The organism is Agarivorans sp. QJM3NY_29 (assembly GCF_050870835.2).
GTDB lineage: Bacteria > Pseudomonadota > Gammaproteobacteria > Enterobacterales > Celerinatantimonadaceae > Agarivorans.
In genome coordinates, this window is the sequence record NZ_CP194036.2 from 346,029 (window position 1) to 403,699 (window position 57,671).

Below are 57,671 nucleotides of genomic sequence, written 5' to 3' on the forward strand. Positions count from 1 at the left end.
GAGGTAAAGGTACAATGGGCTGGTTCTATGGGTTTAAGCTTCACATCATTACCAACCATCTCGGCGATATCGTTGCAGCCAAACTTACACCTGCTAATACCGATGATAGAAAGCCTGTTCGGGAACTATCAAAAGGCCTTTTCGACAAGCTGTATGCAGACAAAGGCTATATCAGTAAAGCACTTACCGAAGATTTAAAAGAGGACGGAATTACCCTAATTACGACCCACCGTAAGAACATGAAACCGAAAGTACTTGCCGCTTGGGATAGAGCGATGTTGTCAAAAAGGTTCATTATCGAAACCATTAATGACCAACTGAAAAACATCTCTCAGATAGAGCATTCCCGCCATCGGAGCCTGCATGGATTTATGTTGAACCTACTTGGAGGGCTAATCGCATACAGTCTGAAACCAGAAAAGCCATCGCTAAATATCACGAGCGCTGAGAAAATAGGGTTGATGGCGATGGTTTAAACCGATCTGAGGTTAATTAGCTCAAGACTTAAGTGATTAGCTTGATCGGCATCAATCACCATGAAGGGATGATTATCCCGTTCGTAATCGGTACGAATACCTAATTGTAAGGAATGCTCTGGGTCAATGAGCCCTTCCTTCGGTGCATGATAGAACATAGTGCCATGGTCGTAGTGACTGCCCTGGCTATAGGTATCGGTGTGTGCGTCAAAATGCAGTAAGGCGAGTTTACCGTGGTGTTTGGCGTGGGCTCGTAATAGCGGTAGGGTCACAAAGTGATCGCCGCCCAGACTTAACATGGTTTTTCCTGCTTCGAGTAGCTGCTTGGCATAACTTTCTAAGCGCTGGGTAAACTGTTGCTGTTCACCGCAATCAAATACGAGGTCACCAGCATCGATCATTGTTAATTGTTCGAATAATTTAAAATGCCACGGCCAACGGGTTTCTTCCCAAGCCAAGTTGACCGAGGCGCGACGCACTGCATCGGGACCAAGCCTGGCACCGGGGCGACCCGTGGTGGCTAAATCGAAGGGCAGACCAGTGACCACCACATCGGCATCACTCTGAGCTGGCTTATGATCCAAAGCTTGGCGCAGAAACGTGCTGGCATTGGAATATAAGGAATAGTCGGGGTGGTCTGCGAGGGTACTCATGGCTTTCCTTAAAGGAATATATTATTCGCTGGTAATTTTCTATCAGCGCTAGGTGAGCTACAAGTGTTTATATTGGATTGTTCCAAGGCGGGATGCCCTTTGGCGATGTTACTTACAGCTTTGTTATGATTTATCACTTATTATAGCGAACAGCTACTCGGTAGAGGTGTGGTTTGTCGCTAGAATCAACAAACCGACTCTAGACAGTGAACCACAGTCTTTCTACACTGAGTAATGTATTTATCACTTTAGTCACACGGAACGTTACTATGCTTAGGTCGTTATTTTCATTAAATTTTTCAATTCTACCTTGGCTAGCCTTGTTGGCAGTGACAAGTGCCGTGACCTTGCCTGCATATGCGCAGGGTAGTGAATCCCTCCCCCAAGATGAACAACACATCGCGCCAGTGAAGTCGTTTTCCCTGCAGCGAGTTGAGCATTATGCGATTGAGCGGCGCTTTGTGGGGCAGGTGATCGCCAAGCAGCGTGCAGACCTCGGGTTTGAGCTCGCGGGTAAAATCTCGAAAATCTTTGTCGATGAAGGGGATCGGGTTGACCAAGGTGCTATCTTGATGCAGCTCGATACTGAATTATTAGAGATTGAGTTCATCGATTTACAGGCTCAATTACAACAAGTCGCCGCCGATGCGGCCTTAGTCAAAGCCAATTTAAAACGAGTGAAGTCTCTCAAAAGTGATGGTTACGCCTCCGCTCAGAGTGTTGATGAATTGGTTGCACAACAAAAATCACTCAAAGCCAATAAGGCAAGAATTGATGCTTCAATTAAAGCCAATCGAACTCGGATTGAAAAATCTACTTTAATCGCCCCCTATACTGGCATCGTTGATAGTCGAACCGTGTCCGAGGGCGCTGTGGTGGGCGCTTCTCAGCCAGTTTTAACGGTGTTACAGCTGGGTGGCAATGAAGTAATCGTTGGTGTACCGGTGCGCTTATTAGCGCAAGTGGGTTTGGCTAAACCTAGCTCTGTCACTGTGGCCAAACATGACTATTCAGTGGAGCTAGTGGCTTCTGGTGGACAAGTTGATCCAGTTTCCCGCACCGTTCAATTGCGTTTTGCGCTCCCTGAAGATGATCGCTTGGTGAGTGGGCAATTAGCTTATTTGCATGTGGTTGAAAGCGTTGAACAGCCGGGCTATTGGGTGCCGGTCAGTGCGATTGTTGATGGTATCCGTGGCTTATGGAATGTGTATGCGATTGTTGAGCAAAGTAATGGTGAATTTGTATTAGAGCGGCGCGATGTAAGCGTTCACTATGCGACCCAAGAGCAAGCTTTTGTGACTGGCGCCTTACAACCCGGAGAGTCGATTGTAGCGACCGGGATGCATCGCTATGTCCCGGGGCAACGAGTTCTACCCAGCTCATTTATTGATGAGGCTAAATAATCATGATTGCCGCCATTTATAACAACGGACGTTTAATTGCGCTGCTGATTGCGTTGATTGTGGTTTCGGGGATTGGTGCGATTAGCACTTTACCGCGCAGCGAAGATCCTAAAATTACTAGTCGTTTTGCTAGTATTATTACCCAGTACCCGGGGGCTTCGGCAGAGCGAGTGGAAGCCTTAGTGACCGAACTCATCGAAAATAAAATTAGAAAATTGCCAGAAATAAAACTAGTGCAATCTTCTTCTCGATCTGGTTTTTCGGTGCTACAGGTGGAATTGAAAGACCAAGTGATGGAAGTTGTACCTGTATGGGCGCGGGTTCGTGATTTGGTCAGTGAATTGGCACCACAGTTACCGCTTGGTAGCTCGACTCCGCTGGTGGATGAAGACCGAGGCTATGCTTTTACCACTTTAATTGCACTGCGCTGGCAGGGGAAAAGTGAATCTGATTTAGCAATATTGGGGCGTTATGCGAAAGAATTACAGAACCGTTTGCGTAATATTGCGGGGACCGATTTTGTCGATGTGCAGGGGAATGGTGAAGAAGAAATTCTGGTCGAAATAGACCCCTATCAAGCTAGCGCTATCGGACTGAGTACCGAGCAAGTGTCGCAAATGATTGCTGCCGCTGATGCGAAGGTGTCGGCTGGTGAATTGACCAATAATAATACCCTGATGCAACTTGAGCTGGAAGGTGAACTCGATTCTTTAGAGCGGATCCGCAGCATCCCTGTCGGCGCGAGCGCGAATGCCTTTGTTTATCACTTAGGCGATTTGGCGGAGGTGAGTCGACAGCTGAAATCCCCGCCGGAGCAAATTGCTGTGGTGGAACGCCAAGATGCGGTGGTGATCGGTGTTCGGATGTTGTCTGAATATCGGGTGGATCGGTGGAGCTCTCGAGTCAATCTGGCCTTGGAGGAATTTCAGCAGATACTACCAAGCAATGTAAGCGCCGAGGTTATTTTTGAGCAAGATGGCTATACCTCGACTCGTTTAGGGGAGTTGGTGATTAATGTATTGATCGGTTTTGCTATTATTGTGGTGGTTCTTTTACTTACCCTCGGTTGGCGTTCGGCCCTTATTGTTGGTTTATCTTTACCGCTCACGGTGATGTTTACCCTTGCGTGCATGAAATTCTACGGCTTGCCAATTCATCAAATGTCAGTAACCGGTTTGGTGGTTGCTCTGGGGATCATGGTTGATAATGCCATTGTTATGGCCGATACCGTTGCGCAAAAGCGCCAGCAAGGTAAATCGGGTTTACAGGCGGTAAAAGAATCGCTTAACCATCTTTGGCTGCCTTTACTTGGTTCCACCTTAACCACCATTTTGGCCTTTTTGCCCATCGTATTAATGCCGGGACCCGCCGGAGAATTTGTGAGTGGCATTGCCTTAAGCGTGATCTTCTCACTAATTGGCTCTTATTTTATTTCTCACACTTTAGTGGCCAGCTTTTCCGGACATTTTCTACCTTCTCATCAAAGTGCTGACCATTGGTATAATAAAGGGGTTCAGTTTGCTTGGTTAAGTAGAGCCTTTCAGGCCCTTTTACATGGCTGTTTGCGTTTTCCTAAATTGACTTTATTACTGGTTTCAGCCTTGCCTATTTATGGCTTTTACAGCGCTGGCGGTTTGACTGAGCAATTCTTCCCACCGTCTGATCGCGATATGTTTCAGATAGAGGTGTACATGGCACCACAGTCCAGCATTTATGCCACCGAGCATTTAACCGAGCAGTTAACTGAACATATGTATGCCAAGGACGGGATCAAATCTGTGAGTTGGTTTGTGGGGAATAATGCACCGTCGTTTTACTACAACTTAATGCCGCGTCAATTAGGGGCAAAAAACTATGCCCAAGCAATGATTAAAACCGATGATTTTCGTGCGGCCAATCGTTTGATCCCGCTCTTACAAGAAGAGTTTGATGCACAGTACCCACAAGCGCAAATTTTGGTACGCAAGTTAGAACAGGGGCCTCCTTTTAATGCTCCGATTGAATTGCGTGTATTTGGTCCCAATTTAGACCAACTTAAAGAATTGGGTGATCACTATCGGCGGATCCTCTCCGAGGTGCCAAACGTGACTCATACTCGTGCAACGTTGCTGGCCGGAACACCTAAGGTATGGCTTAAAGTCGATGAAGAAGCCTCGCGTTTAAGTGGCATGACCTTAACCCAAATAGCCAGTCAGCTACAAGCAAGCTTGCAAGGACTGATTAATGGCAGTGTTTTGGAGGGCAGTGAGTCCTTACCCGTAAGAATTCGTTTAGCCGATGAGCAGCGTAAAGAATTAGAAAATCTAGGCGATATTACTTTAACTAGTGAGATGGCTGGCAATATCCCTTTAGCTTCCTTAGCTGAGCTGGAAATTCGTCCAACTCGGGGTGAAGTGCCTCGACGCGACGGACGGCGGGTGAATGTGGTGGAAGGTTACTTACGCACCGATGTACTGCCCGAGGAAGTATTAGAAGCATTTAAGGCGAGGTTAGCGCAGGAGCAGGTCTTATTGCCCGTTGGTTATAGCTTAGAGTTTGGTGGTGAAGGTGCTGAGCGTAACGAAGCGGTTAATAACTTGCTCGCAAGTGTAGGTATTATCGCGGTGTTGTTGGTGACGGTGGTGGTTTTGTCATTTAACTCTTTCAGGTTGAGTTTTTTGATTATGGTGACAGCGATTCAAGCCGCAGGTTTGGGGCTGTTAAGTGTGTTCTTGGGCGGTTATCCTTTTGGCTTTACGGTTATTATTGGTTTATTAGGACTGATCGGTTTGGCGATTAATGCTGCTATTGTGATCGTGGCGGAACTGAAATCGGATGCTAAGGCCTGTGATGGTGATGCTGAAGCGATCTGTTTCGGGGTTCTCAGTTGTACTCGACATATTAGCTCGACCACCATTACAACGGTTGGTGGCTTTCTTCCTTTGATTTTAGAAGGGGGAGGCTTTTGGCCACCCTTCGCGGTTGCGATTGCTGGCGGCACGGTACTGACTACCATGTTGTCATTCTTTTTTGTACCCGTGGTATTTTCTATGATCGCCAAGGGAAAACGTAAGATCCCTTCCGTGGGTGAACCAACTATTGCCCATTAGTGTTGATTTGGATTAGGCTGTGATTGCTTCGATTTAGCCCGCATGAGAAGGGCTTTTCACAAATAACAAAGCCGCTATATAGCGGCTTTGTTATGAGAGGGCTTCGGCTTAAAAAGTGGGTGGGGTGGCGGCACTAATCAGTTCACACACCTCTTTGCTTTTATTGCGAAAACGATGTGGTTTGCGGGTTTCAAAATAGTAGGAGTCACCAGCTTTGAGAACCTTAGATTTGCTACCCACGGTGATTTCGATTTCACCACGGATAATAATGCCACCTTCTTCCCCTTCGTGTTGAATAAACTCGGTGCCAGTATCTGCACCTGCTGGATAGATCTCGCGTAAAATCGCTAGTTGTCGGCCAGTGTGTTTGCTCCCGACCAGTAGCATTTTAACTTTCCCATCCCCCAGATCCGTGAGTTCTTCAGCACTATAAAAAATCTTATCTTCGCTTTCCATTTCTAAGGTAAAGAATTCACCCATTGAAATCGGAATAGCGTCGAGGATTTTTTTTAGCGAACCCACTGAAGGATTCACTTGGTTTTGCTCAATTTGTGAAATCATGCTGTTGGTGACACCGCTTAATTTGGCTAATTCCCGCTGGGAAATCCCACGCATTAAGCGGATGCTTTTCAATCGTTTTCCAACATCCATTATAGCTTGTTCCTTGGTTGGTACCGATTAAGCACTGTTGCTCGCTCTCAAGTCGAGCAAACGACGTTTCTCGGCTCTGGCCATAATCCACCAGGCAATAAGAGTAGCGACAGATACTACACCAATAATCAGGGTAGCAAGTGCATTAATTTTGGGACTTACCCCTAATCTTACACTAGAAAACACCACCATCGGTAAGGTGGTTGCACTCGGGCCCGACACAAAGCTGGCAATAACCAAGTCGTCGAGCGACAAGGTGAAGGCGAGTAACCAACCAGCCACAATCGCTGGAAAAATCGTTGGCAGAGTAATCAAAAAGAATACTTTCAACGGCGTTGCGCCTAAATCCATGGCAGCTTCTTCGATGCTTTGATCGAGCTCCCGTAGCCGAGAGCTTACCACCACCGACACATAGGCAGTACAGAAGGTGACGTGAGCAATCCAAATGGTGAGCATGCCACGGTGACTAAATAGGTCGAATACCTGACTCAAAGCAATGAACAGCAATAACAAACTTAAACCAGTAATCACCTCGGGCATTACTAAGGGGGCGGTAATCATAAATGCGAAGCTGGTTTCACCTTTAAAGTTACCGAAACGGGTCATCGCAAAAGCGGCCATGGTACCAAGCACCACTGCTGCGCTCGCGGATAACACGCCAATGGTTAAACTTAGACTGATGCCATGCATTAGCAAGTCATCTTGGAAGAGTGCGCCGTACCACTTGGTGGAAAAGCCACTCCAGACCGTAACCAAGCGGTTGGCGTTAAATGAGTAAATGATTAGGCTAAGAATTGGCAGGTAGAGAAAGGCTAAACCAACACTTAAAATGGCCCATTTCCACTTGCTTTTGTAAACCGGAATCGCGTTCATTAGCCGGCCTCCATTTCACGTTTCTGATAACGATAAAAGAATAATATTGGCACCATTAGCAACAGTAGCATCACCGATGCAACTGCCGAAGCGACTGGCCAATCTCGATTGTTAAAGAACTCTTGCCATAAAATTTTGCCGATCAAGATCGAATCTGGCCCACCGAGTAATTCTGGGATCACAAATTCACCAACTGCAGGGATGAACACTAACATTGAGCCCGCAACAATGCCCGACTTGGTCAATGGTAATAGGACTTTAAATAATACCGTGGCGGTCGAGGCACCTAAGTCTCTGGCGGCTTCGATGAGCGAGTAGTCGACTCGCATTAATGCGGTATAAAGTGGCAAAATCATAAACGGAAGATAGGTATAGACAATACCGATGTAGACCGCGGTATCGGTGTGCAATATGCGTAAGGGTTCATCGATTATACCGGTGTACAGCAGAATATTATTCAGGAAACCATTGTTTTTTAAAATCCCGATCCAAGCATAAACTCGGATCAGAAAGCTGGTCCATGAAGGTAAAATAATCAACATTAACAAGATATTGCGATTCGCTGGATTGGAGTGAACAATCGCCCACGCCATCGGAAAACCAATGATCAAACACAGCAGGGTGGAAATGCCTGCAATTTTTACAGATTGCAGATAGGAGCTTAAATAAAGGCCATCATTGACTAAATAGAAATAGTTACCGACATTGAGCAATATTTGGACCTGCTCATCGACCATCGTCACCAGTTGGCTATAAGGTGGGATCGCGATCATCGCCTCGGAAAAACTAATTTTAAAGACGATGAAAAATGGCAGTAAGAAAAATAGGAATAACCAAAAATAAGGCACGGCCAAGACCATGCAGCGACCTTTGGGAATCAATCGAGCGATACGTTGTCTGGTTTTGGAGGTGGCTAAAGTACTCATATTTTCAGTACCACGCAGCTGTCTGCCTGCCAACATAGATACACTGGGTCATTCCAAGTGGGCATATTGTTACGATGGCGACTGCTATTTGGCATCGCGGCGGTCACTCGTTTACCGCTAGCAAGACGCACATAATATATGGATTGGTTGCCGAGATAGGCGATGTCTTCGACCTTACCCTGACAAAGATTGTTGCTGCGCCCTTTGAGAGTCTTAAAAATACTTATTTTCTCGGGACGAACCGCAATCATGAAAGGCACGCCGGGCGCTGCCGATACCCCATGGTTGAGATGAATTGGGAAACCTAAGTCGGGACAATCGATCACCGCACTATCATTTTCGTTATTGCTGACTACGCCTTCAAAGATGTTTACCGAACCAATAAATTCGGCGCTGAAACGAGAATTTGGATACTCGTAAATTTCTTCCGGTTCACCGACCTGAATAAATTGTCCGCGGTTCATAATGGCGACGCGACTGGCCATGGTCATGGCTTCTTCTTGGTCGTGAGTCACCATCACACAGGTTGCGCCTACTTTTTCAAGAATATCAACTACTTCAAGTTGCATTTGGCCACGTAGTTTTTTATCTAGCGCACCCATCGGTTCGTCGAGTAATAACAGCTTGGGGCGTTTCGCCAGACTGCGGGCGAGCGCCACCCGTTGTCGCTGACCGCCGGAAAGTTGATGGGGTTTACGTTTGGCGTAAGCCGTCATATGCACCAGTTCTAGCATGTTGACGACAGTGTCTCTGATTTCAGTTTTCGAGAGCTTGTCTTGTTTGAGACCAAAGGCAATATTCTGTTCTACGCTCATGTGCGGAAATAAGGCATAGGACTGAAACATCATGTTGACAGGGCGTTGATGCGGCGGCACGTTAATTAATTCCTGGCCATCAAGAATAATCTTGCCTGCATTCGGCTGTTCAAAGCCGGCTAACATCCGAAGTAGCGTTGATTTACCACAGCCTGAAGCACCGAGTAGCGCGAAAATTTCACCTTTATTAATGGTTAGACTTACGTTATCGACGGCAATCGCGCCATCATAGTTTCTACTGATGTTTTCAATATGTAATAAGGGTTGTGGCGCCGGTGCATCTTTCACCGGCTCTACAGAAATATCTGGTACCGCCGCCATTGCGGATCCTCCATTAAGATATAAAAGCGCGCTTGCCACCCAACGGTGGCAAGCGTATTACTTAGTTTTGTAGAAATTTAGTCCAAGAACGAGTCAGAGTTCGAGACACTTTCGGTGGCATAACTTTCGAACCGTAGAGCTTAGCTAAAGTCTCATCGCTTGGATAGATCCCTGGATGTGAAGTTATTTCTGGATCAATAAATTCTTTCGATGCAGGGGTTGGATTGGCGTACCAAACAAAGTTAGAGATCTCTGCAATCACCTTAGGCCGTAATAGGTAGTTAATGAAGGCGTAGGCGTTCTCTTTGTGCGGTGCATCGGCTGGAATCGCCATTAGGTCAAACCAAGCCAAGGTGCCTTCTTTGGGGATCTCATATTTTACATTGATGCCGTTGTCCGCTTCTGCTGCGCGATCCGAGGCTTGCAAGATATCGCCTGACCAACCGATGGCCACACAAATATCACCATTGGCTAAGTCGTTGATGAATTGCGAAGAGTGGAAATAAGTCACATAAGGACGTATTGATTTCAGCAGCTTATAGGCTTCCGAATTCTCTTTGTACTCTTTAATGTTGGTTGAATTTGGATCTTTACCGAGATAATGCAAGGCTGCACCATAAATTTCGGTGGGCGCATTGAGGAAAGCCACGCCACATTGTGACAGCTTCTCCATATACTCTGGTTTAAAGACTAAGTCCCAGCTGTTCACTGGCGCGTCATCACCCAATACCTGTTTTACTTTATCGACGTTATAACCAATACCAGTGGTGCCCCAAAGGTAAGGGACGGCATAGAGGTTTCCTGGATCAGAAGTATCACTTAACATGCTCATAATCTTCGGATCGAGGTTGCTGTAGTTACTGAGCTTGCTTTTATCCAATTTCATAAACGCACCAGCCTGTGCTTGGCGGGCGAGAAAGTCTGAAGAGGGAACCACAATATCAAAGCCGGTTGAACCAGATAGTATCTTTGCCTCTAATACTTCGTTTGAGTCAAATACATCGTAGACTACTTTAATGCCGGTTTCGGCCTCAAAATTAGCGATGGTATCTTCGGCAATATAGTCAGACCAGTTGTACACATTCAGGACTTTATCTTCTGCGGCCTGCACGTTTATGGCGGTGGCAGCTAAAATCGAAGCAAGCGTTAGCTTCACTGTTGCTTTGTTCATCATTGTTCTCCAATTCCTTGAGGTGATTCTCGTACTGCTTCCCGGATTAACTCAATGCTCGTAGAGTGTCATCCAAACTTTGTTTCGCCAGTGTGATTAACTGATCTATTTGTGATTTTGTTATTATGAGTGGCGGCGAAATGATCATCGTTTCGCCGCAAGCACGCATGATTAAACCATTGTTTATACAAAAGTCTCTACATACTGTGCCTGCATTTAAGTGTTTAGCAAAGCGTTGCTTGGTGGTTTTGTCGGCGACTAATTCTAAGGCGCCTACTAGGCCCTTACTGCGGGCTTCTCCAACAATTGGGTGCTCAGCTAATTCCTGCCAACGTTTGGCTAGATAGGGCGCGGTGTCTTCACGCACCGTCTGAATAATGTTCTCCTGTTGCAGGATGCGAATATTTTCCAGTGCGACCGCACAGGCGGCGGGATGGCCGGAGTAGGTGAAACCATGGGCAAACTCTTGGTCAGCTTCGGTTAGTATCTGGGCAACGTCATCAGACACCATCACCGCACCCAGCGGTAGGTAGCCGGAGGTAATCCCTTTCGCCATACACATCAAATCAGGTTTAATATTAAAAGTTTGACTGGCAAACCATTCACCGGTGCGACCAAAGCCGCATATCACTTCGTCAACGATCAATAAGATATCGTATTGATCGCAGATCCGTTGAATCTCGGGCCAATAGCTGTCGGGAGGAATAATCACCCCGCCTGCACCTTGGATTGGTTCGGCAATAAAGGCGGCGACTTTGTCTTCACCTAATTCGAGGATCTTTTGCTCTAGCTGACGCGCTCGCTCTAGGCCAAACTGCTCCGGGTCTTGGCCTTGGCCTTCGGTAAACCAATAAGGTTGGTCGATGTGGCAAATATTCGGTAGTGGCAAACCGCCTTGCGCATGCATAAAGTCCATTCCGCCAAGACTGGCTCCAGCCATAGTACTACCGTGGTAAGCGTTATTACGGCTAATAATTTCTAGCTTATCGGGTTGGCCTTTACTCGCCCAGTAATGACGAACCATGCGCACTACCGTGTCGTTACACTCAGAGCCAGACCCGGTGAAAAAGGCGTGATTTAGCCCTTCCGGGGTGAGTTCGGCCAATACCGTCGCTAATTCGACCGCAGGTTTATGAGTGGTTTGAAAGAATAGATTGTAATAAGGAAGTTGCTGCATTTGTTTGGCGGCGGCATCGACCAGTTCCTGACGACCGTAGCCCAAATTCACACACCACAAGCCAGCCATCGCATCGAGCAGTTTATTCCCTTCACTGTCGTATACATAAATTCCTTCACCACGCTCAATCACCTTTGCGCCTTTGGTATTTAACTCTTTAAAATTAGTAAAAGGGTGCAAGCAATGCGCGCTGTCTTGCTGCTGGATTGTCAAGGTTGCTGTGCTCATTTGGCCTCCTGTGGCTGATTGAATGAATGGCTTAGACGTTGAGTAATAAAAACTCTCGTTCCCAAGAACTAATAACTTTGAAAAATGTTTGATATTCTTTGCGTTTTACGGCGACATAGCAGCCAATAAAACGCTCTCCCAAAATTTCTTTCAGTTCATCACATTGTTCCAGTTCGACCAGGGCAGCTTCTAAATTCCCTGGCAGAGTGTAGCGGTCTTCACTGACGTCACCGATTTCTTGCGCCGAAGGTTTGAGTTTTTTCTTCATGCCGATATAACCGCAAGCCAAAGTTAAGGCCATGGCTAAATAAGGATTGGCATCGGCGCCAGCAAAGCGGTTTTCGACTCGGCGATTACGCCCTCCGGAGAGTGGCACTCGCAAGCCCACGGTGCGGTTGTCAATCCCCCACTGCAGGTTGATCGGTGCTGAATCGCCAAACATGAGTCGGCGATAACTATTTACGTTGGGCGCATAGAAGGCGATGCTGGCAGGGGTGAACTGTTGTAAACCTGCAATATAACTTAAAAATAAATCGCTGTTGCTACCATCGCTGTTGGCAAATAAGTTATTGCCATTCATATCTTCCAAACTTTGGTGGATATGCATCGCACTGCCAGGTTCTTCTTCCATTGGCTTCGCCATGAAGGTGGCATAGGTATCGTGTTGCAATGCGGCTTCGCGCATGGTGCGTTTAAATAAAAATACTTGGTCACAGGCCAAAACGGGTTCGCCGTGATCGAAATTGATTTCCATTTGTGCGGCACCAGACTCGTGTACCAAGGTGTCCACTTCGATCCCTTGTGCTTCGCAATAGTCATACATATCTTCGAATAAGGGGTCGAATTCGTTTACGGCATCGATGCTAAAGGATTGGCGAGCTGTTTCTGGACGGCCATTACGACCGATTGGTGGTTCAAGAGGATAATCCCAATCGAGATTCTTTTTGACTAAGAAAAACTCTAGTTCGGGGGCGACAATTGGCTTCCAACCTTCTTTTTCATAGAGGGCGAGCACTTTTTTGAGAACCGAACGAGGTGCCATATCGACTAATTCGCCGTTGCTTTTGTAGCAATCATGAATTAACTGAGCGGTAGGCTCTTTGGCCCAAGGAACAAAACGCAGACTATCGCAGTCCGGCTCTAAGCTCATGTCCTTTTCGGTCCAATCAAACAATTCTATATCGTCGTCAGGCCAGTCCCCGGTAACCGTTTGGTAAAAGATCGACTCTGGAAGTCGCATCCCTCCTTCTTTCAGGTATTTATTTGCGGGGATAATTTTCCCTCTTGCATTCCCCGTAATATCGGGAATTAGACACTCAACCTCGGTTATCCGGTTTTCTGCAAACCACTTCCTGACCTTATCCATAATCACCTGTCATCGTCTGTTTAGTAAAACGTGGCAAAAACACTTGCTGTTGGATTTTTGCTCCGTGCTAATAAGATTTGTCATGAAATGGGATGAATGTCAACCTAGTGTTAAATAAAAACTAAATTTATCGGTTTTTATTGCCGATCCAGCAAAAAAGTTTGCATTATAATTAACACTATGGTGTAAATTTAAAAGGTATAAGGGATGCTTTTATCAGGGGACTGTTAATTATGTTGAAACACCAACCGCAAACGCAGCGAATTACGCGGGTTGAACAAGTACAAAAATTTCTTGACGCTCACCCTCGTTTAGAAAGTATCGATTTGATGCTTTCAGATATGAATGGGGTGATCCGTGGTAAGCGTATTGAACCCGCTTCATTGCTGAAGATTGCCAACGAAGGCATGTGCTTACCCGCTTCGGTTTTTGCCTTGGATATTTGTGGGGAAACGGTTGAGGAAACTGGTTTGGGGTTTATGCAGGGAGATGGTGACCGAATATGCCAGTTGCTGCCGCATAGTTTAAGTTTGGTTCCCTGGAAGGAAAACTCAGCACAGGCCTTATTGACGATGTATGAGGTGGATGGTCGCCCATTTTTTGCAGATCCTCGTCAGCTATTAAGTAAAACCCTCGCTGGATTACATCAGCAACAGTGCTATCCCTGTGTTGCTATCGAATGGGAATTCTATCTACTCGACGCGCAAGCCGATACCGAACAGCCGCTCCCCCCGCTGTTACCGTTGTCTCAACAACGAATGGAGCAAACCCAAGTATACTCATTGGATGAATTAGACGAGTTCGCTGCATTTATCAAAGATATTCAAGCCTACTGTCATACCCAAAATATCCCGAGTGATAACGTCATCGCTGAATATGCTCCCGGTCAATTTGAAGTCACTTTGCAGCATCAGACCGATCCTTTGCTGGCTTGTGATCAAGCGATCCTCTTAAAGCGTGCCATTAAGGCGGTGGCCAAAGAACATGGCTATGTGGCAACCTTCATGGCAAAACCCTACGCTGAGCATTCGGGCAATGGTTGCCATGTGCATATCAGTATGTTGGACGACGCAGGGAATAACCGCTTTGCAGAAGACCAGGTTTTGCTGGAGCAGGCTTTAGCCGGACTATTAGAAACTATGCCACAGGCGATTGCCTTGCTGGCCCCTAATGCAAATTCTTATCGTCGCTTTCAACCCGACATGTTTGTTCCATTAAAGGCGACTTGGGGCTGGGATAATCGAACCGTGGCGCTACGCATCCCCTCGGGAACCAAAGCCAATACTCGGATTGAACATCGGGTTTCTGGTGCAGATTGTAATCCGTACATTGTGGTGGCCGCATTATTTGCGGGTATTCAGCACGGCATTGAACAGCAATTGGTTTGTCCTGCGGCAGTTACCGGTGATGCGACCTATGTAGATGCCTGCGAATTACCCACGTCTTGGGAGCAGGCCTTAAAAGTATTTTATCAGTCGACTCTCTGGGACTTGCTGGGAGAAGATTTTAGCCACGTTTACCACGCCAATAAACTCAATGAATGGCAACGTTTTGAGGCACAGGTGACGCCGTTGGAGCAGCAATGGTATCAGCAAATGGTATAAATTCCAGATTCAAGCTGAGGCAAGGATAGCAACGCTTTCGTAATGACATCAAAGGTGAGTAAATGAAACAGCAACATGCTAATTCGTATTATGCGGCGAGTGCAAATTTGCAACTCGATTATCCGCAATTAGCGGGTGATCATCAGGCCGATATTTGCGTTGTCGGTGCCGGTATCACCGGCGCGACTACGGCCCTAGAGTTAGCCGAGAAAGGTTATAAGGTGATCTTACTTGAGGGCGAGCGCGTCGCTTGGGGCGCCTCTGGACGCAGTGGAGGGCAGGCGATTTTTGGATGGGCCGCCGAGCAATCCACCTTGGAAAAAATGATGGGTAAAGACGATGCCAAGAAGATGTGGGATCTGTCGGTCGAATCGCTTGCCGTGACTAAACAAAACATTGCCAAGTATAACATTGATTGTGACTGGCAAGATGGGCAAAGCCATGTCGCGATTAAGCCTCGCCATGTGAAAGAGCTGAAAGCTTGGCAGGCCCAGCTCAGTGATGATTATGGTTACCAGGGCTTGCAATATTGGGAGCAGGAGCAGCTTAAAGAGCAACTGGCGAGTCCGCGCTACTTGGGGGCTTTATTCGATCCTAATAGTGGTCACTTACATCCGCTCAATTATACTCTTGGTTTGGTCAAAGCGGCCGAATTAGCGGGTGTATCAGTTTTCGAGGCGAGTAAAGTCACTAAGATTGAACACGGGACTAAAGTGACCTTAAGTACCGCTCAGGGGAAAGTGACTTGTTCTCATGTGGTGCTTGCCTGCAACGCTTACATGGAAGGTCTGAATAACAAGCTGGAAAGCAGAGTGATGCCCGTGGGTACTTATGTTTGTGCCACCAAACCGCTTGGCGAGGAACGCATTCGTAGCTTGATTAAAAATAATATGGCGGTGTGTGATATTAATTTCGTGCTCGACTATTATCGCTGTTCGGCTGACCACCGGATGTTATTTGGTGGCCGAGTGAGTTATTCCGGAGTGCAGCCACGAAATTTAGCGAAAACCATGAAACAACGCATGGACTGGGTATTTCCGCAGTTGGCTAATGAGCCAGTGGAATTTGCTTGGGGCGGCAATGTCGGCATTACCATCAACCGTGCGCCGCACTTTGGCAAGCTTGCGCCAAATGTGTATTTTGCTCAGGGTTTCTCTGGACATGGTATTGCGGCCACTGGCTTGGCTGGCAAACTTATGGCGGAGTCGATTATGGCAACTTCGGAACGTTTTGATATCTTCGATAAGATCCCGCATATGCCTTTCCCTGGTGGGCGTTTACTGCGCACTCCTGCACTGGTCATGGCGATGACCTACTATCGCTTACGCGATTTATTATAGTGAGCGCTTGAGCGCTGCAGCTTAGCCGCTTGCAGCGCTGACTTTCTCGGCACTCGCCGCGAATTCATGGCTGACACAAAAATCAAGTTTTAGTCTTCAAATACAACAACTATCGCTATAATGAGGCCAATTATTACCCATTAGGATTTGGTTATGGCAGCATTAGCAATTCATCAATTCTTCCCTCAGGCGAGTCAATTAGTTTACGGTTGTATGGGTCTTGGCGGCAGTTGGGATGCTACGCCTTATGGCCCTGAACATCTGGCGCAGGCGCATGCGGCCGTTGATGCCGCCTTAGAAATTGGCATTAACTATTTCGATCATGCCGACATTTACACGCTGGGTAAGGCCGAGCAAGTATTTGGTCAGGTTCTGGCTGAGCGTTCGCAGTTGCGCCAGCAGATTATTTTGCAAACCAAATGTGCGATCCGTTTTGCCGATGAGCAATGGTGTGGGCGTTACGATTGGTCAGCGGATTATATTCGACAAAGCGTCGAAGCATCGCTCAAGCGCCTACAAACTGAATATATCGACGTGTTGATGCTACACCGCCCCGACCCTTTGGCGGAAATGGATGAAGTGGCCGCGATTCTGCAGCAGCTTAAAGAGAGCGGTAAGGTGCGGCAGTTTGCGGTATCGAATATGAGCGGTGCACAAATCGCTTACCTGCAAGCTGCGCTAGGCTTTCCTCTGGTGGCAAATCAGCTGGAGCTGAGTTTAACGAAGTTAGATTGGCTGAATCATAGTGTGGCAGTGAATGATGAGCAGGTCAGAGGCCATAGTTTTACTGCTGGCACCATAGAATATTGCGCTATCAACAAGCTGCAAGTGCAGGCCTGGGGCAGTTTATGTCGCGGTTTATTTAGTGGCGCCGATCTTTCGCAAGCCAGCCAGGCGCAGCGCGATACGGCAGCCTTAGTGCGCCAGTATGCCGAACAATATGGTTGCTCGCCCGAGGCCATGGTTCTTGCTTGGTTAATGCGCCATCCGGCAGCGATTCAGCCTGTGATTGGCAGTACCCATGTGGGGCGGATCCGCGCTTGTGCCGATGCGACTAAGGTTCAGCTGAGTCGTGAACAATGGTATCAACTGTTTGTCACTTCGCGAGGCCAGGCTCTGCCTTAGCCGATTTGCTTGGCTGATATTATTGAAGCAAGGCTGATGAGGCTGCTTGCTTGAGCCGGGCTAATAATTGGTATAAGCCATAAGCGATCGGTAGGCTTAATAGCGCTGTGGAAAGCGGCATGATTAACCAAATCCCCGTCACCCCAAAGTTTGTGGGAAGCAATAGCATGAAGGGGAGTTGGATCACCATGTTGGCTAATGAGATCAGGTTGGCGCGATTTGCTTTATTGATGGCTTGATAAACATGCCGTCTACGATTAGATAAATCCCATTGACGACCATGGCGACGACCGAGGGGATCGAGTAGCGCCAGAACTGCTGGTGGATATTGGACTGAAGCATCAGTTGTTATACCGTGTAATCGTGACCGCCGGTGTGGACTTGGTGGTGTCCTCTTGGATGTTTATGCGACGTTCAAAGGTTTTAAAAGCGAACTCATCATCGGTGTTCAATTTTCGCAGGTATATGCTATTGTTTTTTAAGCTGATTTAGCTTGATTCTGCAACTAATTGTTGCTCCAGTTGCTGCGAATAAGCGTTGGCTTTTAAACCGTAAATAATTTGTAGGTTATTTTGATCGAGGATTACCACGCCGATGGCGCCTTGCATTTTTAATTTGTTTGAGTCCATTAAGCTCATATCTTTGATGCATAGGCGCAAGCGGGTGGTGCAAGCCATGGTCGAGATGATGTTGTTTAAGCCTCCAACGGCTTGAACAATTAATGCAAGTTCTTCATCCAGATTGGGATTGATACTGGTGAGGGTGGAAAGTAATGAACGTATTTTTTGCAACCGTGTTTTCATTCGCTAATCACTCGCTCCGAATTGATGCCTACCCATACAGCAGTTGGTGTGAAGAAAGTGATCGTATCTTAGCTTATTTGATCATCAGGTCATATGTCTCGAGCTATAAAATCAAAGCTTATTCTCTGTCGTTTAGTGAGCATTTCTGCGGTGGTTTCTGGTACGCATAGTCAGGTTTTTTAAAGGATTGGCTAAAAACTCTTCGATTGGCAGTTTTTTTATAAAATGTCTGGACAGAGGGCAGCGAACACCCTAACATACGCCTCCGCCAGCATTGAGCACCCGTAGCTCAGCTGGATAGAGCGTCGCCCTCCGGAGGCGAAGGTCACAGGTTCGACTCCTGTCGGGTGCGCCATTTCGAAGGAAGATGCTCTGGTACTCAGTGGTGGGTATAGCTCAGTTGGTAGAGCCCCGGATTGTGATTCCGGTTGTCGTGGGTTCAAACCCCATTACTCACCCCATTATTTAGGTGTAGCGAATTTCGTTGCGACCGAAACAGGCAAAGTTAAGCCTTGGGATAATTTTCTGAAATTAGCTAAAATAAATGATAGAAAAAGCGCGCTTGGTAGCGCATCGTCGCGAAGCTCATTAAGAGTGGGACCAGAGCTTTGGTTTCTGGTGAAACATCAAGCACAAAATTATCGGTGATTAGCGCAGCTTGGTAGCGCATCATCGCGAAGCTCATTAAGAGTGGGACCAGAGCTTTGGTTTCTGGTTAAACATCAAGCACAAAATTATCGGTGATTAGCGCAGCTTGGTAGCGCATCATCGCGAAGCTCATTAAGAGTGGGACCAGAGCTTTGGTTTCTGGTTAAACATCAAGCACAAAATTATCGGTGATTAGCGCAGCTTGGTAGCGCATCATCGCGAAGCTCATTAAGAGTGGGACCAGAGCTTTGGTTTCTGGTTAAACATCAAGCACAAAATTATCGGTGATTAGCGCAGCTTGGTAGCGCATCTGGTTTGGGACCAGAGGGTCGGGAGTTCGAATCTCTCATCACCGACCACCTTCATAAAAGCCCCGTCAGCAATGACGGGGCTTTTTTGCTAATTACGACAATGTATTCGCATACGGAGGCAAAACCCCTAAACTGTTAACTAGAGGTATGCGAAGCCGCTGCTCATCTTATATAATCTTCACTAAAAATTAGCTACTCATCAAGCATGCATTGTTTGTTCTGTGCCGCAATTATGGTTCTGTGCTACTCGGCGATATCACTGGCGGAGCCTGGTCTTTTGGTAGTTCGCTATCCAGCGCCAGAGGCTGAAAGGGATCACCGCGGTGATTATTTTGTCGATGTTTTGCAGCTTGCTCTCGCGAACACACAAACCAGTCATGGTCCGTTTATCGTGCGCAGTAGCCCAACTAAAATGTTTCAAGAGCGCTCTATACAGCAGTTAAAGGCGAATAAAACCGTTGATGTGATTTGGACCATGAGCTCGCGAGAACGTGAAGCTGAGTTACTACCAATCCGGATCCCCTTGCTGAAGGGCCTGTTGGGCCAGCGTTTACTGATGATCCGCCGTGAAGATCTTGCTCGCTTCGAGAAAATTGATAATTTAAGCCAACTGGCAAGCTTACTTGCCGGGCAAGGACACGGGTGGCCAGACAGTCAAATATTAGCCTATAACAAGTTGCCTGTGGTCGAGGGTGCTACCTACCAAGGCCTGTTTGGGATGCTGGCGCGGCGGCGCTTCGATTATTTTCCTCGGGGCGTTAGTGAAATCGATAGTGAGTTGCAGACTTACTCGGAATTTAATTTTGTTGTCGAGCCAAGGTTACTGCTTAGCTATCGAGCGCCTATCTATTTTTTTGTTAACTCAGGCAATCGCCAACTGGCAGAGCGCATAGAGCAAGGCTTATTGCTAGCGATTGACAATGGCGACTTTGAGCGACTATTTACCAGCTATGGCTATGACAAGTTTGCTGAGCGGCTCAATGAACGTCGGGTATTGAAGCTGGATAACCCGTTTTTACACCCTAAAACCCTAGCCGAGGATAGCCCTCTCTGGTTGCATTTTTCATTGAATTAGCGACTGCTAAGTGGTCAGGGCGCGGCGTAGGCTTCGGCGGTTACGGTGACGCAGTGTTTGGCATAAGCAATGCCCCAGTAAGTTTTATGGTGAATGCTAATATTGGCTAACATCTGAGTATGGGGTTGAGCCTGTTTGGCCTGTTGCAGCGCAAGTTGGGTGCTTGGGCTTTGTTTTATTGGAAACAGGTATAAAGCGTAGGTTTGGCAATGTTCACCATAAGTTGGCCCTAATAATACCAACTGTCGTAGTTCGCCCTGGTAAAAACTGCGCTCAGCAAAAGAGCCATGATTGGCGGTAGAGCAGGCGCTAAGTTGCCCAAGCAAAACTATTGTGAGTATTTTGTTGGCTGTGGAAGAAAGCAGGGTGTTCTCCTTCTTATAAGGTGAATCAGTCGTCGTTTTGAAGGTGATTGTGTTTACGCTGAACCTTATTGTATACCAACCTAAGGGGCGCGACGCAGATTACGATTGTAGAGACACTAAATTTGTCTGAACGTGGCTATATTGCTTGCTTAAAGGCTGATATCAGTGGTGTAGAGATGGCGGGTCGGTAAATGACCGACTCGACGACCTTTGAGTAAGGCGATGTTGCTCACAAAATGATTGCTAAATGATTGATGTTTTTAGAACTATGCTAGCTTTGTTGGTCAAATCCACTATCGTGTCATGATTAGGCGCCTCGGTTCTATTTGCTTCTACAAATAGCGCATCGTAAGTTTCGGGCTGCGTTCACGATTCATTTATTTTAAAAATCATTGAGGAGTTGTATATGTCTTCTAGTCAGAATTCTTTGGGGAAAACGTTTACCCTTAAGAATGCTCAAGGCAGTGTGGCTATCATACTGACATGGGGGGCAACCCTTGCCAGTTTAAAAATCAGGCTCAGTAGCGGAGAGTTAAGGGAAGTGGTGTTAGGTTGTGACAGCCTACAAAATTATCAGCAGCAAGGCGCTTATTTAGGCGCAACTGTGGGGCGCTATGCAAATCGAATTAAGCTGGCAAAAATCAATCATCAGGGTCAATCATATGCGTTAACGGCGAATCAAGGGCCGCATCAGTTACATGGGGCTAACGATTTGAGTCATCGTGATTGGCAGGGTGAGCAGTTGGCTGACAATAAGGCTCGTTTTAGTATTTTTTCGGCCGATGGAGAACAAGGCTACCCGGGTAACATGACCGCACAAGTGACCTACACCCTTGACGAAGAAAATCAGTTGCAACTAGATTACAGCGCTGAAGTCGACCAAGCCTGCCCTGTAAACCTTACTGATCATAGCTATTTTAATCTTAACGCTGAGCAAAGTAATATTTTGCAACATTATTTATTTATTGCCGCTGATTACTATCTTCCTGTGGATGCCGAAGGTATTCCTGTCGATGGCTTAAAAGAGGTGGCTGGTAGTGGTTTTGATTTTCGGCAAGCAAAGTCGATTGCCGCCGATTTGAATAAAGATCCAGATCAGCTGCTGGTTGGAGGCTATGACCATAGCTATTTATTGCAGTCTTCGGTGCGAAAAGAGGGAGGGGCTGTGGCTCGTTTAATTGCTGATGATGGCTCTTTGGCTTTGGAAGTCTATACTAATAAACCAGCAATCCAGTTATATACAGGAAATTTTTTAAGTGGTAACCCGGCACGTAATGGCAAGAGTTATGTTGCGCATAGCGGGGTAGCTTTGGAAACTCAGTTTCTTCCTGATTCGCCTAACCGTTCCGATTGGCCGCATCAAAGCTGTTGGTTAAATGCAGGCGAAAAATATGCTTACCAAACTTGTTATCGACTATATCAACCCAGCTGAATAGCTGTGTGTTGAATAAAAATAAACAGGATGTCGATATACTAGAACATGGTGTATGCTGCTGATTGGTTCATTAGCTTAAAGGTGTTTCAACATGAAGAAGTGGTGGGTAATGTGTATTGGTATATTCGCGCTGAGTTTTCCAGCGATGGCGGATGATTACCAAGCAACTATTCAGGATTTTAAAAAATCCGATAGAACAACTTCATTTTTTAACAATGCCTATGGCTATGCGGTATTTCCAACCATTGGCAAGGGAGGCATTGGCATTGGTGGTGCTTATGGTGAAGGAAAAGTCTATCGCGGTGGTCAAGCAACGGGCACCGTAAAAATGGGCCAAGTTACCATTGGATTTCAACTCGGTGGTCAAGCGTTTAGCCAAATTGTGTTTTTGCAAGACAAGCGAGCGTACGACGAATTTACCAGCGGTAGTTTTGAGTTTGGCGCGCAAGCCAGTGCCGTCGCGCTAACCCTTGGCGCATCGGCGCAAGCGGGTACTTCTGGTACTGGCGCAGCAGCAGGCAGTGAACAAGCCAAGGCCAATTATGTGAGTGGCTATGCGGTGTTTACCTTGGCAAAAGGTGGCTTAATGTATGAAGCGGCTATCGGCGGACAGAAGTTTAGTTTTACGGCAAACTAAGCGCAGCTTATTTATTTGAACTCACGGGCCCAAGGGCCCGTTTTTTATGGTTGCTGTCGGATGTTGTTGCTCAAATTTGCGTAACTTTTCGGCTTTTCAGTGCTCAGAGTACGAAACCAAAACGGAATGCCAAGCGATTATTCTCACGATGCTGTCTACGCAAATACAAACTTAAGCAGGTAGAAAGCCAAGCCAAACATCATTAGGCCGATCAGGCTATTAATCAGCTGCTGGGCACGCGGTTTTGCAAGTATTGGTGCCAGCTTTGCACCGAGTAAGGCGAGGCTGAAGAACCAAGCGAAAGAAGCACTGACCCCGCCAGCAACAAACATCGGGCGTTGCTCTGCGCTGATATTAGCGGCAAATCCACCCAAGATCACAATAGTATCGATATAGACGTGGGGGTTTAAAAAGGTGAAGGCGCAGCAGGCGAGAATGATCGCCTTTAACTCATGTTTTGCTTCGCCCTGATTCAAGCTATCTTCGGCTTGGTAGGCGCTGCGTAAACACTGGTAGCCGTAGACTAGCATGAATACCGCGCCCAAAATGCTAATGCTATAAAGCAGCCAAGGGTAAGCGTTAAAGAGTTGGGCACCGCCCCAAACCCCAAGGCTCATAAAAAAGATGTCGGCAAACGAGCACATAGTGGCCACCAAGATATGATGGCGTCGGCGGATCCCTTGGTTTAATACGAAGGCATTTTGCATGCCGATAGGCATGATCAGGCTGGCCATGAGGGTGAGTCCGGTAAAGTAAGTGCTGAACATGTATTGCCTTGCGTTATTAAAATATTACAGGACTATAACCAGCGCATCTGCTTTAATATAGCTAATAATTTTAATGGATAATTAAAATATCTAATGAGGGTAAATGGCTTCTACTGATTTTGATTACAAGCTGCTAAAAGCTTTGGATGCGGTCGTCTTGGAGCAGAGTTTTGAGCGGGCTGCGCAGCGTCTACACCTCACTCAGTCGGCGGTTTCGCAGCGGATTAAGTTATTGGAAAGTCAGCTGGGGCAACCGTTGTTGATCCGTGCTCAACCCTTACAACCCACGGCTTTAGGTCAACAACTATTAGGCCACTATCAACGAGTATTACAGCTTGAAACCGAATTAAGCCAACAGCTCAAGGTGGACGAGCAGGTTTTTCAGGCTATGCCTTTAGCGGTGAATGCCGATAGCTTGGCCAGTTGGTTAATTCCCGCCTTAAGACCTTTGTTGCAACGTACCCAAATCGAGCTAAATTTATATGTAGAAGATGAATCGCGCACTTGGCAAAGGATGCGTAGTGGCGAAGCGCTCGCCTGTATTACCAGCAAGGCGCAAGCAATCGCTGGAAGTGAAAGCCACTTTTTAGGGTATATGGAATATCTATGTGTGGCGACCCCCGATTTTATTCAACGTTATTTTTCCGATGGGGTTGATCAGCGTAGCCTTAGTCAGGCTCCAGCCATGTCTTTTGATCAACATGACGATATGCATATCCAGTTTTTGTTAGAGCACTTTGCTTTGCATCCAGGACAATATCCTTGCCATACGGTGCGTTCGTCGGAAGCGTTTATCGAGCTAGCACTGGCTGGTGGTGCCTATAGTTTGAATCCGCGCTTGCAGATGGAGCAACACCTTGCGGCGGGGCGTTTAGTCAACATTTTGCCCGACTTTCAGCTTAGGGTGCCGCTATACTGGCATCATTGGCAATTAGCGGGTAAGTTAATGAGACAGCTAAGTGAACAGATCCGTGCCTACACTCAGACTTGTTTACCACAATAGGCTTAGAGACTGGGTTTGAGCATTAATTTGTAACTGAACAAGGAAAGCCGATGAAGATAGTAATTGCGCCTGATTCGTTTAAAGAAAGCCTGAGTGCCATGGAAGCGGCAGAGCTGATTGAGCAAGGTTTTAAAGAGATTTTCCCTAATGCCGACTATCTGAAAGTGCCGCTTGCCGATGGTGGCGAAGGCACCGTGCAGGCGATGGTTGATGCCACAGGCGGACAAATCATGCCAGTTTTGGTGTCGGGTCCGCGTGGCAATCCGGTTGAGGCTTTCTTTGGCGTATTGGGTGATAAGCAGACCGCAGTGATTGAGATGGCTGCAGCCTCGGGTCTGCATCTGGTGGATCATGCGCTGCGTGACCCACGTAAGACTTCCAGCTATGGTACTGGAGAGCTGATTAGCGCCGCCCTCGATGCTGGTGCTACCAAGTTGATTATTGGTTTGGGTGGTAGTGCCACAAACGACGCTGGGGTGGGCATGCTACAAGCTTTGGGCGCTAATTTTCGCGACCGTTTTAACAAACCCTTAAAGCGTGGTGGTGGTGAGCTGATTGATCTCGCCAGCATCGACATTTCTGGTCTCGATCCCCGTTTGGCTAAGGTTGAAATAGAGGTGGCCTGTGATGTCGATAATCCACTCTGTGGTGAACATGGCGCCAGTGCTATTTTTGGCCCGCAGAAAGGTGCAACGCCAGAGGTTGTCAAGCAGCTTGATGCCGCCTTAGGTCGTTTTGCGGCAGTGGTGTTTAGTGAGTTTGGCATCGATATTATGCACACCGCTGGTAGTGGCGCTGCAGGCGGTATGGGGGCGGGATTGTTGGCCTTTATGCAAGCTCAGCTGCGTCCAGGGGTACAAATCGTGACCGAAGCTGTGGACTTAGCCAGTGCCATGGAAGGTGCTGATTTATTGATTACCGGTGAGGGGCGGATCGACAGTCAAACCATCGCGGGTAAAACCCCCTATGGTGCGGCGCAAATTGCGATGCAGTACCAGGTGCCGGTGATCGCCTTGGCTGGCGCGATGCTGCCCGGCTACGAAGTGGTGCATGAACATGGTATTAATGCGGTATTTTCCATCGTTCCGGGTACTTGTAGTTTGCCACAAGCACTTGCCGAGGCGGAATCCAACCTCTATGTATCTGCTCGTAACGTGGCTGCGACGCTGAGGCTGAGTCAACAAATGTTTGGCTAAGTGGCTAGTATTGGCTACAATAACTGTATAAACAAACAGGTATTGTAGCCCTTGCGTCTCTATATTGCAGAAAAACCCAGCCTCGCCCGCGCGATTGCTGCGGTATTACCCAAGCCTCAGCAAAAGCTAAATGGTTATATTCAGCTCGCCAACGGCGATTGTGTGACTTGGTGTATTGGCCATTTGTTGGAACAGGCAGAACCGGAGCACTACGATGCTCGTTTTAAGCAATGGCGTTTGGAGCATTTACCAATCTTTCCCGAGCAGTGGCACTGGCAAGCGAAATCGAAAACGGCGGCGCAACTGCGAGTGATTAAGGGCTTGATTAAACAGGCTAGTGAGTTGGTGCATGCTGGTGACCCCGATCGTGAAGGTCAGTTGTTGGTGGATTTAGTCATTGAGCACTGTAAGGCGAAGGTGGCTCTGAAGAAGTCCTGCCAGCGTTTACTGTTAAGCGACTTAAACCCTGCTGCGGTGAGTCGTGCCTTGAAACAACTAAAATTAAATCAAGAATTTGCCGCGCTCTCGACCTCGGCCTTAGCCCGTTCACGCGCCGATTGGTTGTATGGCATTAACTTAACTCGTGCCTATACCTTAAAAGGGCAACAGCAGGGCTACGGCGGGGTGCTGTCGGTGGGTCGAGTGCAAACTCCAATTTTAGGTTTGGTGGTGAGGCGTGATCAGGAAATTGCAAATTTTGTGAGTCGTCCTTTTTATCAAGTGGAGGCGAAGCTGCGCACCGAAAGCGGTGAGTTATTCAGCGCCTTTTGGCAGCCCAGCGAAGCCTGCAAACCCTATCAAGACGAAGAAGGACGTGTGCTCAGTCGTCCCCTTGCCGAGCACGTGGCGAAGCGGATCTGCGCTCAGGCTGCCTTCTTGCAAAGTTTAAAGCAGCAAGATAAACAACAAGCGCCGCCCTTGCCTTACAATCTTTCAAGTTTACAGATCGACGCCGCGAAGCGTTACGGCTATAGCGCTAAACAAGTTCTCGATATCTGTCAAAACTTATATGAACGGCATACGCTGATTACTTATCCTCGCTCCGATAGCCGCTATTTACCCAAGCAACATCATGCTGACGCGCCCAAGGTATTGGCGGCGATTAAAAATAATAGCAGTGACTTGGCCGATGCGGTTGACGATGCGGTGCCTCGTCGTCAAAGCAAAGCCTGGAATGACGCCAAGGTGGATGCGCATCACGCCATCATTCCCACCGAAAAGCGCTATCTGGCGCAAAATCTTGGCGAGGCAGAGCGACGGGTATATCAATTGATTGCGCGTCAATATATTGCTCAGTTTTACCCTCACTATCGTTATGCCCATAGCGAAGCGCTGATTCAGATTGCTGATGGGATGTTTAAAGCCAGCGCCAATCAGCTGTTAGAGCTTGGTTGGAAGAGTCTCTTTCCCAAGAAAAAAAATACTGAAGATGAGCCGTTATTACCGCCCTTAACTCAGGGGCAAGCGCTGCACTGTATCGAGGGTGTGGTGCTCGATAAACAAACGCAGCCGCCTAAGGCTTACACTGATGCTAGCCTACTGGCGGCGATGACTGGAATTGCGCGGTATGTGCAAGATCCGGCCTTAAAAGCAGTGCTCAAAGAAACCGATGGTTTAGGTACCGAAGCGACTCGGGCGGGAATTATTGAACTGTTATTTAAGCGCGGTTTTTTACAGCGTCAGGCTAAACAAATTCATGCCAGCGACAGTGGCAAGGCTCTGGTTATGGCTTTGCCTGAGTTATGTACCTGGCCGGATATGACAGCTCATTGGGAAATGCAGCTCAATGGTATTAGCCAACGTAATCAAAGTTATCAGGGCTTTATGCAAGGTATGCAAGCGCAGTTAAGTGATTTGGTTAAGCACAGTGCCAGCATTAATGCGCAAGCCTTTGTCGGCTTAGTCAAACCCGCAGCTAAAGGAGCGGCTAGAAGGGGAAAGCGAAGCCATTACCGGAAGAAGGTGGCGGCAAAATGAGTTTACAATTGGGCTCTTGTTACACTGATGGTGATGTGAAAACTAGCTCTTTCGTGGAGGATGTTAGCTTGTGGGAGCTTTGTTTGGCAAATAAAATGGCCAATACTGATGGTTGGCCATTTTATTCTCTTACACCATAAATTAAGACTTGAGTTTAAATTGCTGAATTAGATTATTCAGTTCTCGAGATTCGCTAGAGAGTTCGTTGGATGCATTGGCACAACTCTCCGAATTATTGCTATTTTGATGGGTTACCTCGTCGATTTGATTAATCCCCAGACTGACTTGCTCGGCGCCTGAGGCCTGCTCGTTGGCCGCTTGGGCAATTTCATTCACCAATACCGCCACTTCGCCAGCATCTTTTACAATTGCATCTAAGGCGCTGCCAGTTTGATGAGACAGTTCAATCCCGCGCTGGGTGTGTTTGGCTGAAGTATCGATTAATATCGCGGTTTGCTGTACCGCTTCGGCACTGCGTGCGGCCAGCTGACGCACTTCGTCTGCGACCACCGCAAATCCTCGTCCCTGCTCGCCCGCTCGCGCAGCTTCAATGGCCGCATTTAAGGCCAGCAAATTGGTTTGTTCTGCAATTGACTCAATGGTGTCGATGATGTTGTTGATCTCATTGCCTGAGTTTTCGATGTCTTTCATGGCACCTTGTAGCTCGGTCATCAGTTGGTTGCCAGAGCTGGCTGAGTTAACCGATTGCACTGACAGTTGATTGGCTCGGTCCGCGTTGCCTGAACTTTGACGGATTTGAGCAGCAATTTCGGTGATTGTGGCGCTAATTTCGGTGACCGCAGAGGCGGATTGTGTAGCGCCACTGGCTAAATCATGACTCAGATCTGAAACTTTACCGGCATTGTCGCCAATGACTTCAGAACGTTGTCGGATCTGACCTACCAGTTGGTTCAGGTCACCGACCATTTGCACTAAAGCCTTACCTAATTGGTCTTGCTCAGAAGCGAGTGTGACCTCGAGATCTAAGTCACCTTTGGCAATTCGCTCAGCGATTACCACCTGGTGTTGCAAACTATCGGCCATGTTATCTAGGGCCATCGACAGCTGGCCAGTTTCATCGGCACTGTTAAAATTTAAGCGCTGCTTAAAGTTACCTTTGGCAATCGACTGAGCCATTTCAACGGCTTTTAAGATCGGTTGAGTCAATTTTTTCGCCATAGCAATCAGGACGAAGATGGCAAGTAGTGAAATGATTAAACCCGCGCCGACTTGCCAATTTATATCGCTGAGGTTGTTATCGGAAAGCGTTTTGGATAGCGCATGAACCTCGGCCAACACCAAGTCTTTGTCGATGGTGATTACGATAGCCCATTGAACGCCAGTTTGGCCTAAGGTAATCGGCGCATAGACTTGTAAGCTATTATCCGCTTCGATTGTATTAATGGTTAACTTACCGGATTGGATGGTTGAGATAACTTGTTGGCTATTCAGGCCTGAAACATTGGAGATCGATTGACCAACGTACTTTGGCTGACGACTGTTGGCAATAAATAAGCCCTGTGCGGAAATAATCGAAACCTTGGAATTTCCTTGATAAATCTGTTTGGAGACTTGTTCGCTAAGCTGTTGCACAAAGCTCAAGTCGTAGTCTGCGCCAACTACGCCAAGAAATTGGCCATTAGCGCTGATTGGTACCGACAGCGTCGCGAGCCAGATATTTTTGCCCTGTACGATGTAAGGTAATGGTGCGGTGACCGTTTCATGGCGTTGATTTTTGGGCACCTGATACCAAGCGCCTTTGACGACGCCATTAGGATGTTGGGCTAGCGAATCGTATTCAACCAAGGATTGAATCTCAGTTTTGCCAGAATGATCACGGGTCCAATAAGGGGTGAAGCGTCCGGTTTGAGCGTTGTTACCGTCTTCCCCATTTTTAAATAACTGATCGTTTCCATCAAATGCATCGGGCTCCCAGCAACTATAAGTACCATTTAAGTCGGGGTTACTTTTTAAGACTTCCAATAATATGTCGTTAAATACGGGGCGATCTATGGTGGTGGTGTGATGAGACATATCATCGGATTTGGCGGCAGAGGCGGCGTTCGCTAAAGCTCTAGCTGCGCTTAATCCTTCTTCTAAGCGGCGGCTGACTGATTCTGCATAGTTTGATGCCGTTGCGCCGAGCTGCTTTAGGGCGGCATCTTCCACTAAGGCTGAGACTTTTTTTGATACTAATTGCTGAGATGAAGATGCTGAATAGACACTCAGTGCGACTAAGATCCCTGCCGAGATTAATAAGCAGGAACCAGCAACGAGTGCAATTTTTGATTGAATCGATTGTAATTTCATAAAAAAATAGCCTATATCCATGATCAATAATAAACCGAATATGCGAGCGGTTTAATCCATTTAATTAAAGCTGTGGGCTTTAAGCCTATTGGTCTTTCGAGATCCATTTTTGTTCGAGATAAGAGCGATTTCATCACTCAGATGAGTATGTCTAGAGTTCAGTCAGTATTGCTCAAGCCTTTCTTTATAAGAAAGCTGTAACGCAACTTCTTGTCGAACTTTAGCTAGTGTTTATCGTTACTTTAGAAGGCTTTACAGAGCTTACTGGATGGCCTAACTATGCCTTTACCAACGCAACAATTTACAAAGATAAATAGACCTAGTCATAAGCTTCGTTTGGTGTACTTTGCTTAGCCGAATGAGTAAATTAATGTCAGGTTTACTTCAGGTAGTCGAACTCCTGTTCGCTTATTTATTGAGCCCAGAATATCTATGATTGATAGGCCCTCCTTATTTTTGATTAATGTCCATATTTATTTAAGTAAATATACTTTTAGTCGGCGGCTACAAAATAAATTAAATTTTTTATATCTTTTTGTGGATGAATTTATTGTATTTATCTCGCCTTGTAATCAAATCACCTAATATTTCGAATATTCCCTATGAACGATGATAATAATTTTTGGCTTATATATTTGGGTGAATCGGTTCATCATTTGGTAATGAACGTTTTATAGCTTGATAAATGTAGAAGCTAAGTATCTTAACAAAAACCAAAATATTAATGATTTTAACTATATCTATATTTTTTTAACTCGCCAACCCCCCTCTTCGTTTCTAAGTACGCCTATCTTTGCTTTTCATCAGCGGCCTTAACTTATTTGTATAGAAAACACATAATTAATGACGATTTTGTTTTTATAATGAAGTGGATAATAGGCATCAAGCAAGTTAAATCAGGCTTGATTTATAATTATTGAGTCAAGTTAATTTTAATGTAATTCATTGTTTTTATTTGATTTTTTATTTATTTGTAATTGATTTTTTTAATCGTTACATTAATTTATTCGCGTGGAAGTATTCTTTCACTTGTATGCTGCACTTAGTTTATATAAATATATAATGTAAACTTATCGATACAGGTGAGTTGCTAGTTAATTGTTTTTACTAGTTCTTGTGAGTGCTCGAATGATTTTTTATTTGCTGTTTGTTTTATTTTTAGTTCGGTTTATAGGTTTTTAATTTCTTACTGGTTGGTATTTAATTGTTGGATCTAATTTCGCTATTGAATCTAAATTGACTGCGTTGTTTCCTAAAATAATTTATCACTATCAGATGCATCTAAATGACGCTGAATCCTCACTCTCATTGGCCACTTCAGTGGCGTTGTTGGTCAACTCCCAGCTTAAGGCGCAGCCATCCTAGGCTGTTCCGCTATTTAGCCAGTTAACTGACGAACAGGCATATCTAGACTCGTCATTCTGTTTACCGCCCCTACACTTGCCATCATTTCTCCCACTTGCGTATTGTAATGACACAAGCTCTGTTTTCCACTTAGCAGCCGTGTGTAACGGTGCATCGCCGTCTCGGATAATGAGCGCTCATAGTAGCCCGATTGGTTTTTCCACTCTTCAGCATTTCATTCTTTAGCGCTTTAAGCTCTTGACTACAAGGGGGGGGCTTTCTTCCCTGCAACTGGCGTTTTTGCTTGCGGGATGGCAGGAATAACGCCTTTGCGTTTCAATCGCGTATAACAGTGCTTGGTCGCATCGACACCATCTGCTGAGACTTGGATTATTTTACGACGAAGCGGATTTGAGAGTGTCGATAAACGTTGCCATCATGCTCTGAATTGAGCGAAGCCACCATGCTCACCACTTCATGTGTATCTGCATCGACAGCAAGATGAACTTTACGCCATATTCGGCGCTTTTCCTTTCCATGCTTGCGAACCCTCGATTCGCCTTCAGCAAACACTTTTAGGTCCGTTGAATCAATCACGAGGAGGTTAATTGGGCCTCTATTGCGTCAGCGATAGCTCACATTCACGGTTTTTGTTGGTTTACGAATACAGCTGTAGTCAGGTGATTGAAGGTCGACATTCATCAGTAGGAATATAGAGTTGATAAGGCCTACCAAGGTGCCAAGCGGAAGCTTAAACATAGTTTCTATCATCAGTGCAGTGCAGTGCATGCCGTGCCGATGGCGGTATTACTATCGGTGTCGCCGCGATCTCGACGACCAGTTGCGTGTTGACTCATTCAGCCAACAGTAATTGAACCTCACTAGGTTAAGGCCATGTTGTATTGCTTCCAGTTAATGATGTTGCTTTTTACTTTGTCTATGGCACGACCTAAATGTAGCGGCTTAACGATTAGATCGCGGAAAGCCCGAAAGGTTCATTCTAATTTAGGCAACAACGCCGTTTGTCATCTCTGGCTAGGATTTGACTGGTCGTTCGATATTAGGCTGGTTGATTTTGAAGAATTATCAGTTGAGACCGTCTTTGATGTAGGGAGCATAAACCGTCACAGGCGTGATATGAAACCTGCTGAACGGCAGTGTATGCGTCGTCTGGTTTTGGCCTCCGTTTACGTTATCCATCAGTTAAAAGTGATGGGCATTTCTCTTCGGCTACCGATAAAAATACCCGGTAAACCGGGTATTGATGAGTCGTGGACGACCGCTTAGTTCACTAATCCATGGTTGGCATTACAAACGTGCTGCTATGTTGCTCTAAACGGACGCTAGTTGGCCAACGACTGGTAACTGTTTTCATACGGGTATAAAAGCGCACTCCGTCGTTGCCGTGGACATTGAGCGGCCCAAAAATAGAGCGCTTCCAGCCCCCGAAACTGTGGAAGGCCATCGGTACTGGAATGGGCACATTCACGCCGATCATCCCGACTTGAACATCTTCACTAAACTGACGGGCGGTCTCACCATCACGGGTAAAGATAGCGGTGCCATTGCCGTACTCATGACGATTGATTAGGGCCAGAGCAGTGTCGTAATCGCTGACACGCACAATTGCCAGTACCGGACCAAAAATTTCTTCTTGATAGAGGGTCATCTCCGGGGTGACCTGATCGATCAGAGTTGGGCCCACAAAATAACCAGCCTCGTGACCAGCTACGCTGAAGTTTCGACCGTCTACCACAATGCTTGCCCCTTGGCTTTCCCCTGAGCTGATATATTGATAGATCTTCTGCTTATGTGGTTCGGAAATCACCGGCCCCATGTCGTTTTCTGGTCCATCGACAATGCCCGGTCCAACTCGCATCTGGGCGATTTTATGTTGCAGGTTTTCAAGCAAGGCATCACCAATTTCATCGCCAACTACAACCGCCACTGACAGGGCCATGCAGCGCTCACCTGCGGCGCCAAAAGCGGCTCCCATGATGGCACTCGCTGCCATTTCCAGATCGGCATCGGGCATCAAGATACAGTGATTTTTGGCGCCGCCTAAGGCCTGACAACGTTTACCATGGGCAGATGCGGTAGCGTAAATATATTCGGCTATCGGGGTGGAACCAACAAAGCTGACCGCTTGCACGCGAGGGTCGCTTAATAGCACATCGACCGCTTGTTTGTCGCCGTTGACTACATTAAACACGCCATCGGGGAGTCCCGCCTCTTTGAGCAGTTCTGCCATGATCAGGCTGAGTGAGGGATCTTTTTCCGAAGGCTTTAGTACAAAGCTATTACCGGTTGCCAGTGCGATCGGGAACATCCACATCGGCACCATTGCGGGGAAGTTGAATGGTGTAATCCCGACGCAAACTCCCAGCGGCTGCATTAAGGAATGACTATCCACACCCGTTCCGACATTGGCAGAGTGTTCGCCTTTTTGTAAATGTGGAATACCACAAGCAAATTCAACCACCTCTAAACCCCGAGTGACTTCGCCGACGGCATCGGAGTATATTTTACCGTGTTCATTGGAGATCACGCGAGCTAGGCGATCGATGTTTTGTTCCAGTAAGCCTTTAAATTTGAACATCACTCGAGAGCGTTTTAAAGGCGAAGTTTTGGCCCACGCAGGAAAGGCATTTTCGGCAGCGGCAATCGCTTCTCTAGTTTCTTCCGCACTGCTTAAGGCGACTTGTTTAGTCTGCTCGCCAGTCGCGGGATTGTAGATAGCAGCCAAGCGCTGACTGCGAGTTTCACGGATTTGACCGTGGATAAAATTCTGAACGGTTTCCATTATTAATCCTTAGTTGGCCCTAGTGATTGAATAAGCCAGCATCAGCGGCCATTTGATTGAGATTTTTGTAACCCAACTTGGCGTAGGTGAGGGGATGCGCAATGGCAGGATCTTGTTCTGCTTCGACCACCAGCCAGCCTTGATATTGATGTGCAGCCAAGACTTGCAGAATCGGCGGATAGTCCACACCACCGTCTCCAGGAACGGTAAAAACACCATCTAGGACCGCGTCAAGAAAGCTGGTTTTACGGTTTTTAACATCAGCGAGGATATCCAGACGAATGTCTTTGGTATGGACATGATTGATCCGATGGGCCCATTTTTTAGCGACTTTCAGCGGGTCGTCACCAGCAAACACAAGATGACCAGTATCCAGCAATAAGCCGACTTCATCCCCGGTGTGTTGCATTAGTTGGTCGATATCTGCGGCTGATTCAATCACCGTTCCCATATGATGGTGATAGGCAACCTGAACCCCCTGGCTTCGGGTGTAGCGTGCAAATTCGGTGAGCTTCTTACCATAGTCCTGCCATTGCTCGGCTGGGAATTGCGGACGAAGGTGGACAGGGGTGTCCTGTTTACCGTGGATACAGTGGGTGACCTCGGCAAATACCATCACCTTGGCTCCGAGTTCGCGAAGTAAGGTGAGATGGTCTTGAACTGCCTCAATTTCTTGCTCCACGCTACGGCTTAGCAGCTCTCCCGAATACCACCCCGAGACTAATTGAAGCTGGTGTTGAGCAAGAATGGGGCCTAATACACTGGCTTCACGAGGGAATTTATTTCCCAACTCAAATCCACTGAAACCAGCTAATACACCTTCTGAGAGGCAAGTTTCTAAGGGGGTTTCGGCACCTAAAGACGGTAGATCATCATTGGTCCAGGTGAGTGGGTTAATTCCAATTTGTACGGTCATTATTGCTGCCCTCCTATTAAATTATTTGACGTTGTTTTGCTGCTTCATAGCGTTGACGTGCGGCGCGAACGGGTTCGCGAACCGAGACTTCCGGTATCGCCACTTCCCACCAGGAACCGCCCGATTCCGTGGTGCTAAGTGGATCGGTGTCCAAGCTAATCACATAGCTGATGGGAGAAGCCTTCGCGCGCTGTAAAGCTTGTTCAAGCGCTGAAATGTTGGTCACTTGCTCAGCCTGTGCACCTAACGAACGGGCATGCGCCGCAAAATCGGTTTTTGGGGCACCCTGTTCGACGCTATTACAATCTTGCAGTAGATTATTAAACCCGGCGCCGCCACAAGCTTGTTGTAAACGGTTGATACAGCCATAACCGCGATTATCAAGAACCACAATAATCAGCTTCTGCCCCAGCATCACCGAAGTGGCAATTTCAGAATTAAGCATTAGGTAAGAGCCGTCGCCGACCATCACAAAGATTTCCGATTCTGGTTTTGCCATTTTAACCCCAAGACCCCCGGCAATTTCGTAGCCCATACAAGAGAAGCCATATTCGAGGTGATAACCTTTGTCGTAGCGGGTACGCCATAGCTTATGCAGTTCACCGGGTAAGCCACCGGCGGCACATACCACGATATCTTGCTCGCCAGCGCTGCGGTTCACCGCCCCAATAACTTCTGCATCGGTAGGCAGAGAGCTGTGGCGATCGGTCATGGCAATCGATACGGTTTGATTCCATTGCTGACGGTACTGTTCGGCTTGGTCGCGCCAGTCGGCAGTGCTGCTCCAACCGTCTAATGCCGTATGTAGCAGCGGTAGAACCCGTTTAGCATCTGCAACCAAGGCTTGGCTGTAATGTTTGCTGGCGTCGAAGCCGTTGATATTAATGGATATGATGCGAGCATCGGCCTTGAACAAGGCCCGCGAACTAGAGGTAAAGTCTTGCAAACGGGTGCCAACAGCAATCACCACGTCGGCTTCTTTGGCCAGGTGGTTGACGGCTTCGGAACCAGTGACGCCAATCGCCCCCAGATTGCAGACGTGATCCCAAGGTAAAGCACCCTTACCTGCCTGGGTTTCACCAACTGGCAGCTGATAAGCTTCGACAAAGGCTTTAAATTCGGCGGTGGCTTCGGAGTAGTGAATCCCTCCTCCTGCGATCACCAGTGGTTGCTTGGCCTGTTGTAGCAACGCCACTGCTTGGGCTAGTTCAAATTCGTCGGCTCCCATGCGGCGAACATGATGAATTTTCTCGGCAAAGAAATGCTCGGGGTAGTCAAAGGCCATGGTTTGCACATCTTGTGGTAGCGCCAAGGTGACTGGTCCACATTCGACCGGATCGGTGAGTACTCGCATCGCTTGCGGTAAGCTGTTGAGCAATTGTTCTGGCCGGGTGATGCGATCGAAAAAACGACTGACCGGTTTGAAGCAATCGTTGGGCGTGATGGTGGCATCGCTCCAGTTTTCGATTTGCTGTAATACCGGATCGGGTTCGCGAGTGGCAAAGGTATCACCCGGTAACAGTAAAATAGGCAGCCGATTTACATGGGCGAGAGCGGCTGCGGTGACCATATTCAGAGCCCCTGGACCGACCGAACTGGTTGCGGCCATCATGCGTCGGCGATTATTCGCTTTAGCAAAAGCGATGGCACTGTGGGCCATCGCCTGTTCATTATGGGCTCGATAAGTTGGTAAGCTGTCGTTGACGTGATACAGGGCTTCGCCTAGTCCGGCGACATTACCGTGGCCAAAAATGGCAAATACCCCGTGGAAAATCGCTTGAATTTCACCGTCAATCTCAACTTTCTGTGCCTGCATAAACTTCACCAAGGCTTGAGCCATGGTTAAACGCACGGTTTTTGCTGTTGTCATCTGAATTTCCTCTTAGCCGCGTTCACGCCACATGCGTATTAGGCTATGGTAATTGCGTTTGATCTGTTGGTTCAGTTGTTGGGCGCCAATTTCCCCCGCCAGCCAAGCTTGTGCAGGCTTGCCAAAAATGGTGCGCCCCACCGCAAAGCCTTTAACTAGTTTGCTGGGTGCGGCTTGATTAAAGCCTGCTCGTAATTCTTCTTCGGGTGCATCTAGACCAAGTAGGACCACCCCGTGACAGTGGGGATCGCGTTCTGCGATGAGCGTTTCAATTTGTCGCCAGCTATCGCTTTGCATGGGTGGAAGTTTCCACCAATCTGGTTTCACTCCCAAGTTATAGAAGCGCTGCATGGCGCGCAGGTACAGCGAGTCGTTACGAGCCATATCGGCGGGTAGAATGACTTCTAACAGCATTTCATGGCCCGATTGACAACAGGCGGCGTACACCTCTTGGATCTGCTTCTCCTGTGCGAGGCGCAGTGGGTGGGCATCTTCTGGATGAAAGAACACTAAACATTTTACGATGTGCTCCAGCGGCCATTCGATGAGTTGTGAACCAATATTGCCGTGTTCCATCGCCAGTGGTCGTGAACCTGGAAGCTCTACCGGTCTGGCAATCCACCAGTCGCTTCCGGTGACTTCATTTAATACCCTTTGACCAAAGCGGCTATCACATAGAATGCCTGCTTTTCCTTGTAGCTCTGCTTCTGCGGTAACTTCTTGGCAAGCTTTAAAAATCAATTGCTTTAGGGGAGCAATAAGGCTGAGGTCGGCACCTGCTTCACGCGCCATTTCGACAAACTGGATCCGGTGATCAAAGGCCAATATGCATAACTCTCCCCAGCTTCTATCGCGGGTAGTGACGCGGTGGAGATGGTTTAAGTGTGGATCTAAATCTGGACGTGGCACTACTGCGGCACGCGACAGATAATCATCGAGCTCTTCTTTACTAGGCATCGCTGGCGCGCAACCGTGGCGTGACACCACTAAGGCACCGCAGGCATTGGCGTAAGCGCCCGCTTGTTGCCAGCTTTCATCATTTAGGTAACCGCGTAATAAGCCGGACATAAAGGCATCGCCAGCGCCAAGTACGTTTAATACATCCACTTGTACGCCTAAGGCGTTAATACCTGCATCTAGATTGTTGGGGATAGCTTCGGTAAATATTGAGCACCCCAAGGTTCCGCGTTTGCAAACAAGCGTTGCATTGGATACTTCACGGACGCTTGTTAACGCGCTAAGGGTGTCGGTTGACCCTCCGGCAATATGGATCTCTTCCTCTGTCCCGACAATCAGGTCGAATAAACCTAATACCTCTTGTAATTGGCGGGTAACTTCCGTTGATTGGATAAAGCGTGTCTCTCCATCACCCAGTGATGTAAGGCCCCAAAGCACCGGTCGATAATCAATATCCAGTGCGGTTTTTACGCCGTGTTTACGCGCATATTTGAGAGCGGTTATTACGGCTTCGCGTGTGTTTGGGTGAGACAGGTGAGTCCCGGTAATTGCTAAGCATCGGGCGGAGGCAATATAGCCTTCGTCGACATCATCTGCACGAATCGCCATATCGGCGCAGTTATCACGATAGAAAATGAGCGGGAAGGTGTCTTCATCTTTAATACCCAAAATAACTAGTGCTGTGAGGCGTTCTTTATCGGTGATAAGGTGACTGGTATCAACGCCCACACGCTGTAGTTCTTCACGTAAGAAACGTCCCATGTGTTCATCACCAACCCGTGCGAACATTGAAGACTTCAGTCCTTGGCGGGCGGTCCCATAGGCGACATTCCCGGAAGATCCGCCTAAGTATTTGGAAAAAGAGCCCATATCTTCCAAACGTGCGCCTATTTGTTGACCATAGAAGTCAACCGCCACTCGCCCCATACAAATCAGATCAAGCTTCTTATCAAGAGCCTTCATTGTTTCGTCACTCCTTAAAAACGTGTTGGTTTCTCACCTAGGATACTTAGCTAGCATCCGCTTTATCTTACACCCTATATGAAATATATATTTCGAATCAAAGTCAATGCGAAATATTTAATCTGAAGTGTGATCGGTGATCTGTTTTTCGTTCATTACCATAAAATCGAAGGGCAAATGATTTCATTTTTGACTCGCAATTATCGCTTAAAACGAGACTTTAATAAGTGGAATGAAAATTCCACAAAGACTTATCGGTAACAATAATAAATCCTCGCAATTACTATTTACCACTTTAAATTAATTAAAATCAATTAGTTAGTTGTTATTTTTAAAATAGAATATAAATTTCAATGAGACCAGCTTAACACTTTTAACAATTAAGAAACATTGGGGCTGGTTATATTTACAACATCATTTTATAGTTCAATACCAAGGGCAAATAATTACTATTCAAGACTTTCGGCAAGGCTTTTACTAGCTTATACGCCATAAGAATTGAAATTTTTGTATGAAATACAGGACGTTCTATCGTTCAATGTGAAATGAAAATTTCATTTTGAGTCCTGATGGTTGATCAATAACAAAGGAGATATTCATGCCATCATTTAAACAATACCTCACCCGGGGGCTTAGTCCCGTGAGACAACTCATGACAATGAGCTTCTCTATGCTTAAAGGTGTTTTGGTTGTCGCAGGCTTTTTGCTGCTGACGGCTTGTGGTCAAGAAGAGGCGAAAAGTGATGTCACCCGGATCGGTGTGGCGATCCCTAATTTTGACGATACCTTCATGGTGTATATGAAAGATGCCATGGACAAATATGCTAAGCAGCAAAATGGAAAAGTTGAACTGTTGTTTGTTGATGCGAAGGAAGACACCGCCAAACAATTGGGTCAGGTTGAAAACTTTATTGTTCAGAAAATGGATGCGATTGTCTTAGTGCCAGTGAACACCGAAGCAACGCAGCCGATGACTGATAGCATCGTGAAGGCGGGTATTAAACTGGTTTATTTGAATCGTCGTCCGTCTTACCTCCCGCAAGGAGTGTCTTATGTGGGATCCGAAGAGTTGAAGTTTGGTGAAACTCAAGCAGCCTATGCCGCGAAAGCTAAAGAAGGTGGCAATGTTGGGATCTTAATGGGGATGTTGACTCAAGAAGCGGCGATTATGCGAACCAAGGGTGTCGAAGATTATTTCGCCGATAAACCTAAGTTTAAGGTGGTACGTAAACAAACCGGTTTATGGCAGCGTACCCAAGGGATGTCGGTCATGGAAAACTGGCTGAATTCTGGCGATAAGCTCGACATCATTTTAGCCAACAATGATGACATGGCTTTGGGTGCCATTCAGGCCTTGCAAGCCGCCGGTAAACTTGATGACACATTAGTGGTTGGTGTTGATGCAACACCCGATGGTTTGACGGCGGTTAAAAGTGGTGCGTTGAATGCCACGGTATTCCAAGACGGTTCGGGTCAAGCCCGTGCGGCGATTGATACTGCGGTTGATGCTGTAAAAGGGAAACCGCATGAGCAGATTACTTGGATCCCAGCAGAACTCGTCACCAAAGATAATTTGGCTGCCTTTGAAGCCAAACATAAAAGCTAAATTGTGCGTCGCAAACGCTCACGTGATACCAATCTAGACAAGTCAATGTTTAAAGCGCGCAGCGGCTTGTTTAGCTTGGTCACACGCTAGTCATTTATGTTGTGGCTCTATTCCATGTTTCTATAGTTGCTGTGGTGGAGCCCTTTGGGGAGTATTCAATATGAGTCAAGTTTTACTCGAAATGCGTGGTATCACCAAGAGTTTTCCGGGTGTCAAAGCATTAGACAATGTTCGGTTGACCTTAAGAGAAGGTCGCGTTATGGCCTTGATGGGAGAAAATGGCGCTGGTAAATCCACACTGATGAAGGTGATGTTTGGTATTTATCAACGCGATAGTGGCAACATTTTTTATCGAGGAAAAGCGGTTGAATTTTCTGGGGCTAAAGATGCCTTAGAAGCTGGGGTTTCGATGATTCATCAGGAATTATCGCCGATCCTCCACCGTAGTATTGCTGAAAACATATGGTTAGGACGAGAGCCGTTAAAAGGCCCGTTAAAACTGATTGACCATCCAAAAATGTATCGTGATACAGAAGCCTTGTTGGAAAAACTCGATCTTCATTTAGACCCAAGAACGCCGATGGTCGATCTGACGGTGGCCACCATACAAATGGTGGAGATTGCCAAGGCCATTTCCTACAACTCAGAGATTATCATTATGGATGAACCGACTTCGGCGCTGACCGATAAAGAAGTCGCTCACCTATTTAAGATCATCGATATGCTGAAGTCTCGAGCTTGTGCGGTGGTTTATATTAGCCACAAAATGGATGAGATTTTTCGTATTTGCGATGATATCACGGTGTTTCGTGACGGGTGCTTTATCGGTGAACGTGAGGCCAAAGACACGAATAATGACGAATTGGTGCAAATGATGGTGGGGCGAGATCTGGGGGATGTTTTTCCACCACCAACCGCTAAACCGGGCAAAACTCGCTTAGAAGTGCGTGATCTGACGGTTAAAGGTTCATTTGAGAGTGTTAGCTTTGATCTTCGTGAGGGAGAGATCCTCGGGATCGCAGGATTAGTTGGCGCGGGACGAACCGAGCTAATTGAAACCTTGTTTGGGGTGCGTCAAAAAGATGCGGGCTTGATTCGTATCAATGGCAACGAGGTGGATATTAAAACACCGCAAGATGCGATTCGCCATAAAATGGCATTTTTGACCGAAGATCGACGCCAATCGGGCTTGTACCTGATGCTGGATATCTTTGCCAATACCTCGATTGCCCACCTCGATGCCTACCGTAACAAAGTAGTGAATGTCTTAGATGTTCGGAAAATGCGTACCGACAGTGCCGAGCATTGTAAGAAGCTCAAGGTTAAAACCCCTGATATGCATGAAACCATCGATAACCTCAGTGGTGGAAATCAACAAAAAGTATTGCTGGCGCGTTGGATGCTGACCAAGCCGGACATTTTGTTTCTTGATGAACCGACTCGCGGTATCGATGTTGGTGCGAAATCAGAAATTTACAAATTAATGCGCTTACTAACGGGAATGGGGAAGAGCCTGGTGATGATCTCATCCGAACTGCCAGAAGTGATGGGGATGAGTGATCATATTCTGGTGATGCATGAAGGTCAGCTTAAAGGTGCCGTCGCAGGTTCTGATGCCTCCCAACAAAAAATTATGACGATGGCGCTGAGCTAGCTTTCAGAGTGTGAAAAGAAAGCTAAGTAGCTAGAAAAACTATTTAAGGAATAGAGTGATGATTGCGAAACTGCTTAAGGCGAGCCCCAGTGTTGAGGCGTCGAACAACAATATGAAACGTTTTGTTTCTAAGTACGCGATTTATGTCGTCTTTGTCGCCATGTGTATCGTGATGTCGATTTTATCACCGGTGTTTCTTTCGGTTGCTAATTTATTGAACGTTGCGACTCAGATGGCCAGTGTTGGTCTGTTGGCCTTGGGTGTGACAATTATTATTATCACCCGCGGCATCGACCTTTCTTCGGGATCTGTTTTGGCGGTGGCTGCGGTGGTGTCTGCCAGTATGGCGCAAACTATCGATTGGGGGATGCGGATGTATCCTAATATGCCGGAACTGCCGGTTATTGTTCCAATTCTAGCGGCATTAGCGGTCGGCGCAGTGTGTGGTTACATTAATGGTGCCTTGATTGCCTATACCAGGCTCCCGCCCTTTATTGCGACTTTGGGGATGATGATCGTTGCTCGTGGCGCTGCGCTGTTGTATTCCGATGGCCGCCCGATTAGCAGCCTGACAAGTTCCTACCAATGGATTGGCCAGGGGAATATTCTAGGAGTCCCGGTACCGATCCTGATTTTCATTGCACTTGCAGTGTTATCCTACATTTTGTTGAACTATACCCGATTTGGTAAGTACGCTTACGCGATTGGTGGCAACGAGACTGCCGCTTATGTATCGGGTATTAATGTCACAAAGTACAAGATTTTGGTGTATACCTATGCCGGCACGCTGGCAGGGATTGCGGCTTTGATCCTCTCTGCTCGCATTAACTCGGGTCAACCGGGTTTAGGGGTGATGTACGAGCTAGACGCGATTGCGGCTGCGACGGTTGGTGGTGTTTCTCATGCCGGTGGTATTGGTACTATTCAGGGAACTATTATCGGAACCATGATAATGGGGGTTTTACAAAACGGTCTCGATTTGCTGAATATCTCCGCATATTGGCAGCAAATTGTTAAAGGCTTGGTGATCATTGGTGCCGTTATGTTTGATATGAAACGTCACCGTAAGGGACACTAAGTTCTGTCGGTATCTAAGTGAGATGATGTAGGATCAGTTTGATGGCAATGATCCTACATTCGTTCCGATAATCGATAATCGATAATTGAGCTGCTATTCTATTCCGTCTCATCGCTCTCTTTGTTGTTTCAATCCATTCCTTATATCAAACACATTTCGAAACAAAAATTTCATTTACTTTTGGTATACGGTATATTTACGGAAAATGTATTTCAATTTTTAGTTCAGGAGAGTCTAATGAAAGCTGCCGATTCGCTGAGTGAACTGCAGGAACATATTCGTCATAATTACGCGGATCTGAGTAAACGTCTCCAGCAAGTTGCTAAGTATATCCTTGATAATTCGAATAGTGTTGCCTTTGATACGGTGGCTGTCATTGCGCAGCAAGCGGAAGTGCCGCCATCTACACTGATTCGGTTTGCCAATGCCTTTGGTTTTAGTGGTTTTAACGATATGAAACAGTTGTTTCGTCGTAATTTAGTTGAAGAGACAACCAGTTATACCGATCGGGCGCGTTTATATAAACAGCTGGAAAGTGACCCGTTACCACCGGAAACGCCGAAGGGGATTTTGGAAGAATTCGCCCGGGCAAACTGTCAGGCGATGAATCACTTAGTGTCGCAAATTTCCGAAGAAAACCTGCAGCAGGCGGTTGATATCTTACAGCGTGCGGAAAATATCTATCTGATTGGTCTACGTCGTTCGTTTAACGTGGCTTCTTATTTGACTTATGCTTTCCGGCATCTCAATAAACGGGCATTTTTAATCGATGGCTTGGGGGGGATGTTTAAAGAACAATTGAGTATGATTGGCCCAAAAGACGCCGTGGTGGCGATTAGTTTTAGTCCTTACGCTCAAGAAACGGTGATGTTGAGTGAAGTTGCATCTAAAGCGGGGGCACAGCAAATTGTGATTACCGATAGTCAGATCAGTCCTTTGGCCTCATTTAGTGATGTTTGTTTTGTGGTGAAAGAAGCTAAAGTTGACGCGTTTCGTTCTCAATCTGCATCGCTTTGTTTGGCGCAAACACTGGCGGTTTCAATGGCCTTTGAAGAGCGAGAGTAAAGTGATTGAGAGAACAAGCAAAGCCGTGTACGCGGCTTTGCTTGTTTTTATCGACAGAAAAAACTGTTTGAATCTCAAGCCTTGTCTGGTAGGAGGCGCTTATAGGGCCACAGTCATACCTGACTTGAGCGATAGTAAGGCGGCATCTGCCATTTTTAGTGCCAATTCCCCATCATCGCCTGAACATTCTGGGCTTGCGCCATTCAGCACATCCACAAAGTGTTGCCACTCTGCAATGTAAGCGTCCTTATAGCGTTCAAGGAAGAAAAGCATCGGTTTTGCTGCATGTTGCCCGGTATGTGTCCACTGGCTCACCAGACTTTCTCGTTGGTTTTCGGCTTGAAGCATCCCGAGTTCGCCATGTAACTCGAGTCGCTGATCGTAGCCATAGCCTGAGCGACGGCTATTTTGGATGACCGCCATGGCTCCCGAGGGGAAGTTGAGGATCAGTACCGCAGTATCGATATCACCCGCTTCACCAATCGCAGGATCAACTTTACAACTGCCATGCGCTGAAATTGACAGCGGGTCTTCCCCGAGAATAAAACGGGCCATATCCAAATCATGAATCGTCATGTCTCGGAAGATGCCGCCAGACACTTGACTATATTCGGCTGGTGGTGGCTCAGGATCCCGCGAGGTAATCGTGAGGGTGGCTGGTGCGCCAATCGCGCCTTGGTCCAACTGCTGTTTTAATGCCCGAAATTGAGGATCGTAGCGGCGGTTAAAGCCTACTAGGATCGGTACTTGATGGGTTTTCACTACGGCCAGGCAATCGCGGACACGGCTGATATCTAAGTCAATCGGTTTCTCACAGAAGATCGCTTTCCCTGCTTTGGCGGCAAGTTCTATTAAATCGGCGTGGGTGTCTGTTGCTGAACAAATACATACGCCATGGATCTGCTCATCTTGCATGGCTAGTTCAAGAGTCTGACGTTGCGCGCCATACTGCTGGCAGAGTTGTTCGGCATTCACATCATAGGGGTCGATCACTGAATACAAGCGTGTTTGTGGATGATTGGCAATATTGACAGCATGGACTTGTCCAATCCGTCCTGCACCGAACAGTGCGATATTAAACATGTTGTGCTCCTTAGGGGTGTGACAGAAGAAAACCCACCGTTGAACATAATTGAGCGGGTTTACGTTTGGGTAATGGGGCCTTACATAAATTAATTGAAGCTTCATTGTCGCCTCGAGTTATGCGCTGACATAGCTTGCAGAGTTAATCCAAGCGTGATCTTTTTCCCATGCAAATAACCATTTTCGAGTGGGTCCTGCCATTACATTTAAGTAGTAACTGTTATAGCCAGCAATTGTCGCTACCGGATGATAACCCTTGGGCACCATCACCACGTCTTTGTCATAGACTGCCATAGATTCATCGAGCTCACGATCATCGGTGTAAACTCGTTGCATGCAAAAGCCTTGCGGTGGATTGAGGCGGTGATAGTAGGTTTCTTCCAAATAGGTTTCGTTAGGCTCGGCATCTTGATCGTGCTTATGGCTGGGATACGAACTGGTACAACCTTCTTCGGTGTAAACTTCTACCACTAGCAGGCTATCGGCTTCTTTGCTATCGGGGAGAATATTGTGAACATAACGTTGATTTCTGCCTTGGCCTCGATGCTCTGCATCAATATGCGCTGGTGTGATCAGTCGTGTTGGATAATTTCCTTTTCCGGGTGCTTCGCAGACAGCCAACTCAAGCTTGCTATTCGCAACAATGGTCACCGCTTCGTTGATAGCGACATAGACAGCATAGGGTTTTTTCTTTTCAAAGGGACTCATACGGTCGCCAATATTAGCGAAGGTTTGTTGTGGGGTTTTGATGGTTGCCCGCCCAGAGACCAACACCAAACATTTTTCATTGTCGCTTGCGTCTAGGGTAAACGATTCACCCCGTTGCCGTTCATAGACTTTAAAACCAACATATTGCCAGCCTGCCGATTGGGGGGTGATCTCTTGGACTAATCCTTGATTGTTGTGGGGTTGATATTTAGATAACAAGCGAGGCATAAGTGAATACTCCATCGATTAAGATAAAATGTATTTTTCATTACTCTAGCCATATGGAATTAAAATTTCATTGTTAATTTTGTATTTGATGATTTTTTGTGGGCTATTTAACAAGTTTTAAACAAAGCCACCACATTTGTTAGCGCCGATTTGATTGGCGATTGCTTGAAGCGCATCTATCGATGGTTGGTGTAAACAACGAAGGATGGGCTAGCGGCATAGTGCTGTTTAAGGTGCGGTATAAATTGGCGGCCTTGACCATCGATTAAACTCAGGGAATTGACAGGAGAATATTAAACCATGGACAGGAAGTTACATTGAGGCTGAGCAAGCCACCTTGTATAACAGCTGGCTTGTTGCGTATTCGTTTCGTTGTTTAGCGCTTTAATTTAAATTGGCGAAGCAGATTATTTAGCTCTTGAGATTCCTTTGAAAGCTCAGTGGCTTTAAACAGCTTGCAGTTGATGTCTCGGGCGAAGAGCTGAGTTGCTTCAATCTTTATAGCTACATCGGTGAAGTGATAGGACTACAAGGAAAAATCCGTTGTAGCCCTATCCTAGGAAAGGAGCCTCATTTAAGATTATGTTTCCGCTGAAGGCGCTGCCTTAATGCCTTAGTCGGGATATAGATTTCGTATCGACACAAATTCATCAATGTTCTCTAGAAAAAGATCAATCAAGTTTGGGTCAAATTGTGCACCTTTACTTTGTTCGAAATACTCGATGACTTGTTCGAGAGGCCAGGCATCTTTATAGCAACGTTGGCTTTTTAATGCGTCGAATACATCAGCAATCGCCGTAATTCTGGAGTAAATATGGATCTTTTCTCCTGACTTTTTATGTGGATAACCGTTGCCATTCCAATGTTCGTGATGTTCTAGCGCGACAATGGCCGCCAACGCAATGATATCGCCATCGTCATTATGTAGCAGTTGGTAGCCAATTTGGGTATGGGTCTCCATTAATGATCTTTCTTCAGCGCTGAGCCGCCCAGGTTTATTTAAAATCGCTTCTGGAATACCAATTTTTCCTACATCGTGCATCGGGCTAATAATTTCTAATACTTCGCAATCTCTGGCCGAAAGCCCTATCAGTTTACCGAGGTGAGCCGAAAGTTTGGCCACTCGCTTCACATGGTTGCCTGTTTCCCCCGAGCGGGTTTCAATCGAGTTACCTAGCACATGAATTAATTTCTTTTGGATCTGCAGTGTTTGGCTTTGTAGGTTAACGATCTGCTTATCTTTTTTACTCATTTCTTGGCGACGTTTAAGCAGATAACTGAGTAGCACAATCACTAAAACGAGAGCAAAGATAATGCTACCCGCGATAAAAAACAGCAGGTGATTGCGTTCCCAAAATGAAATCGGTCGACCGATTACCTTTGAGTTTGTTGGCAATAATGATTCGTCGATTTGGTATTTTTTTAAGGCGTGGTATTGAAATACTGGCGCTTGATCGGAGTTTACTTCGATGGGGGTCTTAACTGGTTTTGGCAATTGTCGCCCCAAAATATCCAGCATTTGCACGCCTTGCTTGTAGGAGCCGTTGACGTAGCCTCCTAATACATCTCCTTTGAGGTAAAAGTTCCAAAGTACAAATATAGGGGCTTTGCTAGCTGCGGATAGTTCTAGTGCGGTCTTGGTATAGCCATGATAAATGTTGTTGCTCACTTCGGTATTAAAGTGAGTTAATAACACTGCATCATCAGGGGATATCTGAGCGAGAATATTGCTGGTTTGTTGCAGCGTTTTATCCCTTATTTCGACTAATTTTAAGTTGGGTAAGCCTTTTAAGGCAGTCATAATGCGCGTTCTTAATAGCTCAGAGGAAACCCCGGAATCAGCCAGATAATAAAGTTGTTTCAACTTAGGCCTGAGTCTAATAATGAGTGCTAAATTTTCTTGAATATTGTCGAGTTCAAAAAGGACGGTACCTTTGTTTGTGGTCGGGCTGAGAGTGGCTTCGAAATCACCAATGCCTGCCGCAACGGTGGGTAGATTTTTCAGATTGGGAATATCTAAACGCTTGAAAAAGCGAAGGGCGTTATCGTCGGTAAGCAGTACTCCGTCAAAATGATAATTTTGGTACTTTATTGCCAGATATTCTTTTAGTTTCTGATAGTAGGCTTGGGAGTATAAACGTTTACTATCGATATACTCGACGGATAGCTTAAGTGGGTGGGTTGCAGCATCGGCTGCGTCTCTAATGCCTCGTTGAAATTCTCGGGTCCATTCATAATCTGAGTCATAAGAATGTAATACCAGAATGTGCTGCTTTCCTTCTGCGGCGTAGCTGGTTGGGCAGGCAAGACAGAGAGTCAGTAGCAAACAATAGCGCAGAAGCTCCTTCACTTAAGTTGTCTCCTTATAACTTAGTGTGGTCAATGAAAGGCACATAGGTGCTGATTCAGCAGTGCATATGACTAATGCCTCACTCAGCGAATCAATATCCCTGAAAATGGGAGCTTTGTCTCTAGTTAACGGTTTACTGATTAAAATCGACGGTTTTCATGCATGAACAAGACTGACGATTTGTATTATCAATTTAATATCTCAGTATAAATCGACTTGAGCAAGCTATTTTTAACTGAAGAATAAAAGCTATATCAAAGTCTTACAATTTTTGCAGTCATTTGTTATTTATGACTCAAAATTAGTTCTCTTCTCAGCGTGAAGGTTACAATTTTATTCAAATGGATGATACATTCGGGGTAATCGTTTTCCTTTTTGTTGGCTTTATGCCGGATTGAAACGTCTATTTAGACTTATTACTTTTGTTTTTCAAAAAACTATCACGCCAAATAAATTGAAAACCGACGATCACTGATTTACTCACGCACCGCCCTTCGAACCGTTCAAGCAGCAGTGATACTGCCGTTTCTCCCATATCGTGGGGGTAGAGTCGTAAGGTGGATAAACTGGGATGTAGATGTTCTGCACTTGGGATGTCATTAATACTAATTACTTGAATATCTTCAGGAATCCTTATTCCATGTTGATGAATCGCCTTAATCGCGCCCATTGCGACAATATCGGTTGCAGCAAATAGTATATCGGGCGCTGTACAACTTCTTAACATTTTGTTCACGCCATCAAAACCAGAGTCGATACAAAAGCGTTCACTGACGATGCAGCGTGCGGCATCGTAGAGCCCTTGTTGTTGGGTTAAAGCTCTAAAAACTTGGAGTCGCTCATCTTGATTACCAATAAAGGCTGGCCGTTGCGTGCCATTTTTCAGCATGGTGTTGACCACGAATTCAGCAGCTTTGGTTCGATCACATAAGACCGTATCGACATTTAATGCGTTGGGGGAATAATCAACGCAGACCAACTGGGCATTAAGCGACAATATATAGTCGATCTCTGCATCGGTAAAGTTACCGACACAAATCACGCCATTTGACTGGCTCAGTTCCCGTTCATGCTTCGATAAGTCTTTTTTAAATACTCGTTTAAGCGTGATGTCATGCATTTGGCATTTGTGTTCTAGACCAAGGCGAATATAGGTGAAATAGGGGTCATCTAACTCTTGCTCGGCGGAATGATGATAAACCACGCACAGTTGAATTGGGCTTTGGTGGCCGCGTTGGTAATTGGCCCGAGCAATAATACGTTGCTGCTCGGGTTGGTTTTGTCTACGCTGCCTAGGTGAAAGGTAAGCTAGGTTGGCGGCTACCTCTAATATTTTTTCACGTTTGTCATGACTAATCGATAAGGTTGGATCTTGATTAATGACGCGCGACACCGTTGACGGTGAAACTCCGGTCATTTTCGAGATATCGCTGAGTTTTGCCATATTTTAATCTCTTAGAATACTTCAGATATCTAGCGGATTGCTCTAGAGGTAGCAGTATACGATTAAACTAGTGGTGGGTTCCAAGTTGATTCCCCCTCGCCAAATAAATTATCTTATTTCGAGTGATAGAACAGCATGTTTGTTGGTTATTTGTTGGCATTTTGTTGTGTTTCTCAGTTGGAGGTAAAATTTAGTAAATTTTTACCTGTGAATTGCCGTTCTTGTTTTATATTTCGCATAAAAACTACAAAAGATGTGATGCCACGCGCTTTTAGGCCGAAATGAAATTTGCTAGATGTTGTAAGCACTCATCGTAAGCTTAATAATGTAAACGTTACCACCATTGTCATTCAGTATGGAGATTGGAGAGATGAATCGTTTGCAACTATTAAGTATTGCAGCTTTAGCTAGCTGTAGTGTTCAAGCCACTGAAATTACGGCATGGGCTTGGGATCCTAATTTTAACGTTGCAGCATTGAAGGAAGCGGCAAGCGTTTATCAAAAAGATCATCCTGATTTTACCTTAAATGTGATTGCTTCAGGTAAAGAAGATGTGGAGCAAAAATTACACACCATGCTAGCCTCGGGCGTGACGTCTGCCCTACCTGATATTGTATTGATCGAAGATTACAACGCTCAAAAATATTTGAATGCCTACCCCGGTTCGTTTCAAGCTATGCAGTCGGTGGTTGACTATCGTCAATTTGCACCTTACAAAGTCGAAGTGATGACTGTTGGTCAAGACGTGTATGGCTTGCCTTTTGATTCAGGGGTAGCGGGGTTGTTTTATCGCCGTGACTTGTTGAAGCAGGCGGGAATCAGTGCCGATGATTTGCAAAGTATCAGTTGGGATGAGTACATCGATATCGGTAAGAAAGTGAAGCAAACCACAGGCAAATATATGATGGGGTTTGATATTCAAGACACCGTGTTTATCCATATTTTGATGCAGTCGGGTGGCGAGTGGTTCTTTAATCATGATGGTAGTTTGAACATTTTGCATAACAAGGCTTTAAAAGAAGCATTGAAAACAGTGAAAGCGATCCATGATGCAAAAATTGTTCGTCCGGTATCGGGCTGGTCTGATTTTGTGGGTAGCTTCAACAGCGGCAAGGTTGCTTCGGTGACTTCTGGCGTGTGGATGATTGGCTCAGTGAAAAGTGAAGCCAGCCAATCTGGTCAATGGGGTGTCGCACCGATCCCTAAATTGAATCTGGCCAATTCCGTTCATGCTTCTAACCAAGGTGGTTCTAGCTGGTACGTATTGAGTGCGGGTAAACAGCCTCAATTGGCCATCGACTTTTTGGATAAAACCTTTGGTGGCGATGTTGATATGTACCAGAAATTGTTAGTTGAGCGGGGGGCTTTAAGTACTTATTTGCCAGCTAAAACGGGTAAAGCCTACCAAGTCGATGATGCCTTCTTTGGCGGACAAAAAGTCTATGGCGACTTTTCCAAGTGGGTCGCTCAGATCCCGAAAGTACCTTACGGTATGTATACCCAAGAAGTGGACAATGCTTTGTCGGCTCTGATCCCATCATTACTTTCTGGTACGCCAGTAGATGAGATATTGGAAAGCTTAAATAATAATCTTAAGTACCAAATTCAATAAGTAAGGCGGTTAAAAGGTCACTTTCGTGGCCTTCGCATTCAACTTTTAAGTCGCTTTTTTCTGGAAGGTGTTTCGATGTCTAGAACACAAGCCAAGCTCCATCGTATGTACGATATTAATGGCTGGCTATTTGTAAGTATTGCCGTGGGTTTAGTGGCATTGATGACTTTGTACCCCATCGTAAGCTCGTTATGGTTATCTCTCCATTCGGGTAAGGGGGTGGTGACTAAGTTTGTCGGGTTCGGTAATGTTATTCGATTATTTTATGACCCCGTATTTAAGCAAGCTTTATGTAACACCTTAATCTTCTTAGTGGTGCAGGTGCCGATCATGATCCTGTTATCGCTAGCTTTATCATCTTGTTTAAACGCTCCTCAATTGAAATTTCGTAGTTGGTTTCGACTCGCGATATTTTTACCCTGTGTGACATCATTAGTAGCCTATTCGATTTTGTTTAAGAGCATGTTTGGTTTTGATGGTGTACTGAATGTCGCTCTGTTATGGACTGGGATTATTGCCGACCCAATCCCGTGGTTATCGGATCCGTTTTGGGCAAAAGTGACCATTATTATCGCGATTACTTGGCGTTGGACGGGTTACAACATGATCTTCTATTTGGCGGCGATGCAAAATATCGATAAGTCCATTTATGAAGCGGCAAGAATTGACGGGGTTAACCCTATTAAACAGTTTTTCTTTATTACTATCCCCTTATTAAAACCTGTGATTTTGTTTACCAGTATTACCTCGACCATAGGGACTCTGCAACTCTTTGATGAGGTGGTTAACATCACCAGTGGCGGGCCTGCAAATTCGACGATGACCTTGTCGATGTACATCTATAACTTATCGTTTAAGTTTGTGCCTAACTTTGGTTATGCAGCAACCGTATCTTACGTGATTGTTACTTTTGCTGCTGTGCTTGCATTGATCCAATTTAAAGTCGCTAAGGATAAATAATTTGATTAAATTTCGATTTGGTCGTATCGCAATGTATGGCTTTTTAATTGTGATGACCTTTGTTTCTTTGTTTCCTTTCTATTGGATGCTGGTGTCTAGTACTAACAGTAGCTCACAGATCAATAGTGGTAAATTGAGCTTTGGCGATCAGCTGATGGTCAATTTCAACAACTTAACGGATCAGATTGATGTTGCTCGGGTTTTTTGGAACACCAGTAAAATCGCCATTCTTAGCACTATCTTTACTTTACTGATTTGTTCGTTGGCGGGTTATGCCTTCGAAGTTTTTAAAAGTAAGGCTCGAGATCGCGTTTATGTCGCGTTGTTGGCAACCATGATGATCCCTTTTGCCGCATTAATGATCCCCTTGTTCACTATGTTTGCTAAGGCTGGGTTATTGAATACCCATTTTGCGGTAATTTTACCAACGGTATCCGGTGCCTTTATCATCTTCTACTTTCGTCAGTGCACTAAAGTTTTCCCCCGAGAATTGATTGATGCGGCTAGGGTCGATGGTGTAAAGGAGTGGAAAATCTTTACCTTTGTGTATATGCCAATCATGAAGTCTAGTTATGCCGCAGCCTTCATTATTGTGTTTATGGCTTCGTGGAATGCCTTTTTGTGGCCGCTGATTGTGTTGCAATCGAGCGAGTTGAAAACAATTAATTTGGTGTTGTCTGGTTTTATTTCTGCTTATACCCCAGATTTCGGTTTGATCATGATAGCAACGGTTATCTCTACCTTACCGAGTTTATTTATTTTCTTTGCCATGCAGAAACAGTTTGTGGCGAGTATGACTGGGGCTGTTAAGTAGGCTGTGTACTCCAAGCATTTAGGATTAAAAGATAGGATTTATTATGGCTGATATACAGTTAAAAAAAGTCATCAAACGTTTTGGTAAGCTTGAAACTATTCATGGCATAGATTTACAGGTTGAGGATGGTGAGTTTGTGGTCTTTGTTGGACCATCGGGCTGTGGTAAGTCGACGCTGCTGCGATTGATTGCCGGCTTGGAATCGATCAGCGATGGAGATATCTATATTGGTCAGGACTTGGTCAACCAAAAGGATCCCTCTGAGCGCGGTGTGGCAATGGTGTTTCAGTCTTACGCTCTTTATCCTCATCTCAGCGTTGAGCAAAACATGGGATTTGGCCTACGGATGAATGGGCATCCTAAAGATAAGGTCAATAAATTAGTTGCTGAGGCTGCTGAAGTTTTGCAAATCAGTCATTTACTGGAACGTAAGCCGAAAGAATTATCTGGAGGGCAGCGTCAGCGAGTGGCGATTGGCCGGGCTATAGTGCGCGACCCTAAGGTATTTTTATTTGATGAGCCGCTTTCTAACCTTGATGCAGAATTGCGAGTGGATATGCGGATCGAAATATCCAAGCTACATAAAAAACTAAAAACCACCATGATCTACGTGACTCATGATCAGGTGGAAGCGATGACATTGGCCGACAAAATTGTGGTCTTAAAAGATGGCAATATCGAACAAGTTGGAACACCAATGGATTTATACCATCGTCCGGCGAATCAATTTGTTGCAGGGTTTATCGGTTCACCCAAGATGAATTTTATTCCGGCTCGTGTTGAACAAGTGAATGGTGATCATGTCACTTTAAGTACTTTGGATAAGCAGCAATTACTTATCGTAATAAATACTGCGAATGTTCATCCGGGTCAAGGTGTTAAATTAGGGATCCGTCCAGAACATTTAGAAGTCGAAGGAGAAGGGGATGTTCGTTTTCGTTTTCAGTGTGATTTAGTTGAGAGGTTGGGTAATAGTACTTATATGTTTGGTCAAGCTTGTGGTGTTGAACATTTTAAAGTGCACTTACCTCGTGACCGAGAATTATCTGAAAAGAATGATAACTTCAATTTGACATTTAATAGTAATGAATGTCATTTGTTTGATAAGGATGGTGTTCGAATATAAATAGCCCCTTTGTTAATATTTCTTAAGTCCCGTGATTTATATTTTATTGGTTTAATCCTTTTTGTCTTTGGCCCTTCAATCATAATGTAGGGTCTTTTTTTATTTTTAATCTGATGGTGTGGCTAAATTTCATAATAATCACTAACAAGATATTTAAATAGATGTTTTATTGGTTTTTTTGATTGATTTGTAAAGTGCGTGCTTCAACCCATTCATATTTTATTGCCTGTTATTGAAATAGCGTTTCTTAAAATATGAATTTTAAAGTAGATCCTAGCTTAATAATGCCGGTAAATTTTTACCATCTATTTTATATAACTTTGCTAAAGCTTGTGTTTTGAATTTTTATATTGTGAATGATGTTATATTTTATTTTCATTAAGGTAAGATTTAATCGATTTTTAATTAGGTGTGCATGGCTAATAGTGTTTAATTTTAATCATTAGATGCGAAGTTATTTAGATAGTGTACGTGTATTCAAATTTAAATGGACAGCTATAGTTATCTGAATCTTAGATGTTGGATTCAACCGAGACTGTATGCTGATGCTTGGGATGAAGTATGCAAATAGGAAAACAGTTTTATTGGCTTGTCGTAGTGCTAGCCAGCTTATTTTTGGTTGCTTGTGGGTCGAGTTCGACTGAGGAGGCCGCAAGGTGTGAGGTGGACTTTGGGGAACTCTCTATTCCGGAGCCTAGTCTGCACTCTGGGTTTATCAAAGGGGCTGATGTTTCTTATGTTCCTTCGGTGGAAGCGCATGGAGGCAAATACTTTGACAATTGTGTGCAAACCGATCCTTTAGCGATTATGCAACAACATGGATTAAACGCGATTCGAATGCGTGTTTGGGTCGATCCTTTCAATCAAGATGGAGAAGCGTACGGTGGCGGTACCAGCACTTTGGCTCAGGCCATCGACATGGGAAAAAGAGCCCATGCTTTAGGGATGCAATATCTGTTGGATATTCACTACAGCGACTTTTGGGCCGACCCTGGTCATCAGACGATGCCAAAAGCTTGGAAAAATCTCGATTATTCTCAGCTGGTTGCCAAAGTGGGTTCTTATACGACGGAAGTGATGGCTGCTCACCGTGCTGCTGGCGTGATGCCGGATATGGTGCAGGTCGGTAACGAAACCAATAGCGGTATGTTATGGCCTTATGGTTATATTTGGAAAGCTGGCTGGGATCAAACCTTATCATTATTTGATGCCGGCGCGAACGCTGTGCGGGCCGCTTATCAGCAAGACGAAACTGTGAAGATCATCTTGCATATTGCCAATCCTCAAGACCAGATCGATTGGTGGTTTAAAGAGGCTGTCGCTTATGGCATCGACTTTGACATTATGGGGGTGTCTTATTATCCCTATTGGCATGGTTCGCTCAGTAACTTAAAGTCAGTTTTAGAAGCGGGAATTTCGGAAACGGGTAAGCCAGTGATGGTGGTTGAAACGGCTTACGCATTTACTTTAGATAATGGTGATGACTTAGAGAATACCTTTACTGCAAGTAATTTGGTGGACGGTTATGAGGCTTCCATTGAAGGCCAAGCTAAGTTTTTAGCCGATCTAATGAATATGCTTGACACTTTGGACAAGCAACAAGGTTTAGGTATGTTCTATTGGGAACCTGCGGTGCTGCCAGTGAAGGGCGTAACTTGGGCGACTGCTGCCGGCATGGAATATAATAATGATGTTTGGTATGAAGGAAATAACTGGGACAACCAAAATATGTTCGACTTTGAAGGTAACGTATTGCCTTCCATAGACGTATTTAGTGGTCAATAAAATCTAGTTACGCGTGTGACATGCCTCTGAATATAAAAGGCGGCCCATGCATAGGGTCGCCTTTGTTATATCTAAAGTTTGAGAGCTACAGGCCGTAGCTGTAGCTTGCTTGTAAGCCCAGAGGTAAACCCAGTCCCCAGTAGATGAGTAAAAATGCTGTCCATACCACCAGCATCACCAGACTGTAAGGCAGCATCAGTGACATCAGCGTTCCGATGCCGGTGCCTTTCACATAACGCTGGCAGTATACGACCACCAGTGGGAAGTAAGGCATTAAGGGCGTAATGATATTGGATGAAGAGTCTCCGACTCGGTAGGCCGCCTGAGCTAAGTCGGGTGAGATGTTTAGTTGCATTAACATCGGAACCAGAATTGGCCCGATCAGCGCCCATTTCGCCGAAGAAGAACCCACAAACAAGTTCACAAAAGCGACTAAGAGGATCATTCCCACCACGGTCACACCGCTAGGCAAGGCCAGCTGTTTGAGCGTATCGGCACCCTTCAGAGCCATCAGAGCACCAATGTTAGATTGGCTGAAGGCGGCGATAAAGAGTGCGCAGAAGAAGGCCATTACAATGTAGTAAGACATGCCATTCATCGATTTACTCATGGCCTGGATCACGTCTCGAGAGTCTTTAAAACTCCCCACGATAAAACCAAAGACGGTGCCGGGAATAATGAACAGTAAGAAAATTAGCGGTACGATTGACTGCATTAATGGCGCCGAGAATTCGACCAGTGAGCCGCTGGCTGAGCGTAGTGGAGAGCTTTCAGGGGCCGAGACTGCCCATAAGCCTGCTAAGCCTGCAAACATCACCGCCGATGAAACTTTAAAGGCAAAGCGTTCTTTTGGGGTGATTTCATCGAAGCGAGGGATATCTTCCGGATCGCCATCCACTGGGGTATCTTTGAGGCGCGGCTCGATGATCTTATCGGTCAGATACCAGCCAATTAAGATGATCAGCAGGCTGGAGGCCGAGGAGAAAAACCAGTTATTGAGCGGGTTGATTTGAATCGCTGGATCCAAAACCTGCGCCGCGCTCTGAGTAAAGCTTTGTAGTAGCGGGTCGATCGCCGATGGAATAAAGTTTGCCGAGAAGCCACCACTCACGCCTGCAAATGCGGCGGCGATGCCAGCCAGCGGATGGCGTCCAGCGGCATAGAAGATCACCCCAGCCAGTGGGATCACCAGTACATAACCGGCATCGGTTGCGGTATGGCTGATGATTGCGACTAACACGATAGAAGGCGTCAGCAGCTGTTTCGGCGTGACCTTGAGCATCATTTTTAAACCAGCATTAATATAGCCAGAATGCTCGGCAACCCCTACGCCTAACATGGCAACGAGTACCACACCCAGCGGAGCAAAACTGGTGAAGGTGGTCACCATGCCAGACAAGAAGCCAGCAAGCGCTTCACCGTTTAATAAGTTATTGACAAAGATGGCTTGGCCGGTGCGTGGGTCAATTTCAGAAAATTGGACATTGGCGAGCAGTGCAGACACCACCCACACCAGTATGAGGGCGCCTAAAAATAATACTGCGGGATCCGGTAGTTTAT

44 protein-coding genes, 3 tRNA genes and 2 pseudogenes (2 of these 49 cut by a window edge) are annotated in these 57,671 nt (G+C 46.1%); 25 read left to right on the forward strand and 24 right to left on the reverse strand.

Going from position 1 to position 57,671, the window contains the following annotated elements:
* Nucleotides 1-476, forward strand: the 3' portion of a protein-coding gene (locus tag ACRRS0_RS01575; RefSeq protein ID WP_432454957.1) for an IS982 family transposase. The gene continues 412 nt to the left of window position 1, outside the view; the window shows 476 of its 888 coding nt (coding positions 413-888); the start codon falls outside the window, past its left edge; the stop codon is at nt 474-476.
* Nucleotides 477-490: 14 nt separating this feature from the next.
* On the opposite strand, the pseudogene ACRRS0_RS01580 reads toward ACRRS0_RS01575, so the two are convergent.
* A pseudogene (locus ACRRS0_RS01580) lies at nt 491-1,129 on the reverse strand (arginase family protein); the annotation flags it as partial.
* Nucleotides 1,130-1,398: 269 nt separating this feature from the next.
* Between ACRRS0_RS01580 and ACRRS0_RS01585 the strand changes: the two are divergent.
* Together ACRRS0_RS01585 and ACRRS0_RS01590 are read left to right on the forward strand one after the other, a co-directional pair.
* Complete coding sequence (locus tag ACRRS0_RS01585; protein WP_432454956.1) at nt 1,399-2,532, forward strand: efflux RND transporter periplasmic adaptor subunit; 1,134 nt, start codon at nt 1,399-1,401, stop codon at nt 2,530-2,532.
* A 2-nt stretch (nt 2,533-2,534) separates the two neighbouring features.
* Entirely contained in the window at nt 2,535-5,621 is a 3,087-nt protein-coding gene (locus ACRRS0_RS01590; RefSeq protein ID WP_432454955.1) for an efflux RND transporter permease subunit, read from the forward strand.
* A gap of 108 nt (nt 5,622-5,729) precedes the next feature.
* On the opposite strand, the gene ACRRS0_RS01595 is transcribed toward ACRRS0_RS01590, so the two are convergent.
* The 7 genes from ACRRS0_RS01595 to ACRRS0_RS01625 all read right to left on the reverse strand — a co-directional run bounded on the left by ACRRS0_RS01595 (nt 5,730) and on the right by ACRRS0_RS01625 (nt 13,149).
* Complete coding sequence (locus ACRRS0_RS01595) at nt 5,730-6,272, reverse strand: cupin domain-containing protein (RefSeq protein WP_432454954.1); 543 nt, start codon at nt 6,270-6,272, stop codon at nt 5,730-5,732.
* Nucleotides 6,273-6,299: 27 nt separating this feature from the next.
* A complete protein-coding gene (locus ACRRS0_RS01600) occupies nt 6,300-7,145 on the reverse strand; it encodes an ABC transporter permease subunit (RefSeq protein WP_432454953.1) in 846 nt (281 codons plus the stop codon).
* Nucleotides 7,145-8,071: a putrescine ABC transporter permease PotH gene (gene potH, locus ACRRS0_RS01605; protein WP_432454952.1), complete on the reverse strand. Its 927-nt coding sequence runs from the start codon at nt 8,069-8,071 to the stop codon at nt 7,145-7,147. The genes ACRRS0_RS01600 and potH overlap by 1 nt, the downstream gene beginning before the upstream one ends.
* Complete coding sequence (gene potG / locus ACRRS0_RS01610) at nt 8,068-9,207, reverse strand: putrescine ABC transporter ATP-binding subunit PotG (protein WP_432454951.1); 1,140 nt, start codon at nt 9,205-9,207, stop codon at nt 8,068-8,070. Before potG ends, potH begins: the two co-directional genes overlap by 4 nt.
* A gap of 61 nt (nt 9,208-9,268) precedes the next feature.
* Nucleotides 9,269-10,381: an extracellular solute-binding protein gene (locus tag ACRRS0_RS01615; protein ID WP_432454950.1), complete on the reverse strand. Its 1,113-nt coding sequence runs from the start codon at nt 10,379-10,381 to the stop codon at nt 9,269-9,271.
* A gap of 43 nt (nt 10,382-10,424) precedes the next feature.
* A complete protein-coding gene (locus tag ACRRS0_RS01620; RefSeq protein ID WP_432454949.1) occupies nt 10,425-11,783 on the reverse strand; it encodes an aspartate aminotransferase family protein in 1,359 nt (452 codons plus the stop codon).
* A gap of 31 nt (nt 11,784-11,814) precedes the next feature.
* Nucleotides 11,815-13,149: a glutamine synthetase family protein gene (locus ACRRS0_RS01625; protein ID WP_432454948.1), complete on the reverse strand. Its 1,335-nt coding sequence runs from the start codon at nt 13,147-13,149 to the stop codon at nt 11,815-11,817.
* A 233-nt stretch (nt 13,150-13,382) separates the two neighbouring features.
* Between ACRRS0_RS01625 and ACRRS0_RS01630 the strand changes: the two genes are divergently transcribed.
* From ACRRS0_RS01630 to ACRRS0_RS01640, 3 genes are all read left to right on the forward strand, one after another.
* Nucleotides 13,383-14,753 carry a glutamine synthetase family protein gene (locus tag ACRRS0_RS01630; RefSeq protein WP_432454947.1) on the forward strand — a complete coding sequence of 457 codons (1,371 nt, stop codon included), beginning with the start codon at nt 13,383-13,385 and terminating at the stop codon, nt 14,751-14,753.
* Between the two features lie 62 nt (nt 14,754-14,815).
* Nucleotides 14,816-16,093, forward strand: coding sequence for an NAD(P)/FAD-dependent oxidoreductase (locus ACRRS0_RS01635; RefSeq protein ID WP_432454946.1), 1,278 nt, complete (start codon nt 14,816-14,818; stop codon nt 16,091-16,093).
* Between the two features lie 153 nt (nt 16,094-16,246).
* Nucleotides 16,247-17,218, forward strand: coding sequence for an aldo/keto reductase (locus ACRRS0_RS01640; protein WP_432454945.1), 972 nt, complete (start codon nt 16,247-16,249; stop codon nt 17,216-17,218).
* Between the two features lie 204 nt (nt 17,219-17,422).
* Here the strand turns inward: ACRRS0_RS01640 and ACRRS0_RS01645 are convergent, their stop codons facing one another.
* Together ACRRS0_RS01645 and ACRRS0_RS01650 are read right to left on the reverse strand one after the other, a co-directional pair.
* On the reverse strand, nt 17,423-17,560 hold the full coding sequence (locus ACRRS0_RS01645; RefSeq protein ID WP_432454944.1) for a hypothetical protein: 138 nt from the start codon (nt 17,558-17,560) through the stop codon (nt 17,423-17,425).
* A 146-nt stretch (nt 17,561-17,706) separates the two neighbouring features.
* Nucleotides 17,707-18,021: a glucose PTS transporter subunit EIIB gene (locus tag ACRRS0_RS01650; RefSeq protein ID WP_432454943.1), complete on the reverse strand. Its 315-nt coding sequence runs from the start codon at nt 18,019-18,021 to the stop codon at nt 17,707-17,709.
* 278 nt (nt 18,022-18,299) lie between these two features.
* Here ACRRS0_RS01650 and ACRRS0_RS01655 point away from each other — a divergent pair.
* Together ACRRS0_RS01655 and ACRRS0_RS01660 are read left to right on the forward strand one after the other, a co-directional pair.
* Nucleotides 18,300-18,376, forward strand: a tRNA-Arg gene (locus ACRRS0_RS01655).
* Between the two features lie 30 nt (nt 18,377-18,406).
* Nucleotides 18,407-18,482 (forward strand) — tRNA-His (locus ACRRS0_RS01660).
* A gap of 74 nt (nt 18,483-18,556) precedes the next feature.
* On the opposite strand, the gene ACRRS0_RS01665 is transcribed toward ACRRS0_RS01660, so the two are convergent.
* On the reverse strand, nt 18,557-18,694 hold the full coding sequence (locus ACRRS0_RS01665; RefSeq protein ID WP_432454942.1) for a hypothetical protein: 138 nt from the start codon (nt 18,692-18,694) through the stop codon (nt 18,557-18,559).
* Between the two features lie 257 nt (nt 18,695-18,951).
* On the opposite strand from ACRRS0_RS01665, the gene ACRRS0_RS01670 reads away from it, so the two are divergent.
* Together ACRRS0_RS01670 and ACRRS0_RS01675 are read left to right on the forward strand one after the other, a co-directional pair.
* A tRNA-Pro gene (locus ACRRS0_RS01670) sits at nt 18,952-19,028 on the forward strand.
* 229 nt (nt 19,029-19,257) lie between these two features.
* Complete coding sequence (locus tag ACRRS0_RS01675) at nt 19,258-20,055, forward strand: hypothetical protein (protein WP_432454941.1); 798 nt, start codon at nt 19,258-19,260, stop codon at nt 20,053-20,055.
* A 14-nt stretch (nt 20,056-20,069) separates the two neighbouring features.
* Here ACRRS0_RS01675 and ACRRS0_RS01680 read toward each other — a convergent pair whose 3' ends face one another.
* Nucleotides 20,070-20,381 (reverse strand): hypothetical protein, encoded by a 312-nt coding sequence (locus ACRRS0_RS01680; protein ID WP_432454940.1) that lies wholly within the window; start codon nt 20,379-20,381, stop codon nt 20,070-20,072.
* 445 nt (nt 20,382-20,826) lie between these two features.
* On the opposite strand from ACRRS0_RS01680, the gene ACRRS0_RS01685 reads away from it, so the two are divergent.
* Nucleotides 20,827-21,852: a galactose-1-epimerase gene (locus tag ACRRS0_RS01685; protein WP_432454939.1), complete on the forward strand. Its 1,026-nt coding sequence runs from the start codon at nt 20,827-20,829 to the stop codon at nt 21,850-21,852.
* A gap of 94 nt (nt 21,853-21,946) precedes the next feature.
* Nucleotides 21,947-22,492, forward strand: a complete 546-nt coding sequence (locus ACRRS0_RS01690; protein WP_432454938.1) for a YSC84-related protein — start codon at nt 21,947-21,949, stop codon at nt 22,490-22,492.
* 155 nt (nt 22,493-22,647) lie between these two features.
* Here the strand turns inward: ACRRS0_RS01690 and ACRRS0_RS01695 are convergent, their stop codons facing one another.
* On the reverse strand, nt 22,648-23,259 hold the full coding sequence (locus tag ACRRS0_RS01695) for a LysE/ArgO family amino acid transporter (RefSeq protein WP_432454937.1): 612 nt from the start codon (nt 23,257-23,259) through the stop codon (nt 22,648-22,650).
* 103 nt (nt 23,260-23,362) lie between these two features.
* On the opposite strand from ACRRS0_RS01695, the gene ACRRS0_RS01700 reads away from it, so the two are divergent.
* The 3 genes from ACRRS0_RS01700 to ACRRS0_RS01710 are packed head-to-tail and all read left to right on the forward strand — an operon-like array spanning nt 23,363 to nt 27,435.
* Nucleotides 23,363-24,262: a LysR family transcriptional regulator ArgP gene (locus ACRRS0_RS01700; protein ID WP_432454936.1), complete on the forward strand. Its 900-nt coding sequence runs from the start codon at nt 23,363-23,365 to the stop codon at nt 24,260-24,262.
* A gap of 50 nt (nt 24,263-24,312) precedes the next feature.
* Nucleotides 24,313-25,458: a glycerate kinase gene (locus tag ACRRS0_RS01705; RefSeq protein ID WP_432454935.1), complete on the forward strand. Its 1,146-nt coding sequence runs from the start codon at nt 24,313-24,315 to the stop codon at nt 25,456-25,458.
* 51 nt (nt 25,459-25,509) lie between these two features.
* Complete coding sequence (locus ACRRS0_RS01710; RefSeq protein WP_432454934.1) at nt 25,510-27,435, forward strand: DNA topoisomerase III; 1,926 nt, start codon at nt 25,510-25,512, stop codon at nt 27,433-27,435.
* Between the two features lie 141 nt (nt 27,436-27,576).
* Here ACRRS0_RS01710 and ACRRS0_RS01715 read toward each other — a convergent pair whose 3' ends face one another.
* Nucleotides 27,577-29,745 (reverse strand): methyl-accepting chemotaxis protein, encoded by a 2,169-nt coding sequence (locus ACRRS0_RS01715; protein WP_432454933.1) that lies wholly within the window; start codon nt 29,743-29,745, stop codon nt 27,577-27,579.
* A 1,378-nt stretch (nt 29,746-31,123) separates the two neighbouring features.
* Nucleotides 31,124-32,030, reverse strand: a pseudogene (locus ACRRS0_RS01720) (IS5 family transposase).
* A gap of 196 nt (nt 32,031-32,226) precedes the next feature.
* Between ACRRS0_RS01720 and ACRRS0_RS01725 the strand changes: the two are divergent.
* On the forward strand, nt 32,227-32,376 hold the full coding sequence (locus ACRRS0_RS01725; RefSeq protein ID WP_432454932.1) for a hypothetical protein: 150 nt from the start codon (nt 32,227-32,229) through the stop codon (nt 32,374-32,376).
* Between the two features lie 4 nt (nt 32,377-32,380).
* On the opposite strand, the gene ACRRS0_RS01730 is transcribed toward ACRRS0_RS01725, so the two are convergent.
* Genes ACRRS0_RS01730 through ACRRS0_RS01745 form a run of 4 tightly spaced genes read right to left on the reverse strand, consistent with a single transcriptional unit; the run spans nt 32,381 to nt 38,598 of the window.
* On the reverse strand, nt 32,381-33,892 hold the full coding sequence (locus tag ACRRS0_RS01730) for a CoA-acylating methylmalonate-semialdehyde dehydrogenase (protein ID WP_432454931.1): 1,512 nt from the start codon (nt 33,890-33,892) through the stop codon (nt 32,381-32,383).
* A gap of 19 nt (nt 33,893-33,911) precedes the next feature.
* Nucleotides 33,912-34,808 carry a myo-inosose-2 dehydratase gene (gene iolE, locus ACRRS0_RS01735; protein WP_432454930.1) on the reverse strand — a complete coding sequence of 299 codons (897 nt, stop codon included), beginning with the start codon at nt 34,806-34,808 and terminating at the stop codon, nt 33,912-33,914.
* Between the two features lie 16 nt (nt 34,809-34,824).
* Nucleotides 34,825-36,678, reverse strand: a complete 1,854-nt coding sequence (iolD, locus tag ACRRS0_RS01740; RefSeq protein WP_432454929.1) for a 3D-(3,5/4)-trihydroxycyclohexane-1,2-dione acylhydrolase (decyclizing) — start codon at nt 36,676-36,678, stop codon at nt 34,825-34,827.
* A 12-nt stretch (nt 36,679-36,690) separates the two neighbouring features.
* Nucleotides 36,691-38,598, reverse strand: a complete 1,908-nt coding sequence (locus ACRRS0_RS01745; RefSeq protein ID WP_432454928.1) for a bifunctional 5-dehydro-2-deoxygluconokinase/5-dehydro-2-deoxyphosphogluconate aldolase — start codon at nt 38,596-38,598, stop codon at nt 36,691-36,693.
* Nucleotides 38,599-39,196: 598 nt separating this feature from the next.
* Between ACRRS0_RS01745 and ACRRS0_RS01750 the strand changes: the two genes are divergently transcribed.
* From ACRRS0_RS01750 to ACRRS0_RS01765, 4 genes are all read left to right on the forward strand, one after another.
* Nucleotides 39,197-40,204 (forward strand): sugar ABC transporter substrate-binding protein, encoded by a 1,008-nt coding sequence (locus ACRRS0_RS01750; protein WP_432454927.1) that lies wholly within the window; start codon nt 39,197-39,199, stop codon nt 40,202-40,204.
* A 160-nt stretch (nt 40,205-40,364) separates the two neighbouring features.
* Nucleotides 40,365-41,858, forward strand: coding sequence for a sugar ABC transporter ATP-binding protein (locus tag ACRRS0_RS01755; RefSeq protein WP_432454926.1), 1,494 nt, complete (start codon nt 40,365-40,367; stop codon nt 41,856-41,858).
* A 58-nt stretch (nt 41,859-41,916) separates the two neighbouring features.
* Nucleotides 41,917-42,936, forward strand: a complete 1,020-nt coding sequence (locus ACRRS0_RS01760) for an ABC transporter permease (RefSeq protein ID WP_432454925.1) — start codon at nt 41,917-41,919, stop codon at nt 42,934-42,936.
* A 237-nt stretch (nt 42,937-43,173) separates the two neighbouring features.
* On the forward strand, nt 43,174-44,001 hold the full coding sequence (locus ACRRS0_RS01765; RefSeq protein WP_432454924.1) for a MurR/RpiR family transcriptional regulator: 828 nt from the start codon (nt 43,174-43,176) through the stop codon (nt 43,999-44,001).
* 99 nt (nt 44,002-44,100) lie between these two features.
* Here ACRRS0_RS01765 and iolG read toward each other — a convergent pair whose 3' ends face one another.
* The 4 genes from iolG to ACRRS0_RS01785 form a co-directional block, all read right to left on the reverse strand.
* Complete coding sequence (gene iolG / locus ACRRS0_RS01770; RefSeq protein ID WP_432454923.1) at nt 44,101-45,084, reverse strand: inositol 2-dehydrogenase; 984 nt, start codon at nt 45,082-45,084, stop codon at nt 44,101-44,103.
* A gap of 117 nt (nt 45,085-45,201) precedes the next feature.
* Complete coding sequence (gene iolB, locus ACRRS0_RS01775; protein WP_432454922.1) at nt 45,202-46,020, reverse strand: 5-deoxy-glucuronate isomerase; 819 nt, start codon at nt 46,018-46,020, stop codon at nt 45,202-45,204.
* 613 nt (nt 46,021-46,633) lie between these two features.
* A complete protein-coding gene (locus ACRRS0_RS01780) occupies nt 46,634-48,370 on the reverse strand; it encodes an HD domain-containing phosphohydrolase (RefSeq protein ID WP_432454921.1) in 1,737 nt (578 codons plus the stop codon).
* 403 nt (nt 48,371-48,773) lie between these two features.
* Complete coding sequence (locus ACRRS0_RS01785; protein WP_432454920.1) at nt 48,774-49,814, reverse strand: LacI family DNA-binding transcriptional regulator; 1,041 nt, start codon at nt 49,812-49,814, stop codon at nt 48,774-48,776.
* A gap of 370 nt (nt 49,815-50,184) precedes the next feature.
* Between ACRRS0_RS01785 and ACRRS0_RS01790 the strand changes: the two genes are divergently transcribed.
* From ACRRS0_RS01790 to ACRRS0_RS01810, 5 genes are all read left to right on the forward strand, one after another.
* A complete protein-coding gene (locus ACRRS0_RS01790; protein WP_432454918.1) occupies nt 50,185-51,426 on the forward strand; it encodes an ABC transporter substrate-binding protein in 1,242 nt (413 codons plus the stop codon).
* A 75-nt stretch (nt 51,427-51,501) separates the two neighbouring features.
* Nucleotides 51,502-52,386 (forward strand): carbohydrate ABC transporter permease, encoded by an 885-nt coding sequence (locus tag ACRRS0_RS01795; RefSeq protein WP_432454917.1) that lies wholly within the window; start codon nt 51,502-51,504, stop codon nt 52,384-52,386.
* A 1-nt stretch (nt 52,387) separates the two neighbouring features.
* A complete protein-coding gene (locus ACRRS0_RS01800; RefSeq protein WP_432454916.1) occupies nt 52,388-53,200 on the forward strand; it encodes a carbohydrate ABC transporter permease in 813 nt (270 codons plus the stop codon).
* A 43-nt stretch (nt 53,201-53,243) separates the two neighbouring features.
* On the forward strand, nt 53,244-54,326 hold the full coding sequence (locus ACRRS0_RS01805) for an ABC transporter ATP-binding protein (protein WP_432454915.1): 1,083 nt from the start codon (nt 53,244-53,246) through the stop codon (nt 54,324-54,326).
* A 561-nt stretch (nt 54,327-54,887) separates the two neighbouring features.
* Complete coding sequence (locus ACRRS0_RS01810) at nt 54,888-56,111, forward strand: glycoside hydrolase family 53 protein (RefSeq protein WP_432454914.1); 1,224 nt, start codon at nt 54,888-54,890, stop codon at nt 56,109-56,111.
* Nucleotides 56,112-56,196: 85 nt separating this feature from the next.
* Here ACRRS0_RS01810 and ACRRS0_RS01815 read toward each other — a convergent pair whose 3' ends face one another.
* Nucleotides 56,197-57,671, reverse strand: the 3' portion of a protein-coding gene (locus tag ACRRS0_RS01815; RefSeq protein WP_432454913.1) for an AbgT family transporter. Its footprint extends 70 nt past the window's final position; the window shows 1,475 of its 1,545 coding nt (coding positions 71-1,545); its start codon lies beyond the right edge, outside the window — the gene reads right to left on this strand; it ends in the stop codon at nt 56,197-56,199.

Excerpts from the sequence above, each read along its gene's own strand:
- ACRRS0_RS01585 (WP_432454956.1), top strand. The coding sequence starts at position 1,399 with ATGCTTAGGTCGTTATTTTCATTAAATTTTTCAATTCTACCTTGGCTA.
- ACRRS0_RS01590 (WP_432454955.1), top strand. The coding sequence starts at position 2,535 with ATGATTGCCGCCATTTATAACAACGGACGTTTAATTGCGCTGCTGATT.
- ACRRS0_RS01595 (WP_432454954.1), bottom strand. The coding sequence starts at position 6,272 with ATGGATGTTGGAAAACGATTGAAAAGCATCCGCTTAATGCGTGGGATT.
- ACRRS0_RS01600 (WP_432454953.1), bottom strand. The coding sequence starts at position 7,145 with ATGAACGCGATTCCGGTTTACAAAAGCAAGTGGAAATGGGCCATTTTA.
- potH (WP_432454952.1), bottom strand. The coding sequence starts at position 8,071 with ATGAGTACTTTAGCCACCTCCAAAACCAGACAACGTATCGCTCGATTG.
- potG (WP_432454951.1), bottom strand. The coding sequence starts at position 9,207 with ATGGCGGCGGTACCAGATATTTCTGTAGAGCCGGTGAAAGATGCACCG.
- ACRRS0_RS01615 (WP_432454950.1), bottom strand. The coding sequence starts at position 10,381 with ATGATGAACAAAGCAACAGTGAAGCTAACGCTTGCTTCGATTTTAGCT.
- ACRRS0_RS01620 (WP_432454949.1), bottom strand. The coding sequence starts at position 11,783 with ATGAGCACAGCAACCTTGACAATCCAGCAGCAAGACAGCGCGCATTGC.
- ACRRS0_RS01625 (WP_432454948.1), bottom strand. The coding sequence starts at position 13,149 with ATGGATAAGGTCAGGAAGTGGTTTGCAGAAAACCGGATAACCGAGGTT.
- ACRRS0_RS01630 (WP_432454947.1), top strand. The coding sequence starts at position 13,383 with ATGTTGAAACACCAACCGCAAACGCAGCGAATTACGCGGGTTGAACAA.
- ACRRS0_RS01635 (WP_432454946.1), top strand. The coding sequence starts at position 14,816 with ATGAAACAGCAACATGCTAATTCGTATTATGCGGCGAGTGCAAATTTG.
- ACRRS0_RS01640 (WP_432454945.1), top strand. The coding sequence starts at position 16,247 with ATGGCAGCATTAGCAATTCATCAATTCTTCCCTCAGGCGAGTCAATTA.
- ACRRS0_RS01645 (WP_432454944.1), bottom strand. The coding sequence starts at position 17,560 with ATGCTTCAGTCCAATATCCACCAGCAGTTCTGGCGCTACTCGATCCCC.
- ACRRS0_RS01650 (WP_432454943.1), bottom strand. The coding sequence starts at position 18,021 with ATGAAAACACGGTTGCAAAAAATACGTTCATTACTTTCCACCCTCACC.
- ACRRS0_RS01665 (WP_432454942.1), bottom strand. The coding sequence starts at position 18,694 with ATGATGCGCTACCAAGCTGCGCTAATCACCGATAATTTTGTGCTTGAT.
- ACRRS0_RS01685 (WP_432454939.1), top strand. The coding sequence starts at position 20,827 with ATGTCTTCTAGTCAGAATTCTTTGGGGAAAACGTTTACCCTTAAGAAT.
- ACRRS0_RS01690 (WP_432454938.1), top strand. The coding sequence starts at position 21,947 with ATGAAGAAGTGGTGGGTAATGTGTATTGGTATATTCGCGCTGAGTTTT.
- ACRRS0_RS01695 (WP_432454937.1), bottom strand. The coding sequence starts at position 23,259 with ATGTTCAGCACTTACTTTACCGGACTCACCCTCATGGCCAGCCTGATC.
- ACRRS0_RS01700 (WP_432454936.1), top strand. The coding sequence starts at position 23,363 with ATGGCTTCTACTGATTTTGATTACAAGCTGCTAAAAGCTTTGGATGCG.
- ACRRS0_RS01705 (WP_432454935.1), top strand. The coding sequence starts at position 24,313 with ATGAAGATAGTAATTGCGCCTGATTCGTTTAAAGAAAGCCTGAGTGCC.
- ACRRS0_RS01715 (WP_432454933.1), bottom strand. The coding sequence starts at position 29,745 with ATGAAATTACAATCGATTCAATCAAAAATTGCACTCGTTGCTGGTTCC.
- ACRRS0_RS01725 (WP_432454932.1), top strand. The coding sequence starts at position 32,227 with ATGAAACCTGCTGAACGGCAGTGTATGCGTCGTCTGGTTTTGGCCTCC.
- ACRRS0_RS01730 (WP_432454931.1), bottom strand. The coding sequence starts at position 33,892 with ATGGAAACCGTTCAGAATTTTATCCACGGTCAAATCCGTGAAACTCGC.
- iolE (WP_432454930.1), bottom strand. The coding sequence starts at position 34,808 with ATGACCGTACAAATTGGAATTAACCCACTCACCTGGACCAATGATGAT.
- iolD (WP_432454929.1), bottom strand. The coding sequence starts at position 36,678 with ATGACAACAGCAAAAACCGTGCGTTTAACCATGGCTCAAGCCTTGGTG.
- ACRRS0_RS01745 (WP_432454928.1), bottom strand. The coding sequence starts at position 38,598 with ATGAAGGCTCTTGATAAGAAGCTTGATCTGATTTGTATGGGGCGAGTG.
- ACRRS0_RS01750 (WP_432454927.1), top strand. The coding sequence starts at position 39,197 with ATGCCATCATTTAAACAATACCTCACCCGGGGGCTTAGTCCCGTGAGA.
- ACRRS0_RS01755 (WP_432454926.1), top strand. The coding sequence starts at position 40,365 with ATGAGTCAAGTTTTACTCGAAATGCGTGGTATCACCAAGAGTTTTCCG.
- ACRRS0_RS01760 (WP_432454925.1), top strand. The coding sequence starts at position 41,917 with ATGATTGCGAAACTGCTTAAGGCGAGCCCCAGTGTTGAGGCGTCGAAC.
- ACRRS0_RS01765 (WP_432454924.1), top strand. The coding sequence starts at position 43,174 with ATGAAAGCTGCCGATTCGCTGAGTGAACTGCAGGAACATATTCGTCAT.
- iolG (WP_432454923.1), bottom strand. The coding sequence starts at position 45,084 with ATGTTTAATATCGCACTGTTCGGTGCAGGACGGATTGGACAAGTCCAT.
- iolB (WP_432454922.1), bottom strand. The coding sequence starts at position 46,020 with ATGCCTCGCTTGTTATCTAAATATCAACCCCACAACAATCAAGGATTA.
- ACRRS0_RS01785 (WP_432454920.1), bottom strand. The coding sequence starts at position 49,814 with ATGGCAAAACTCAGCGATATCTCGAAAATGACCGGAGTTTCACCGTCA.
- ACRRS0_RS01790 (WP_432454918.1), top strand. The coding sequence starts at position 50,185 with ATGAATCGTTTGCAACTATTAAGTATTGCAGCTTTAGCTAGCTGTAGT.
- ACRRS0_RS01795 (WP_432454917.1), top strand. The coding sequence starts at position 51,502 with ATGTCTAGAACACAAGCCAAGCTCCATCGTATGTACGATATTAATGGC.
- ACRRS0_RS01805 (WP_432454915.1), top strand. The coding sequence starts at position 53,244 with ATGGCTGATATACAGTTAAAAAAAGTCATCAAACGTTTTGGTAAGCTT.
- ACRRS0_RS01810 (WP_432454914.1), top strand. The coding sequence starts at position 54,888 with ATGCAAATAGGAAAACAGTTTTATTGGCTTGTCGTAGTGCTAGCCAGC.